The following is a 55834-nucleotide window of genomic DNA, read 5'->3' on the forward strand; positions in this document are numbered from 1 at the left end:
CTGCTCAGCGTTGGCGCGGAGTTCGGTGCCAGTGAATTGCTGGTCGCCGGTAACGATCCCGACGAACAGCGGCTCACCGATAATTTCGCGGCACTGTGCGATCTGGCGGCGCGCTACGGTTTGCATCCGCATCTGGAGTTCATGCCCTGGACCGATGCACGCAATCTTGAGCAGGCGTTGCGCATCGTCGCCAACGCCGGGCGCGAAAACGGTGCGGTGCTGGTCGATGCGTTTCACTTCGACCGCTCCGGGTCGCGGCTGGAGGAGCTGGCCGGCGTGCCGGCCTCGCGGCTGCGCTACGCACAGTTGTGCGATGTTGCCGGGCCGAGGCCGACGGACATGGCCGAGATCTTGCGTCAGGCCCGCAATGAGCGACGGTTTCCCGGCGAGGGCGATTGTGACTTGATCGGCTTGTTGCGCTGTCTTCCGGCTAACCTTCCCCTGAGTCTGGAAATTCCCACGGTCAAATTGCTGGAGCAGGGCGTGAGTGGATTGCAGCGGGCGCAAATGGCGATCGACCGGACACGGGAATTGTTGGCCCGACTTTAAGTCTGCTTCAAGGGGCGAGGGCGCACGCGACCTCGTCACCGTTTATTTTTCATTCAGAGAGAGCCAATGACCGTCAGCACTCCGCTTTCCGGCGTCAACCAACCCTTCAAGGGGATCTTGCTGATTGTCGTGGCAACCTTCCTGTTTTCCAGTCACGACGCGCTGTCGAAATACCTCTCGGGTTTTTATCCGATCGTCATGGTGGTGTGGGCGCGGTATCTGGTGCACACGTTGCTGATGGCGGGGATTTTCCTGCCGCAGTCCGGGCTGCGTGTGCTGCGCACCAAACGCCCGTTGTGGCAGTTGGCGCGGGCGTTGTGCCTGTTGGGCACCAGCCTGTTTTTCACCACGGCGTTGCTGTACATCCCGCTGGCCGAAGCCACGGCGGTCAACTTTCTTGCGCCGGTGCTGGTGACGGCGCTGTCGGTGCCGCTGCTCAAGGAACGGGTGACGCGCGGTCAGTGGATCGCGGTGGTGTGCGGGTTCATCGGGGTGCTGATCATCGTCCATCCGGGCGGTGACCTGTTCACCCCGGCAATTTTGTTGCCGTTCTGTTCGGCGCTGTTTTTCTGCTTCTATCAGTTGCTCACCCGCAAGCTCGCGGAAGTCGACAGCCCGACCACCAGCAACTTTTTCGCCGGGTTGTGCAACACGCTGGTGATGAGTGCGCTGGTGCCGTTCTTCTGGCAGGTGCCGAGCCTGGGGCATGCGCTGTTGATGCTGGCGCTGGGCAGTTGCGGAATGACCGCGCACCTGTTTCTGACCCAGGCGTTCCGCCATGCCGCGCCGGCGTTGCTGGCGCCGTTCGGTTATTGCCAGATCGTGTTTGCGGGGCTGTTGGGCTGGTTGCTGTTTGCTCACACACCGACCCTGATGACGGTGATCGGGATCGCGGTGATCTGTTGCAGCGGGCTGGCGGCAGCGTGGCAGCAGAGCCGGCGCTGAAAGCAAACCGGCCTGAAATCAGGCCGGTCGGTGCAGGAAGGTTATTCAGTATTGAAAGGTTACTCAGTGACGGTAGGAATCTTGCGCGGTGCCATGAAGTACATCCAGGTCAGCGCGATGAAGTACATCGCCGGGATCAGGGTGAACAGCACGGTGTAATTGTTGTTGGTGACGGTCAGGATGTGGCCGACGATCTGGGTCATAAACATCCCGCCAATCGCCGCGCACATGCCGCCGAAACCGAACACCGTGCTCATCATGTGCTTGGGCGTGTAGTCCATCACCAGGCTCCAGATGTTGGCGGTCCAGGCCTGGTGCGCGCCGATGGCCAGGGAGATGGCGGCGACGGCAATCCACAGGTTGGCGGAACCGGCGGCCATGACCACGCCGATGATGCAGCAGGCGAACAGGAACATCGACAGCAGCCGCGCCTTGATCGAGTTCATGCCGCGACCGATCAGGAACGAAGACAGAATCCCGCCGCCCACGCTGCCGAAGTCAGCGGTGACGTAGATGATGATCAGCGGAATGCCCATCTGGGTGACGTTGATGCCCAGGTTGTATTGCTGATTGAGAAACGGCGGCAGCCAGTACAGGTAGAACCAGAACACCGGCGCGGTCAGCGAGTAGGCGAGGGCAAAGGCCCAGGTGCCGCGCATGCGCAGGATTTTCGAGAACGGCACGCGGGCCTGTTCCGGTTCGACTTCTTTCTGGATGTATTCCAGCTCCGACTGCTTAACGTTTGGGTGATCTTCCGGGTTGAAATACTTCAGGCCCCAGAACAGCAGCCAGATCCCGCCCAGTGCCGACATGCACAGGAACGCGGCCTGCCAACCCCACACGTGAAGGATCAGCGGCAGCAGCATCGGGGTGAACATCGCGCCGACGTTGGTGCCGGCGTTGAAGATGCCGGTGGCCACGGCGCGCTCGCCGGCCGGGAACCACAGGCGCGTGGTCTTCACGCAGGCCGGGTAGTTGGCTGCTTCGGTGAGGCCGAGGATGAATCGGCAGACCATGAAGCCCACCGCCGAGGTCGCCAGACCGTGGGCGCCGGTGGCCAGGCTCCAGAGCAGCACCGCGCAGAAGAACACGCGCTTGACGCCGACCCGATCGATCAGCCGTCCTTGCAGCACGAAGCCGATCGCGTAGCCGACCTGAAACCAGAAGTTGATGTTGGCGTAGTCCATCGCCGTCCAGCTCATTTCCTTGGCGAGGATCGGCTGCATGACGCCGAGTGCGGCGCGGTCGATGTAATTGAGGGTGGTGGCGAAAAACACCAGCGCCAGCATGCCCCAACGGGTCTTGCCGACGGCCATGGCGCCGCGGATCTTGTCGCCGATGCCACCCGTGGCAGTGCTCATGGCCGGAGCCATGCGGGAAGTCTGTGAAGGAATCATGTGTTCCACCCGTTTTTGGATTTGTTATTTGGTGTGCTTTTCTTGTGCACGCTGCGACCGGTGGTTCAGTTCCGGACTCAAGGTGAGACGGATGTTGGGCAGTGGACGAAAAATCGTCAATTCGCCAAACCGGCATTCTGTTCGATAATCGCACGCAAAACTAACCGGGTAGTACAGTTTAAATTGCTCAATGAAAAACCGGGACCAATAATTCGCTCACCCTATAAAAGCGGCGCAATTTCCGTAGCCGACGTCTCCACCGGGAGTTGAAACATGCAGCGATCCATTGCCACCGTCTCCTTGAGCGGAACCCTGCCGGAAAAACTCGAAGCCATTGCCGCCGCCGGGTTCGACGGGGTGGAGATTTTCGAGAACGATCTTCTGTATTACGACGGCAGCCCCCGGGAAATCCGGCAGATGTGCGCCGACCTCGGGATTGCCATCACCCTGTTTCAGCCGTTCCGCGATTTCGAAGGCTGCCGCCGCGATCGCCTGGAGCGCAACCTGGAACGGGCCGAGCGCAAGTTCGACCTGATGCAGGAACTGGGCACCGACCTGGTGCTGGTCTGCAGCAACGCCTCCCCCGACAGCCTCGGCGATCAACAGATCCTCATCGACGACCTGCGCCTGCTGGCCGAGCGCGCTGGTGCCCGTGGCCTGCGCATCGGTTATGAGGCGCTGGCCTGGGGCCGTCACGTCAATACTTATCAACAGGTCTGGGACATCGTGCGTCAGGCCGATCACCCGGCCCTCGGCGTGTTGCTCGACAGTTTCCACACCTTGTCGCTCAAGGGCGATCCACGGGCGATTGCCGAGATTCCCGGCGACAAGATTTTCTTCGTACAGATGGCCGACGCGCCGATCCTGGCGATGGACGTGCTGGAGTGGAGCCGGCATTTCCGCTGCTTCCCGGGGCAGGGCGAATTCGATCTGCCGGGCTTCCTCGCGCCGATCATCCAGAGCGGCTACACCGGGCCGCTGTCGCTGGAAATCTTCAACGACGGCTTCCGCGCCGCGCCGCCTCGGGCAAATGCCGCTGACGGTCTGCGTTCGCTGCTGTACCTGGAGGAGAAAACCCGCCAGCGTCTGGAGCAGGAAATCCGTCCTGTGGATAACCGCGACATCCTCTTCGAAACGCCGAAGGCCAGTGAATACAACGGCATCGAGTTTCTTGAGTTTGCCGTGGATGAAAGCCTGGGCGCCAAGCTGTCGAACTGGCTGGAACGGCTGGGTTTCGTCAAGGCCGGCCAGCATCGCTCCAAGAGCGTCAGCCTGTTGCGTCAGGGTGATATCAACCTGATCCTCAACTCTGAACCCTATTCGTTCGGCCACAGCTTTTTCGAGGCCCACGGCCCGTCACTGTGCGCTACTGCCGTGCGGGTCAAGGACAGCGCCAGCGCGCTGGCCCGCGCCGTCGCCTATAAAGGTCAGCCGTATCGCGGACTGGTCGGCCCCAATGAACTGGAACTGGCGGCGGTGCGTGCACCGGACGGCAGCCTGATTTATCTGGTGGATCAGGAAGCGGATGTCTACGGCACCGACTTCAATCTGCTGCCGGACGCGGTGGCTCGCAGCGGGCTCAAGCGCATCGATCACATGGCCATGGCGCTGCCGGCGGACAGCCTCGACAGTTGGGTGCTGTTCTACAAGAGCCTGCTGGATTTTGAGGCTGACGATGAAGTGGTGCTGCCCGATCCGTACGGGCTGGTGAAGAGCCGCGCCCTGCGTAGCCGCGACAGTTCGATCCGGCTGCCGCTGAACATTTCCGAGAACCGCAACACCGCGATCTCACACGCGCTGTCGAGTTATCGCGGTTCCGGGGTGCATCACATCGCCTTCGATTGCGACGATATCTTCGCCGAAGTCAGCCGAGCGAAAGAGGCAGGCGTGCCGCTGCTGGACATCCCGCTGAACTATTACGACGATCTGGCGGCGCGCTTCGATTTCGATGACGAATTCCTCAGCGAACTGGCGTACTACAACGTGCTGTACGACCGCGATGCGCAAGGTGGCGAGTTGTTCCACGTCTACACCGAGCCGTTCGAGGGGCGCTTCTTCTTCGAGATCATCCAGCGCAAGAACGGTTACGCCGGTTATGGCGCGGCCAACGTCGCGGTGCGGCTGGCGGCGATGGCCAAATCACGCAGTGGTGCGGTTCGCCAGGCGAAGTTGTAGGAAATTCGTAAACGCGGGATTAAACACCGGTCGCGCGGCTTCCTTCACTGGGGCGCGCGGCCCATAATCGCCAGCCTGTGCAGTGATGGCCGTGAGCCCGCAATGACAATGACTTCAGAACTTCCCGCAGCTCCCGTTCTCCCCGCGGTAGAGCCGCGCAAAAGTCGCAAGAACAACCCGGAAAAGACCCGCGAGAATATCCTGCAGGAGGCGATCGTCGAGTTCGTCCAGCAGGGGCTGTCCGGCGCTCGCGTCGATGCGATCGCCGAGCGTATCCACACCTCCAAACGCATGATCTATTACTACTTCGGCAGCAAGGAGCAGTTGTACGTCGAAGTGCTGGAGAAGCTCTACGGCGATATCCGCAGCACCGAAAACCGCCTGCACCTGGCTGAATTGCCGCCGGTGGAAGCGATCCGGCGTCTGGTGGAATTCACCTTCGATCACCACGATCGCAACGTCGATTTCGTGCGGATCGTCAGCATCGAAAACATCCACAACGCCGAGTACGTGAAGCGTTCCGATGCGATCAAGGCGATGAACAACACCATCCTCGATTCTCTGGGCGAGATTCTGCGTCGGGGTGCTGAAGAAGGCGTGTTCCGCGCCGGGCTCGACGCGCTGGACGTGCATCTGTTGATCAGTTCGTTCTGCTTCTATCGCGTATCGAACCGTCATACCTTCGGTGAGATCTTCCAGATCGACCTGCCGGACGAAAGCATCAAGCAACGTCATCGCGAGATGATTTGTGAGTCGGTGCTGCGCTACTTGCAAGCGTGACCGATGTCGAGGGGGACGGGCCCCCTCACGGTTTTAGCCATTCATGCTTTGAAAGTGCGCGAGCATTCGCTGCGCATCGGGCACCTTGCCGCTGAACAGCTCAAACGCCTTCACTGCCTGAAACACCGCCATGTTGCCGCCATCCAGGGTTCGGCAACCCAGGGCGCGGGCGTTGCGCAGCAGTTCGGTTTCCAGCGGGAAATACACGATCTCCGCCACCCACAACTCGGGCCGCAGCAACGCCGCCGGCACGGGCATGCCGGGTAATTTGGCCATGCCCATCGGCGTAGTGTTTACCAGACCATCGGCCTGACTCAGCGTGCTCCCCAGATCATGTCCGGCCACGGCGCGACCGGCACCGAAATGCTGGTTGAGGTTGTTGGCCAGGCTTTCGGCGCGCTCCACGTCCACATCAAAAATGCTCAGTTGCCGTACGCCTTCGCTCAACAAGGCGTGGGCGACTGCCGCGCCTGCGCCACCAGCGCCCATCTGGACCACACGTTCGCGGGCGACGTCTGGCAGGCCGCGACGAAAACCTTCGGCAAAACCCAGGCAATCGGTGTTGTGGCCGACGCGTTTGCCGTCCTTCAGCACCACCGTGTTCACGGCGCCGATGCCGCGGGCTTCCGGGGACAGCTCATCAAGCAGCGGGATGATTGCTTGCTTGCACGGGAAGGTGATGTTCAGCCCGGTGTAATTCATGCGTTCGGCGGCCAGCAACAGGTCGGGCAGGGCGTTGTTGTCCAGTTGCAGTTGATCGAGGTCGATCAGCCGGTACAGGTAGCGCAGGCCCTGTTCGTCGCCTTCGTGTTCGTGCAGCGCCGGCGTGCGGGAGGCCTGGATGCCGGCGCCGATCAGCCCGGCGAGTATCACGTTGTTACGATTCATGCGGTTCGCCCCTTCAGCCGCTGGCTGAAATGTTCCAGGGCCAGGCGATAGCCGTGGCTGCCGAAGCCGCACATCACGGCGGTGGCGATGGCCGAGACGAACGAGTGATGACGGAACGGCTCGCGGGCGTGGACGTTGGACAGGTGCACCTCGATCACCGGCAATTCGCTGGCGACCAGAGCGTCGCGGATCGCGACCGAAGTGTGGGTCCAGGCGGCCGGATTGATCACGATACCGGCGCAGCGCTGACGGGCGCCGTGAATCCAGTCGAGCAGTTCGCCTTCGTGGTTGGTCTGGCGAAACTCCACGGCCAGGCCGAACTCTTCGGCGGCGCGCCCGCACAGGGCAGAGATGTCGGCCAGGGTTTCGTGACCGTAGGTTGCCGGTTCACGGGTACCGAGCAGGTTCAGGTTCGGGCCGTTGAGCACCAGAACGATAGGGGGCATGGGGACAAACTCCACTTATTGTTTTTGGCTTGGGCCGAGGGTTTCGACCTGTGGAGTTAAATTGTACTAGATGGTTACTTTAATCAATTGCTCTGCATCGACAGTCCGGTTTTGTGTGCGGTGATCGCACACAGGTGAAATCAATGCGGCAACTGCTCGACCAGAAAATCGATGAAAGCCCTGACGCGCAGTGGCATGTGGCGATTCTGCGGGTACAGCAAAGTGAACGGCCGCGAGCGTCCGCTGTAGGGCTGGAGCACTTCCACCAACGAGCCGTCGGCCAGTTCCTTTTCGACAATGAAGCGATACGTCTGGAACAACCCGGCGCCATGTTTGGCCAGGGTCACGCCACCGAGCACGTCATCGGAGCAGCAGAAGTTGCCCTCGGCGAGGATTTCCCGTGGCGCGTCTTCCTCATAGAACAGCCAAGTGATCCGCCGCCCGCTGCTGGGCAATTCGTACTGAATACACTCGTGTTGTTCAAGGTCTTCGAGGGTCTGCGGCGTGCCGGCGCGTTTGAGGTAGTCGGGGCTGGCGACCATCACCAGCGCTGCGTCCTCCAGATGGCGGGCGATCAGGCCGGAGTCGGGGATTGCCCGCACGCGGATCGCCATGTCGTAACCCTCGCCGACGAAGTCGATGTTGCGGTTGCTGATGTGCATGTCGACCTTCACCTGCGGGAAGCGCGCACGAAACGCGGGCAACAGCGGCAGGATCCGGTGATGGGCGTAGGTTGTAGGAATACTGATACGCAGGGTGCCGGACGGTTCCTGCTGCTGGCCCATGACTTCCCGTTGCGCCTCGACCAGTTGCGCCAGCGCCTGCCTGCATTCTTCGTAGTAGCGCCGGCCGCTGTCGGTCAGTTTCACGCTGCGGGTGGTGCGTGCAAACAGCCGCACGCCAAGGCGTTCTTCCATGCGGGACACCGAGCGGCTCACCGCTGCCGGCGTCACCGAGGCCGCTTGCGCCGCGCCGGTGAAACTGCCGCACTCGGCGGCCAGGCAAAACAGCTCGATGCTGCCCAGCTGAAGATCGTCGAAGTGTCTCTGCATGATTGATTACGCCGGGGAATGAGTCTTCGTATGTAGCAAATGCGTGGCCGCTGCGAAAGAACTGCTTACCATTTTGCGCGGGGCTTTCCTGAATCCCGCACTAGGCTCGAAAACGTAATGACCATTTGAGACAGCAATGCCGATGGTCGGAATTGTCAGGGAATGGCAGTTTTCGAAACTCTTTAACCTAACGGATGGGTTAGCATGAAAGTGTGCAGTTACAAGGGATTGTCGGTGGTGATCATGCTGCGAGACGAACATTGTCCGCCCCATGCGCACGTTGATTCAGGTGCATGGAGTGCCCGTTTCAAATTCAGCTTCTGGCACAACGGCGTGGAGTTATGGGATGTGGTGCCCCTGTCGCGTCGGCCACCGATTGCAGTGCTTGAGGGGCTGCGTCAATCGCTGCGTGAAACTGTTCATCTGCGGCGGGCCCGTCGAATCTGGTGGACTCGTTTGCAGACGGCGTGTCTCGATAATCAATGGTGGGACGGGGACTCGAACGAAGTGGCCGTCATGCGCGAAGTCACCGGAGCAACCTTCAGAATCGGATCGGCGTATTACGAACCAGAAGAAAACAAAACCCTGCTGGCCCTGGTTGGTGCTCAGGAAGGTGTGGAGATCGAACTATGAAAACAGTAAAAGCCGGTTTGCATGCTGATCGACCGGTAACAGAAAAGCGTCTCGATGAAGCTGTTGAGCGGGGAGGGCTGCGTCGTCGCAGCAGCCTGCAAGCCGTGTCGGTGGCCTTTCAGAAACCCTGCCTGGTGATTCACTTCGAGGACGACAGCGGCGTGTTGCTGCCAGTGAATCTCTACCGGGAATTCGATGATTTCGAACCGGAAGACTTCAGCGGATTGAACGTCGGCTTCGCTGGCACCGCGCTGTGCCACGACGGCAAGGACCTGCAGGTTTCCATCGCCGGGATGATCTCCGCCAGTCAGCCACTGATGGCCATGGCCGCCTCGGTAATCGCCTCTCGCAATGGTCGCCAGAGCAGTACCGCGAAAGCTGAAGCTGCACGGGCCAACGGCAGGAAGGGCGGGCGTCCGCGCAAGATCGATCCCGTGCCATGAACAGGCACAAAAAAGCCGTCGGTGAGGACGGCTTTCTTGTATCTGGAACCTGCGATCAACGCCGGGTCAACAGCACGCCGGATTCCATGTGGTGAGTCCACGGGAACTGGTCGAACAGCGCGCAGCGGGTGATGCGGTGCGTGTCGTGCAGTTGGGCGATGTTGGCTGCCAGCGTCTCCGGGTTGCAGGAGATGTACAGGATGTTGTCGAAACGACGGGTCAGCTCGCAGGTGTCCGGGTCCATGCCGGCCCGTGGCGGGTCGACGAACACGCTGCCGAACTCGTAGCTTTTCAGGTCGATGCCGTGCAGGCGACGGAACGGGCGAACTTCGTTCAGTGCTTCGGTCAACTCTTCGGCGGACAGGCGCACCAGCGTGACGTTATCCACAGCATTTTCGGCCAGGTTGCTCAGTGCGGCGTTGACCGAGGTCTTGCTGATTTCGGTGGCCAGCACTTTGCGCACGCGGGTTGCCAGCGGCAGGGTGAAGTTGCCGTTGCCGCAGTACAGCTCCAGCAGATCGTCGCTGCGATCACCCAGTGCTTCGTATGCCCAGTTGAGCATCTTCTGGTTCACAGTGCCGTTGGGCTGGGTGAACGCGCCTTCCGGCTGGCGGTAGCTGAACGTGCGACCACCGACGTCGAGTTTCTCGACCACGTAATCGAGGCCGAGCACTTCGCGCTTGCCCTTGGAACGGCCGATGATGCTGACGCCCAGATCCGTCGCCAGTTGGGTCGCCGCCGCGTGCCAGTGTTCGTCCAGCGGACGGTGATAGCACAGGGTGATCATCGCGTCGCCGGCCAGGGTGGTCAGAAACTCGACCTGGAACAGCTTGTGGCTCAGCGCCGCGCTGGCCTGCCAGGCCGCTTTCAATTGCGGCATCAACTGGTTGATGCGCAGGCTGGCGATCGGGAACTCTTCGATCAGGATCGGCGTGCGTTTGTCGTCCTGGGAAAACATCGCGTAATGCCGCTCGCCGGCCTCGCGCCACAGGCGGAATTCGGCGCGCAGGCGGAAGTTCTGCAACGGCGAGTCGAACACCGTTGGCTCCGGTGCATCGAACGGGGCCAGCAGGTCACGCAGGCGCGTGACCTTGTCTTCGAGTTGTGCGGCGTAAGCCTGGGAATCAAAAGTCATGCGTTGAACCAACCCAGCTTGATCACGAACAGAATCGACAGGATCACCAGCGCCGGGTTCAGCTCACGGGCGCGGCCGGACAGCAGTTTGATCGCAGTCCAGGCGATGAAGCCGAAGGCGATGCCGTTGGCGATGGAATAGGTGAAGGGCATCGCCAGGGCGGTGACCACGACCGGCGCGGCGACGGTGATGTCTTCCCAGTCTATTTCCGCCAGGCCCGAAGTCATCAGCACGGCGACGAACAGCAGCGCTGGTGCGGTGGCGAAGGCCGGTACGCTGGAGGCCAGTGGCGAGAAGAACAACGCCAGCAGGAACAGGATCGCGACGACGATGGCGGTCAGGCCGGTGCGGCCGCCGGCACTCACGCCCGCAGCGGATTCGATGTAGCTGGTGGTGGTCGAGGTGCCCAGCAGCGAGCCAGCCATTGCCGCCGTACTGTCGGCGATCAGCGCACGGCCCATTTTAGGCATGTGGCCGTCCTTGCCCATCAGGCCGGCGCGCTTGGCGACGCCGATCAGGGTGCCGGAGTTGTCGAACAGGTCGACGAACAGGAAAGCGAAGATCACGCTGACCAGACCGATGTCCAGCGCGCCCTTGATGTCCAGTTGCAGGAAGGTCGGGGCCAGCGAAGGTGGCATCGAGGTCACGCCGCCGAACGGGGTGAAGCCCATCACGATCGAAACGATGGTCACCGCCAGGATGCCGATCAGCACCGCGCCGCGTACTTTCAGGGCCTCAAGGGCGACGATCAGGGCGAAACCGAGGGTGGCGAGGATCGGGGCCGGTTGTTTCAGGTCGCCGAGGCCGACCATGGTCGCCGGGTTGCTGACCACAATGCCGGCATTGTGCAGGGCGATCAGCGCCAGGAACAGGCCGATACCGGCGGCAATCGCCGAGCGCAGTGGCAGCGGGATGCTGTTGATGATCCATTCACGGATGCGGAAGATCGATAGCAGGAAGAAGCACACGGCCGAAATGAACACCGCGCCCAGCGCCACTTGCCAGGTGTGGCCCATGTGCAGCACGACGGTGTAGGTAAAGAAGGCGTTCAGCCCCATGCCCGGCGCGAGGGCGATCGGGTAGTTGGCGATCAGGCCCATGACCGTGGAGCCGATGGCGGCTGCCAGGCACGTGGCGACGAACACCGCACCTTTGTCCATGCCGGTCTCGCCGAGGATGCTCGGGTTGACGAACAGAATGTAGGCCATGGCCAGGAAGGTCGTGACGCCCGCCAGAATCTCGGTCCGCACGTTGGTGTTGTGTGCCTTGAGTTGAAACAGCCTTTCCAGCATGTCTGCTCCCCGTGGCGCGCGTGGCGCCGTGAATGTATCGACCTCAACAGCAAAGCACAGACCGTCGCAAGCGCCTGGAAAATTGTGGTGGGCCGGAAAAAGCCGCGCATCATACCAGCAGCGTGAGGAAGATGGCGGATGTTGGTGTCGATCGTCGGCGAAGTTTTGCACCACGACCAAGTACGCCATACTGCGCGCTGTTTTTTCGGGGATGGATCGCATGAACAAGGGTTGGATGAAGACCGCTGGACTGATGGCCTTGCTGCTGGCCGGTGTACCGGCTGCACTCGCGGCGTCGGCACCGCCATTGAGCGAGGTGAAAGTCATCAAGGTTCAGTCATCGTCCTGCGGGCTCGAAGACATTACCGATGGCCAGGTGCAGACCCGCTGCGATCACAGCGCGCCGGGCATCAAGGTGTATGTGCTGGAAATCGGTTACGGCCAGAGCCAGCCTCAGGCAGCGCTGGACGGCTTTGAAGTGAACGGCACCCGGAGCCCGGTCTGTGCTTTCTATAACGGCAACCTGACCGAATGCACGCCAGGCGCGAAAACCGTCGGTTCGCTGTACACCTTCGATCTGGCGGCCCGTCAGGAAGGCACTTTTACCTTCAGCAATACCTCGATCAACGCCCCGCGCAACACGCTGTCGACCCAGCTTTACATCAAGTAACGGCTGTCACCGAACAGGGCAAGGCAAAGCTGACTACGCTTTAAGGATCAACCAGCGGATGGCGCCCATGACCTTTAGAGCCCTGATTACCCTCGCCGAGGGCATCGATGATCTGCAATGCGTGACCCTGATCGACGTGCTGCGCCGCGCCGGCATCGAAGTGGTGGCGGCCAGCATCGAAGGCCGGCGCATGCTGACCTGCGCCCGAGGCACGCGCCTGACCGCCGACGGCATGCTCATTGATGTGCTGGCCCAGACCTTCGACCTGATCGTCCTGCCCGGCGGTGCGGTCGGCGCACAACACCTGGCCGCGCACCAGCCTCTTCAACAACTGCTAAAGGACCAGGCCAGTGCCGGACGCCTGTTCGCCGCCATCGCCGAAGCCCCGGCCGTCGCCCTGCAAAGCTTCGGTGTATTACGTCAACGCAGGATGACCTGCCTGCCCGTCAGCAGTCATAACCTTTCCGGTTGCACCTTTGTCGATCAACCCGTAGTGGTCGACGGTAATTGCATCACCGCCCAAGGCTCCGGCGCCGCGCTTGCGTTTGCGCTGACACTGGTCGAGCAACTGGCGGGCAACGCCGTCAGAGCGAAGGTGGCGGGGGAGTTATTGGCCTGAGAGCGTCAGGCCTTCACCTCTTCCACCGGCACATGCATCCGGTCGCGGTTGGCCAGGGTCGGGAACAGTTTGATCCAGGTTCCGGTCACCACCAGCGTGCCGACCCCGCCCATCACCACCGCCGGCACGGTGCCGAACCAGTGGGCGGTGAGGCCGGATTCGAATTCTCCCAGCTGGTTGGAGGCACCAATGAACAGGCCGTTCACCGCGCTGACCCGGCCGCGCATTTCGTCCGGGGTTTCCAGCTGCACGAACGAGGCGCGGATCACCATGCTGATCATATCCGCCGCGCCGAGCACCACCAGCACCGCCAGGGAGAACCAGAACGAGGTCGACAGACCGAAGGCGATAGTGGCAACACCGAACACGCCAACGGCAGTGAACATCACCCGGCCGACGTTTCGCTCAACGGCAAACCGCGCCAGGAACAACGACATCATCAACGCCCCGACCGCCGGCGCCGAACGCAGCAGCCCGAGGCCCCACGGCCCGGTCAGCAGGATGTCCTTGGCAAACACCGGCAACAGCGCCGTGGCGCCACCCAGCAACACGGCGAACAGATCCAGCGAAATCGCCCCGAGAATGTCCGGGCGGCTGCGGATAAAGCGAATCCCCGCCAGCAACGAGTCCAGCGTCGCCTTGCCTTTGTTCAGCGGGGTTTGCCGGGCCGGCAGGTTGAGCATCAGCGTGCAGGCGATGACATACAGAATGACCGTCGGGCCATAGACCCACACGCTGCCGAAGGCATAGAGCAGACCGCCGAGCGCCGGGGCGACGATGGTGGCCGATTGCTGCGCCGATTGCGCAGCGGCAACCGCCCGTGGAAACAGCGCGCTGGGCACGATGCTCGGCAGCAGCGCCTGGGTGGTCGGCAATTCGAAGGAGCGTGCGGCGCCCAGCAGGAACGCCAGGATAAAGATCATTTCCCGGGTGACATGGTCAGTGGCGCTGCCGATGGCCAGTGCCAGGGCGATCAGGGCCTGCAGCGACTGGCAGATCGCCGCGACCTTGCGCCGGTCGTAGCGATCGGCAACGTGGCCGGTGTGCAACATGAACAATACGCGTGGCGCGAATTCCACCAACCCGACCAGACCCAGGTCGAGCACATTGCCGGTCAGTTGATAGAGGTTCCAGCCGATCGCCACGGTGAGCATCTGAAAACCGCTGGCGGTGAAGATCCGGGCAAACCAGAACGCAACAAAGGGACGGTGGTGACGTAACAGCAAGGGCTCTTGGCTGGGCATTTGCGGGCCGGTCTTGATCGAGGGGAACCGCGAGATTATCACCAGTCTGTAACAGGAAGTTGCTATGACAGAAAATTTAGTTAGCCAGACATCGATTTTTCCCCGCCGTGGCGCGAACCCCGGCCTCGGATGTATTTCAGGGCGTTGCCAGGTCTGTGAGGCAACTTGTCACGCGGCAAAAGACCACGCGGTTCTCCGTCGGAAATGGGACTACTCTTTCAACGTTGATTGATCCAGATCAAGACCCATCGCGGAACTGATCCGGGACCCGTCGGCAGACTCCCTGCGTCGCGATGCCTGTAAAAAGAAGAACGAATTCGAGTTCGCCGCACTCCATACCCGTGGGGGCAGTGGTTCAAGGCCGCCAGTCCTGGAACCGTTATCTGATAGAGGAAAGCTTATGTTCGGTTTAGAGGCCCTGGATCTCGCCCGAATTCAGTTCGCGTTCACCATCTCGTTCCACATCCTGTTCCCGGCGATCACCATCGGTCTTGCGAGCTATCTCGCGGTGCTCGAAGGCCTGTGGCTGAAAACCGGCAATGACACTTACCGTGACCTCTACCATTTCTGGTCGAAGATCTTTGCCGTGAACTTCGGCATGGGCGTGGTCTCGGGGCTGGTCATGGCCTACCAGTTCGGCACCAACTGGAGCCGCTTCTCGGACTTCGCCGGTTCCGTCACCGGGCCCTTGCTGACCTACGAAGTGCTCACGGCGTTCTTCCTCGAAGCCGGTTTCCTCGGGGTGATGCTGTTCGGCTGGAACAAGGTCGGACGCGGCCTGCACTTTTTCTCCACGGTGATGGTGGCCATCGGCACGCTGATTTCCACGTTCTGGATTCTCGCCTCCAACAGTTGGATGCAGACCCCGCAGGGCTTCGAGATCGTCAACGGTCAGGTCATTCCAACCGACTGGCTGGCAATCATCTTCAACCCGTCATTCCCCTATCGCCTGATGCACATGGCGACGGCGGCGTTCGTCGCGACGGCTTTCTTCGTCGGCTCGTCGGCAGCCTGGCACTTGCTGCGCGGCAAGGACAACCCGGCGATCCGCACCATGCTGTCGATGGCGATGTGGATGGCGCTGATCGTTGCGCCGATCCAGGCAGTCATCGGCGACTTCCACGGCCTCAACACCCTTAAGCATCAGCCGGCGAAAATCGCCGCGATCGAAGGTCACTGGGAAAACGTCGGCAACGAAGCGACGCCGCTGATCCTGTTCGGCTGGCCGGACATGAAGGAAGAAAAGACCAAGTTCGCTGTCGAGATTCCATACCTCGGCAGCCTGATCCTGACTCACTCGCTGGACAAGCAAGTCCCGGCGCTCAAGGAATTCCCGCCAGAAGACCGGCCGAATTCGACCATTGTGTTCTGGTCGTTCCGGATCATGGTCGGCCTCGGCTTCCTGATGATCTTCACCGGCCTCTGGAGCCTTTGGCTGCGCAAGCGCGACACGCTCTACACCTCGCGGCCGTTCCTGTACCTGGCGCTGTGGATGGGGCCATCCGGCCTGATCGCGATCCTGGCGGGTTGGTTTACCACTGAAATCGGTCGTCAGCCATGGGTGGTCTACGGGCTGATGCGCACGGCGGATGCGTCGTCCAACCACAGTTTCATGCAGATGAGCATCACGCTGATCATGTTCGTGGTGGTGTATTTCGCGCTGTTCGGTGCGGGGCTGGGCTACATGATGCGCCTGGTGCGCAAAGGGCCGAAGACCGACGAAGGCAAGGAAACCAACGAGGGTGGTCCTGGCCAGAAACGTACGCCGGCCCGTCCGTTGTCCGCTGCCGACGACGATGGCGCCGAACACGACCGCAGCCTGACCAAGGAGATTTGAATCATGGGTATTGATCTTCCGCTGATCTGGGCCGTGATCATCATCTTCGGCATCATGATGTACGTGGTCATGGACGGTTTCGACCTGGGGATCGGGATTCTCTTTCCGTTCATCCCCGGCAAGACCGACCGCGACGTGATGATGAACACCGTTGCCCCGGTGTGGGACGGCAATGAAACCTGGCTTGTACTGGGCGGCGCGGCGTTGTTCGGCGCGTTCCCGCTGGCTTATTCGGTCGTGCTGTCGGCGCTGTACTTGCCATTGATCTTCATGCTGATCGGGCTGATCTTCCGTGGCGTGGCGTTCGAGTTCCGCTTCAAGGCCAAGGACGACAAGCGTCACCTGTGGGACAAGGCGTTCATCGGTGGTTCGGTGGCGGCGACGTTCTTCCAGGGCGTGGCGCTCGGTGCGTTCATCGACGGCTTGCCCGTGGTCAACCGGCAATATGCCGGCGGTTCACTGGACTGGCTGACGCCGTTCACGCTGTTCTGCGGCGCTGCACTGGTGGTGGCGTATGCCTTGCTCGGCTGCACCTGGCTGATCATGAAGACTGAAGGCAAGCTTCAGGAGCAGATGCATGACCTGGCGCGCCCGCTGGCCTTCGTGTTGCTGGCGGTGATCGGCATCGTCAGCCTGTGGACGCCGCTCTCTCACCCGGAAATCGCCGAGCGCTGGTTCAGCCTGCCCAATCTGTTCTGGTTCCTGCCGGTGCCGATTCTGGTGTTGGTGACGCTGTACGCACTGATCCGTGCGGTGGCGCGAAACGCCAACTACATGCCGTTCCTGCTGACCCTGGTGCTGATCTTCCTCGGCTACAGCGGTCTGGGCATCAGCCTGTGGCCGAACATCGTGCCGCCGTCGATCTCGATCTGGGACGCCGCCGCGCCGCCGCAAAGCCAGGCCTTCATGCTGGTGGGCACGCTGTTCATCATCCCGTTCATCCTGGGTTACACCTTCTGGAGCTATTACGTGTTCCGCGGCAAGGTCACCCACGAAGACGGTTATCACTAATGGTGATCACGATGGCGCCGAGCGCGGCGCCATCTCCCGCAACCGGAGGATGCAAGCATGACCGGCAAACATTCCCTGCACGATATTGAAGAAGCCGAAAAAAAGCCGCTGTGGCAGCGGCTCGGCTGGTTGGCCATGATCTGGGTCGGCAGCGTCGGTGCTCTGTTCGTCGTCGCCAGCCTGATGCGCATGTTCATGAACGCCGCAGGTCTGACCACGCACTGAGACTTCCCATCCCGCTGCCTTGCGGCACGGATTTTTGACCCTCCGACCGGAGGGTTTTTTTTGCCCGGATTATTTGCGCGCCTTGAGGATCACGAATTTCGGAGTCGCGGCGACTTGCTCGACACCCCGGAACAGTCGCGCCAGTTTGCTGTGATAACCCAGGTGACGGTTGCCGACGATGTACAGCGCGCCACCGACCACCAGCGCTTCGCGGGCCTGCTGGAACATGCGCCAGGCGAGGAAATCGCCGACCACCTGTTGCTGGTGGAACGGCGGGTTGCACAGGACTACGTCCAGCGATTGCGCTTCCTGACCGGCCAGACCGTCGCCGGCGCGTACGATCACGTCACGTTCACCGAACGCCGCGCGCCAGTTCTCGACTGCCGATTGCACGGCCATGAACGATTCGTCCACCAGCGTGTAATGCGCATCTGGGTTTTGCAGGGCGCTGGCGATGGCCAATATGCCGTTGCCGCAGCCAAGATCCGCGACTCGTGCAGCGCCAAGATTTTTTGGCAGGTGCGCAAGGAAGGCACGGGTGCCGATGTCCAGCCCTTCACGGCAGAACACGTTGGCGTGATTGAGCAGCTCGATGGCCGGCTCGTCGAGGCGATAGCGAGTTGGGTAGGGCGAGACGGCCGGTGCCTTGGGCTCGGGCGTGGCGATCAGCAGTCGGGCCTTCTTCACCGCCAGCGAAGCCTGAACCGGCCCGATGTAGCGTTCCAGCAGATCACCGGCGGCACGCGGCAAATGCTTGACCATCGCCGCTGCCACTACCTGAGCGCCCGGTGCCAATTGGCCTTGCAGGCGAATCAGTTGTTCTTCCAGCAGCGCCAGAGTTTTCGGGACGCGAATCAGCACCCGGTCGAACGGCCCGACCAATGGCGCGCTGGCGGGAATACCGCGCACAGCATCGAACGCCTTGCTGTTGCGCAGCAGGTTTTTTTCCAGCCCCTGAAACGCCAGGAATGAATCACCGCTGGTGCTGACCTGCAGTTTGCCCGAGAGGCTGATGGCCAGGGCGCCGAAGCTGTCGTTAAGTACCAGAACCCGTGTCTCGATCGGCAGGTTCTGTTCGGCCAGATGATTGAGCAGGTATTCGTCGGCTGCGTCGAAGGCTTGCAGCGGGTCCTTCTGCTGTTCGGGCTGGCGGATCAGATCGAGCTGGGCGAAGGGCGTATCGAGCAAAGGCATGGGGCGGGGACTCTGGGTAATCGACGGGTGTCCCGCGGCCCAGGAGTAGTGCGGCGGAACCGTCCGAGTGGACAGCGGCGCAAAAGATCGCGTCATCACTCAGGAAGGTTGCAAATGGTACGTTTTTTTTATTGGCAATACTCGTCTGATTTCAGCAAGGGTGACTGGGAATGAACCCGGCCCTGGTGGCGGCGATGACGGCTGACATCTTGTTGCAGGCGTTGAACTTAACAATCAGGTTTTTGATGTGATAGTTCACGGTCCGTTCGGCCACATTCAGAATCTGACCGATTTCCCAGGCGGTCTTGCCCAAGGCGCACAGCCTCACGATTTCGAGCTCTCGGGTAGACAATCGTACGGGCGGTGATTTGGCCTGTGCTGGCGGGAGGGCGCGAACGATCATTTCACTCAAATGCTGCGTGATGAAGTGCATCACACCGTATTGTTCGTAGAGCTCCAATGCAGAGATTTCGCAGTAGGTTCGCGCCAGACTGATTGTGCAGCACAGGTCGTTCTCTTCGTCGAGATACGACTGTGACCAGCCATGTTCCATCCCGTGGTTCTGAAGTGCACTCCACATTTTCGGTGTCTTGGAAAATGCTTTCCTGGTCCAGAGAAACGGCAACATTGATTGATGGCAAAAAGCCGCAATCGGGTCGCTTTCACAGCACTGTTTTTCGTATTCGTCGTTCCACGCCTCTGTGAAGTTATTGATATAAAACGGTTTGAATGACTGGGAGTCAGGCCGCGAGATTGTAATGCCGCAGAATTGAAAACCGATGTTGTTGGCAAAATTTTTCAAGATCGGGAATGCGTTTTCAATATTCTTCGCGCGCGTAAGCTGTTCTATTTGATACTCCTTCCACCTTTCCATTTCGAGAGTTCTCCATCTCTTCCTGTTTCGTGAGAATGCTGGATTGGATCCAAGGCGCCGACACGGATGGAAGTGTAGGAGGATTCCCACAAATCTGTTGGATTGTTTTGCTCTTGAGCGATGCTTGAAACGGGAATATCAGGTGACGATTTATATGCGGAGGATCATTTAAAGAATTGCATCGCTTGAATGTTATCTACTACTCCTTCTCAGGGTGATGGCACATTGAAATAGCATTACAAACCGTCGGTGTTCCAATGAGGATTAATGCGTAACAATTCATTCATTTGTTGATGGAGTGACCCAATGACCGCCAGCAGCGAAAAGTTCAGCCGCCAGACATTGCTCGATGTACAGTCGCTGACCCCCAGTCTGTTCACCCTGCGTACCACACGGGATGCCGGTTTTCGCTTCCGAGCCGGACAATTCGCCCGGATTGGCGTGACCCGTGAGGATGGCAGCACGGTGTGGCGCGCCTACTCGATGGTGTCTTCGCCGTTCGACGAATTTCTCGAGTTCTTTTCCATTGTGGTGCCGGGGGGCGAGTTCACCAGCGAACTGAGCCGCCTGAAGGTGGGGGACCGCTTGCTGATCGAGCGCCAGGCCTTTGGCTATCTGACGCTGGATCGATTCATTGATGGTCGTGATCTCTGGCTGTTATCCACAGGCACGGGTGTGGCGCCCTTTCTGTCGATCCTGCAGGACTTCGAGGTCTGGGAGAAGTTTGAGCGAATCATCCTGGTCTACAGCGTGCGAGAGTCTCGGGAGCTGGCTTATCAACAGCTGATCGCGGAACTGACACAGCGCGACTACCTCGCGGAATACGCCCACAAGTTCCAGTTTATTCCGGTGGTCACGCGTGAGCCGTATGCCGGCGCCCTCAACGGACGCATCACTACGCTGATCGAAAATGGCGAACTGGAAAAGATGGCCGGTGTGGAGCTGACGCCGGCGCATTCCCGGGTGATGCTCTGCGGCAATCCGCAGATGATCGATGACACCCGGGCCTTGCTCAAGCAACGCGGTATGGCCTTGAGCCTGACCCGGCGACCGGGGCAGGTGGCAGTGGAAAACTACTGGTAAGGAAACGGCGCCCTAAGGCGCCGTTTCAGTCTTCAAGGCTGGTTGTTCCGGGCCTTGAGCAGATCGCGAATCTCGCCCAGCAGTTCTTCTTCCTTGGTCGGCACCGGTGGCAAGGAAGGAGCCACGGCTTCTTCACGCTTCAGGCGATTGATGGCTTTGACACCCATGAAAATCGCAAAGGCGACGATCACGAAGTCCAGAACACTCTGGATGAACTTGCCATACGCCAGCATCACGGCGGGGGCATCGCCCTGGGCAGCCTTGAGGGTGATCGCCAGGTCACTGAAATCCACCCCACCGATCAGCAGGCCGATTGGCGGCATGATCACGTCGCCGACAAATGACGAAACAATCTTGCCGAAGGCCGCGCCGATGATGATACCGACGGCCATGTCGACCACATTGCCTTTGACCGCGAAGGCCTTGAACTCGCTGAGCACGCCCATAGTTATTTCCTTGTTACAGATGAGTTTGGTGTACGCAGTGTAAATCAGCATAACGCGTCCTGCGCGAAACACCTTCTTACAAAGCCCGCTTTTATCGACACACCATTTCGCAATTAGTTTGCAAAGTGCCACTAATCGCGCGCGAAATACGCTGCAACGTGCTGATCTTCAAGAAAAAATGCTCAATCGTCGCGTTACGAACTTTCTATTTATGTTTGGCAAGCTGAGCTTCTAGCCTCTGGCAGGCGCACCTGGATGCGCCTCAAAATAACAGAGGAGTCTGAAATGAATTCCATGCATGGCCTGAGGGCCTTTTCCCTTCGTCATACCTTCGGTTTATTGACTGCCGGCCTACTGACCCTTTCCGCGAGTGCGGCGCCGTTGACCCGGGATAACGGTGCGGCGGTCGGCGACAACCAGAACTCACAAACTGCCGGCGCAACCGGCCCGGTACTGTTGCAGGACGTGCAACTGATCCAGAAGCTGCAACGCTTCGACCGCGAACGCATTCCCGAACGCGTCGTGCATGCTCGTGGCACCGGGGCTCATGGCACGTTCACCGCGACCAATGACCTGAGTGATCTGAGCAAGGCCAAGGTGTTCGCTGTCGGCCAGGTCACGCCGGTGTTCGTGCGTTTCTCCGCGGTGGTGCATGGCAACCATTCACCGGAAACCCTGCGGGACCCACGGGGTTTCGCCACCAAGTTCTACACCGCTGACGGCAACTGGGATCTGGTGGGCAACAACTTCCCGACGTTTTTCATCCGCGATGCGATCAAGTTCCCGGACATGGTGCACGCCTTCAAGCCTGATCCGCGTACCAACCTTGACGATGATTCACGCCGCTTCGACTTCTTCTCCCATGTACCGGAAGCCACCCGCACATTGACCGAGTTGTATTCCAACTCGGGAACTCCGGCCAGTTATCGGGAGATGGACGGTAACAGTGTGCACGCTTACAAGTTGGTCAATGCCAAGGGCGATGTGCACTATGTGAAGTTTCACTGGAAAAGTTTGCAGGGCATCAAGAATCTCGATCCGCAACAAGTTGTGCAAGTTCAGGGCCGTGATTACAGTCACATGACTCACGATTTAGTAACAAATATTAACAGCGGCAACTTTCCTAAGTGGGACTTGTACATCCAGGTCTTGAATCCGCAAGATTTGTCCAAGTTTGACTTCGATCCTCTTGATGCAACCAAGATCTGGCCAGGTATTCCAGAGCGCAAAGTTGGACAAATGGTCTTGAACCGCAATCCTTCTAATGTCTTCCAGGAAACCGAACAAGTGGCCATGGCGCCATCGAATGTGGTGCCGGGCATCGAGCCCTCGGAAGACCGTTTACTTCAGGGTCGGATATTTGCCTATGCCGATACGCAAATGTATCGCCTCGGCGCCAATGCCCTGCAATTGCCGATCAATGCTGCCAAAACTGCAGTCAACAATGGCAATCAGGATGGCGCGATGAATGCCGGTGCGAGCACCTCGGGCGTCAACTATCAGCCAAGCCGTCTGCAACCACGTGAAGAGACGCCAGGTGCGCGCTACAGCCAGACCGCGCTGCAGGGCAGCACGCAACAGGCGAAGATCCAGCGTGAGCAGAACTTCAAGCAGGCTGGCGATCTGTATCGCTCGTTCAGCAAGAAGGAACGTCAGGACCTGATCGAGAGCTTCGGCGGTTCGCTGGCGGGTACCGACGACGAGAGCAAGCACATCATGCTGTCCTTCCTTTATAAGGCGGATCCGGAATACGGCGCCGGTGTGACCAAAGTGGCCAAGGGTGACCTGGAGCGGGTCAAGGCCCTGGCCGCCAAACTGGTCGACTGACAGCGACCCTTTCAAGCCCCGGCAATTGTCGGGGATTGACCGACAGCAGCGCCGCGCGTCTGGCCAGCGGAGAAATCCATCCCGCTGCGCCGCGCTGATCGACGATGGCTGCGTTATCATCGCGGTTTTTGTCGGGGGTTCAGATGGCCAAGGCCAAGCGCATGTACGGCTGCACCGAGTGCGGCGCAACCTTTCCCAAGTGGGCCGGGCAGTGCGGCGAATGCGGCGCCTGGAACACCCTGACCGAAACCATGGTCGAGAGCGGCGCTGCCGCCGCCCCGAGCGGGCGCACCGGTTGGGCCGGGCAGCAAGCGCAGATCAAGACCCTGGCCGAAGTCAGCATCGAAGAGATTCCACGTTTTTCCACAGCCTCCGGCGAGCTCGACCGCGTGCTCGGCGGTGGTCTGGTGGACGGTTCGGTGGTGCTGATCGGCGGCGACCCGGGCATTGGCAAGTCGACGATTCTGCTGCAGACCCTGTGCAACCTCGCCAAGACCATGCCGGCGCTGTACGTCACTGGCGAAGAGTCTCAGCAACAGGTCGCCATGCGTGCACGTCGTCTGGGTCTGCCGCAGGATCAACTGCGGGTCATGACCGAAACCTGTATCGAAACCATCATCGCCACCGCCCGCCAGGAAAAACCCAAGGTGATGGTGATCGACTCGATCCAGACGATTTTCACCGAACAATTGCAATCGGCGCCGGGCGGGGTGTCCCAGGTGCGCGAGAGTGCGGCGTTGCTGGTGCGGTACGCCAAGCAAAGCGGCACGGCGATTTTCCTGGTCGGCCACGTGACCAAGGAAGGCGCGCTCGCAGGGCCGCGGGTTCTGGAGCACATGGTCGATACCGTGCTGTATTTCGAAGGCGAGTCCGACGGGCGGTTGCGTTTGCTGCGGGCGGTGAAAAACCGTTTCGGCGCGGTGAACGAGCTCGGCGTGTTCGGCATGACTGACAAGGGCCTGAAAGAAGTCTCCAACCCTTCGGCGATTTTTCTTACCCGCGCTCAGGAAGAAGTCCCGGGCAGTGTGGTGATGGCAACGTGGGAAGGCACCCGGCCGATGCTGGTGGAAGTCCAGGCGCTGGTGGATGACAGTCATCTGGCCAACCCGCGTCGGGTGACGCTGGGGCTGGATCAGAATCGTCTGGCGATGCTGTTGGCGGTGTTGCACCGGCATGGCGGCATTCCGACCCACGATCAGGACGTGTTCCTCAACGTGGTCGGCGGGGTGAAGGTGCTGGAAACCGCCTCCGACCTGGCCTTGATGGCAGCGGTCATGTCGAGCCTGCGCAACCGCCCGTTGCCCCATGACCTGCTGGTGTTCGGCGAAGTCGGCCTGTCCGGCGAAGTGCGCCCGGTGCCGAGCGGTCAGGAGCGGTTGAAGGAAGCTGCCAAGCACGGTTTCAAGCGCGCGATTGTGCCCAAGGGCAATGCGCCGAAGGAAGCGCCGCCAGGCTTGCAGATCATTGCGGTGACACGTCTGGAGCAGGCGCTGGACTCGTTGTTCGAGTGATCAGACGTCGATCAGCGCCCCGAGCTCGCGTTCCAGTTCGGTTTCGTCGGCCAGATTGAGTTCGATCAGGCGACGCAGGCGCTGAATCGACTCCAGGCTGATATGCCGGCACACGAAACCGAGCTGGCCGTGATCTTCATGCGCCAGTTGCACATCCATCTCGATGTGTACGTCCTCGCTCAAATGAATGTCGACGAAAAAATCCTGCTCGGGATTGCCCAGCCAGGGCTCGGGCCGCTCGATCAACAGCCCCTTGAGCGACAGATCGATCAGCTTCACCGGCCAGATGTACTCGCCCTGGCTCAATTCGGTTCGGGCATCGAAAGCGATACGTTTGAAGCGGCGACGCTCGGACGGGTGCTCGCTCATGGCGCAATCCTCAGGAAGGTCAGCTGACTATAGACCCGACCGGCGGGGTGTTGCCAACGAATGGACTGTCTAGACCAATGTCGGGGTATGGCCTTTGCCGCCAACAGCGCTAAACTCGGGGTGGCTGTCTTTCTTGTCCACCCTGGCTGGAATAATAAAATGAAAAATAATAATAGCCTGCTACGCCACTTACCCTGGCTGCTGCTGGCAATCGTAGGAGCGTGCGCCCTGGGCGTAGTGGCATTGCGCCGAGGCGAGGCGATCAACGCCTTGTGGATTGTGGTCGCCGCCGTGGCCATTTATCTGGTTGCGTACCGTTACTACAGTCTGTTCATCGCTAACAATGTGATGCAACTCGATCCGCGTCGGGCCACCCCCGCCGTGCTCAACAACGACGGTCTGGACTACGTTCCAACCAACAAACACATTCTCTTCGGTCACCACTTCGCAGCCATCGCCGGCGCGGGGCCGCTGGTCGGCCCGGTACTGGCGGCGCAGATGGGCTATCTGCCCGGCACGCTGTGGTTGATCGCCGGCGTGGTGCTGGCGGGCGCGGTGCAGGACTTCATGGTTCTGTTCATGTCCACCCGTCGCAACGGCCGTTCCCTGGGCGACATGGTGCGTGAAGAAATGGGCCGCATCCCCGGCACCATCGCCCTGTTCGGCTGCTTCCTGATCATGATCATCATCCTCGCGGTGCTGGCGCTGATCGTGGTGAAAGCCCTGGCTGAAAGCCCGTGGGGCATCTTCACCGTGATGGCGACCATCCCGATCGCGATGTTCATGGGCATCTACATGCGCTACATCCGTCCGGGCCGCATCGGCGAGATCTCGGTAGTCGGCGTGTTGCTGCTGCTGGGTTCGATCTGGCTCGGTGGGCAGATTGCCGCCGATCCGGTCTGGGCCAAGGCCTTCACCTTCACTGGCGTGCAGATTACCTGGATGCTGGTCGGCTACGGTTTCGTCGCCGCTTCGCTGCCGGTGTGGCTGATTCTGGCGCCGCGTGACTACCTTTCCACTTTCCTCAAGATCGGTACCATCGTCGCCCTGGCGATCGGCATCCTGGTGACCATGCCCGAGCTGAAAATGCCGGCCCTGACCCAGTTCGTCGACGGCACCGGTCCGGTGTGGAAGGGCGGTCTGTTCCCGTTCCTGTTCATCACCATCGCCTGCGGTGCGGTATCGGGCTTCCACGCGCTGATCTCCTCGGGGACCACGCCGAAGCTGCTGGATAACGAAACCAACGCCCGCTACATCGGTTACGGCGGCATGCTGATGGAATCGTTCGTGGCCATCATGGCCATGGTCGCGGCCTCGGTGATCGAGCCAGGCGTGTACTTCGCCATGAACAGCCCGGCTGCCGTGGTCGGCGGTGATGTGGTGGCTGTGGCAACTGCGGTCAGCAACTGGGGCTTTGCAATTACCCCGGAAGCCTTGCAAGCCGTGGCGCATGACATCGGCGAAACCACCATCCTGGCCCGTGCCGGTGGTGCGCCGACCCTGGCGGTCGGTATCGCGCAGATCCTGCACAGTGTCCTGCCGGGTGAAAACACCATGGCGTTCTGGTACCACTTCGCGATCCTGTTCGAAGCGCTGTTCATCCTGACCGCAGTCGATGCCGGCACCCGTGCCGGTCGCTTCATGCTGCAGGACCTGCTCGGCTCCTTCGTTCCGGCACTCAAACGTACCGAGTCCTGGTCCGCCAACCTGATCGCCACCGCCGGTTGTGTGGCGATGTGGGGCTGGTTGCTGTATCAGGGCGTGGTTGATCCACTGGGCGGGATCAACACCTTGTGGCCGCTGTTCGGTATCTCCAACCAGATGCTGGCGGGTATCGCGCTGATGCTCGGCACCGTGGTCCTGATCAAGATGAAGCGCCAGCGCTACATCTGGGTCACCCTGCTGCCGGCCACCTGGCTGCTGATCTGCACCACGACTGCTGGCTTCATCAAGCTGTTCGACGCCAACCCGGCGATCGGCTTCCTGTCGCTGGCCAAGAAGTACAGTGATGCACTGGCCAACGGTCAGGTGCTGGCGCCGGCCAAGAGCGTCGAGCAGATGCAGCACGTGATCTTCAACGCCTACACCAACGCTACATTGACCGCGCTGTTCCTGTTCGTGGTATTCAGCATCCTGTTCTATGCGCTCAAGGTCGGCATCGCCGCCTGGGGCAAAAAAGAGCGTACGGACAAAGAATCGCCATTCCAGGCCCTGCCGGACGCGTAACCAGAGGATTGCAGCATGTTCAATGACCTGAGTCGCCTCGGTAAATACCTCGGTCAGGCCGCGCGCCTGATGGTCGGCATGCCCGACTACGACACCTACGTCGAGCATATGCAGACCAAACACCCGGACAAACCGGTGATGAGCTACGAGATGTTCTTTCGTGAACGTCAGGAAGCCCGTTACGGTGGCAAGGGTGGGCCGAAGTGCTGTTGATCTGACAGCCTTCGGTTGATGCAGTCCCCAACTGTGGGAGCGGGCTTGCTCGCGAAAGCGGTGTGTCGTTAGCAATGATGTCGACTGACACGACCCTTTCGCGAGCAAGCCCGCTCCCACATTTGTTTTGTGTTGCTCATCAATTTTGTGAAGGGGATCGATGTTGTCTTCTCCAATACCTGTAACGGTACTCAGCGGTTTCCTTGGCGCCGGCAAGACCACTTTGCTGCGCCATCTGTTGAAAGCCGAGCACGGCCTGAAAATCGCCGTGATCGAAAACGAATTCAGCGACGCCGGTATCGACACCCAACTACTGGGCGACGAGCCGGTGCAAGTCATGACCCTGGCCAACGGCTGCGTCTGCTGCACCATCCACACCGACCTGACCAAGGCCCTGTACCTGCTGCTCGAACGGCTGGACAGCGGCGAAATCGCCTTTGATCGGCTGGTCATCGAATGCACCGGCCTGGCCGACCCGGCCCCGGTAGCACAGACCTTTTTCATCGACGAAGAACTGCGCGAGCGCTATTTGCTCGACGGCATCATCACCCTTGTGGATGCGGCCCATGCCGAACTGCATCTGACCCAGACCATTGCCCAAGCGCAGATCGGTTTTGCCGACCGCTTGCTGGTGAGCAAGACCGATCTGGTGGACGAGGCCGCGTTCACGGCGCTCAGCGAACGCCTGACCCGCATCAACCGCCGCGCACCGATCCGCGTGGTAGAGCACGGCAACATCGATCTGGCCGAGTTGCTCGATGTGCGCGGTTTCAACCTGAACGCCGATCTCGGCGGCGGGGTGAGTCTGCGACCGGTCAGCAAGGCGCCGTCCATCGACCGGATTTCCAGTCTGGTGCTGCGCACCGACCAGCCGCTGGATATCGATCAGCTCAGCGAGTTCATGAATGAATTGCTGGAAGATCACGGCAAGCAATTGCTGCGCTACAAAGGCGTGCTGAACATTGCGGGCGAAGATCGGCGGCTGGTGTTTCAGGGTGTGCTGAAACTCTACGGCTTCGACTGGGACACCGAGTGGGCGGAAGGCGAAACGCGAGAAAGCGTGATCGTGTTTATCGCCGACGATTTGCCGGAAGAGAAAATCCGGGCGGGGTTTGCCAGGGTGGCTGCACAGCAAAACTGAATTTGTGGAGGCTCGAAGGGCCTCTTCGCGAGCAAGCCCGCTCCCACAGTAGATCGCATTCTGTCAGGAAGAATGCAGTTCATTGTGGGAGCGGGCTTGCTCGCGAAGGCGTTCTAACCAGCAACACAATATTCAGATTCTGAACCCAGCAACGTCTGCTCAAGGTGATCCAGATGCCGATTCATCAGCATGCCGGCTTTTGAAATATCTCCGCGCTCCACCGCCTCTACAATTTCAAGGTGCTCCTCCCATGCGCAACATCTGTGCGTCTGCTTAGCGCATCGCGCTATCGCCAGTGAGGTCAGCGGCACCAGCGTGCCGAGAAAATGCGCCAACGGTGCATTCCGCGCCATTTTCGCCAGCTGCAAATGAAACTCCCCGGACAGGCGAATGGCTGCGCCCCGTCGATCTTTATCCACAGCCTGGCGCTCACCTTCGATCAAGGCGCGCAGGCGCTTCAGATCTTCAGCCTGCGCATGCTGACAAGCCAATCGAACCAGCGTGTTCTCGGCCAGACGCCGGGCGTGCAGTGCCTGACGTGTCTGCTCGGCGTCCGGCGCAGCAACACGCGGCCGATGGTTGGCCCGCAGCACGATGATCTGTTCGTGGGACAGTTGGATCAGCACCCTACGCACATCGGCGCGGCTGACGCCGAACATCTGCTTGAGACTTTCTTCGGTGAAGCGGCTGGCGGCATTCAGGCGCTGTTCGAGGATTGCGTCGAACAGGCGCGGATACAGATCGTCCACCGGCGCGTGCAGGCGGGAGAAGGGCAGGGCCGCCGAGGTCGGGCGAGGATGCGACGGCGTGGCAAGACTGTTCATGGCCGGTCTCCAGTTTGAGGCGTTTCAGTGGCTCAGGTTGTCATCCGGAATGTTCAGCTCGATGCCCATCCGCTGGCCTTCACGCAAAATGTGTCGGCGCATTTCGGCGCTGGCCTGAGCGCTGTTCTTGCTGCGGATCGCGCGCACCACGGCTTCGTTTTCTTCAAGGCGTTCGGCCAGGTGCTCCGGCGAATTGCGCAGCACTTCGGCGCTTTGCTTGAGGGCGTTGCTGGTCTGTTGCACCACACTCTGGAAAATCGGGTTCGAGGTCAGGGTGAACAGTTCTTCGTGAAACGCGATGTAAGCGCTGACGCCGGCTTCGCTGTCGCCGGCTTCGAGGGCTTCGCGCATGTCCATCAGGGTCAGGCGCAGTTGCCCGACTTCCTTGCTGCTGATTGACTGCGCCACCAGCCCGACGATGAACGGCTCGAGGGTGTAACGCAGTTGCAGCACGTCTTCGAGACTGGCGCCGGCTACCGCGCTGTCGTGGCTTTGGCTGTCACTGGCCTGGGCGTCGAGCACCACCACGCCTTTGCCTGGCATCGAGCGCACCAGACCGAGGGTTTCCAGCACGATCACCGCTTCACGCAGGCTCGGGCGGCTGATGCCCAGTTGTTCGGCCAGTTCGCGCTGGCCCGGCAGCATCTCGCCGGAGCGCCACTGACCACGGGCCAGCGCAGCCCGAAGTTTTTCTACCACTGAGTTGACGACAGTTGATGAAGTAATCACGGGTTCGCTCCATGTGCCGTGCCTGCATTGGCGCAGGCACGGCGGTCATTCAGAATTCTTTGGCTGCCGCTTGAGCGACGGTTTTTCTCGGCTGAAAGTTATAGCCCTGCTCGCCGTTGAGCACCTTGTTCGCCCGTTGCACATCGATGTCCTTTTCCCAACGGGCGATGGCCACGGTGGCAACGCAGTTGCCGATCAGGTTGGTCAGCGCCCGGCCGATGCCCATGAACCAGTCCACCGCCAGCACCAACACCAGACCGACCACCGGAATCGCCGGGATGGCCGTCAGCGTCGCCGCGAGAATCACCAGCGCCGAACCCGGAATGCCGTGGGCACCTTTGGAGGTAATCAGCGATACCAGCAAAATCGTCAGCAGATCGGTCATGGCCAGCGGTGTACCGGTGGCGTTGGCGATGAACACGATGGCCAGGGTCAGGTAGATCGAGAAACCGTCGAGGTTGAACGAATAACCGGTGGGAATCACCAGGCCGACGGTCGAGCTGCCGATGCCCAGATGTTCCAGCTTGCGCATGATCTGCGGCAGCACGGCATCGGAGGACGCAGTGCCCATGACGATCAGCAGTTCTTCACGCAGGTACCTGAGCAGCGGCCACATGCGCAGGCCCGAGAGGCGCATCACCAGACCGAGAATCAGCGCGACGAAGGCGATGCAGGTCAGGTAGAACAAGCCGACGAGGCTGCCCAGGTGTTGCAGGGAATCAAGGCCATATTTGCTGGTGGTGAAGGCGATGGCGCCGAACACGCCGATCGGTGCCAGACGCACGATCATGCCCATGATGCGGAAGATCACATGGCTCAGTTCGTTGATCAGCCGCGAGATTCCGGAAGCCGCTTCGCCCACCAGATTCAACGCGCTGCCGAACAGCACCGAGAACAACAGCACTTGCAGGATGTTGTTGTCGGCAAAGGCGCCGAGTACCGAAGTCGGAATCAGGTCCATCAGGAACTGAGTGGTGGTGTGCATGTGCTGGCCGCGTTCGGCGATGTCGCCCATGTCGGCGGCGGACAGTTGCTCCAGATGGATGTTGGCGCCGCTGCCGATCCCGGTGGTGAAGGCGAACACCAGACCGATCACCAGGGCGATGGTGGTCAGCACTTCGAAGTAGATCACCGACTTGAGGCCGATACGCCCGACCTTCTTCAGATCGCCCGCGCCGCTGATGCCGCTGACCACCACGCAGAACACGATCAGGCCGATGAGCATCTTGATCAGTTTGATGAAACCGTCGCCGAGCGGTTTGAGCTGGGCCGAGTATTCAGGAAGGGTCAGCCCGCAGACGATGCCGAGCATCAGTCCGAGAACCACTTGGAGGAAGATTGAACGCGAGCACCATCTGAGCATGGGAGGAATCCTGGTCGGTGTCCTGGCTGCCGTGCGCGGAGCGCACAGATTCAGGACTTAATTATTGTGGTCTTACCGGTATGTCCAGTGCGGGTGCAGTCTAGGCGCTGTTTTTCTCGGGCTGCAAGTGAAAAACACAAAAATGGCATGACCGGTCTGACCAGTGGTTATTTTTGTGTCATCGGTCATGCAAAAGGCTCAAGGGTTTAATAGTCGAGTACCGCTGCAGGAGTCGTGAGTGATCGCAACGGGGACTGAAGATGGCGGATTTATCTGGCCAGTCATCTGGAGGCAGGTATCTGCTTTCAGGTGCAGTCCCATGTACCGACCAATAAGAGAGATCGGCTGCAGAATAACTTTCGAAGTGATCAGATTTCGTCGGGATGATTAATGTAAGGGGCGTTTCGCTCAATGATTGTAAGATTGAATTTGAAGGGCTTGCCGCCTTTGTCGGCGAAATAAGTGAACTTTGAATCGTGTAACCGGTGTGTATGCGGCAAGCTTGGCGATCCTGAGACTTGTAGATATGCCTCCAACTTGTTTGATTGATGGTCCTCAATCGAGAGTGTGTTCCCCTGCTTTCCTATAAGTTGATAAAAACTCGAACCATCAGGAGCGAATGCTCCCAGGATCCCGTCTTTGTCAATACCCAGGCATTTTCCGTAATAAGGGCCAGGGGTGCGGATATAGAGCCTGTATCCCCGGTCGGTGTACCTGAAATACAAGGTTAGACGGGGTTCCGGGCGTAAGCTCAAACGGTGTGAGTCATCACGTGATTGCGGCTTTCCAGTGAAGTGCCCGCCACTGAACATGGACGAGTTTACGGTTGCTTTCTCGCCATTTACCACGTCAAGAAAATGCACCAGATTGGTTTGGATGCCAACAATTGCAATAAAGGATTTTTGTCGGTCAGTACTCATGTCGCTCTCTCAATATCCATTTGATTTATTTTGGGAAGCAGGAGCTTTGTTGCTCATGTGCAGGTTTGGATCATGTGCTGTTTTAGAGTTGGTGGTGAAGGGTAAGTGTGCATCAAATTGTTTGTAGTGCTGTTTGGTTAAGTAGTTGTTTAATCCTGAAAGTCGAGGCTGCCCCTCGCTTGTTGTTCGCGCAAAAAAAAGCCCGATCATTTCTGATCGGGCTTTTCTTGAGCGGTAGTGCGGACTTGTTAAGCGCCGTATACCGGCAGTTTCTTGCAGATGGCTTTGACTTTCTCACGAACGGCGTCGATCACCGCTTCGTTGTTCAGGTCTGCCAGGATGTCGCAGATCCAGCCAGCCAGCTCTTTGCACTCAGCCTCTTTGAAGCCGCGAGTGGTCACGGCCGGAGTACCGAAGCGCAGGCCGGAGGTGACGAACGGGGAGCGTGGGTCGTTTGGCACGGAGTTCTTGTTCACGGTGATGAACGCTTTGCCCAGAGCGGCGTCGGCGTCTTTACCGGAGATTTCCTGCTTGATCAGCGACAGCAGGAACAGGTGGTTTTGAGTACCGCCGGAAACCACGTCGAAACCGCGCTCGATGAACACGCTGGCCATGGCCTGGGCGTTTTTCACCACTTGTTGCTGGTAAGCCTTGAACTCAGGCTGCAGGGCTTCCTTGAAGCAGATCGCTTTGGCGGCGATCACGTGCTCCAGCGGGCCACCCTGGGCGCCCGGGAATACGGCGGAGTTCAGCTTCTTCTCGATGTCGGCGTTGGCGCGAGCCAGGATCAGGCCACCCCGTGGACCGCGCAGGGTCTTGTGGGTGGTGGTGGTCACCACGTCAGCGAACGGAACCGGGTTCGGGTAGACGCCAGCGGCGACCAGACCGGCCACGTGAGCCATGTCGACGAACAGGTACGCCCCCACCTTGTCAGCGATGGCGCGGAAACGCGGGAAGTCGAGGATCTGCGAGTAGGCAGAGAAACCGGCCACGATCATTTTCGGCTTGTGCTCGACAGCCAGACGCTCGACTTCGTCGTAGTCGATCAGGCCGTTGGCGTCGATGCCGTACTGGATGGCGTTGTACAGCTTGCCGGAGGAGGAAACGCTGGCGCCGTGGGTCAGGTGACCGCCGTGAGCCAGGCTCATGCCCAGGATGGTGTCACCGGCCGACAGCAGGGCCAGGTAGACAGCAGCGTTGGCTTGCGAACCGGCGTGCGGCTGAACGTTGGCGTAGTCGGCGCCGAACAGTTCCTTGGCGCGGTCGATGGCCAGCTGTTCAACAACGTCGACGTACTCGCAACCACCGTAGTAGCGCTTGCCCGGGTAGCCTTCGGCGTACTTGTTGGTCAGTACCGAGCCTTGAGCTTCCATCACCGCTGGGCTGGTGTAGTTCTCCGAAGCGATCAGCTCGATGTGTTCTTCCTGGCGCTGGGCTTCTTGCTCCATGGCGGCAAAAAGATCGGCGTCGTACTTGGCAATAGTCAAATCACGGCTGAACATGGCGGTCCTCAAGGATCGGGGGGCAGAAAAGGGGGGCATTCTAACCCAACGGGTTTTGGATGGCATATGAAACGACATCATGTCGCAGACAAGTGGCGTTCATGACAGATGTGCGGTGCTTTTGAAGGCCTCTTCGCGAGCAGGCTCGCTCCCACAGTAATCGAGGCAGGCCTGAGATTTTGTGATCGACATCAATTCCTGTGGGAGCGAGCCTGCTCGCGAAGGCCGCACCGCAGATGTCAGTCAAACATGAACAGCGCGTCGTTACTGAACTGCGCCTCGAACCGTCCCGCCGGCATCGGCCGCCCGAACAGATAACCCTGAACCTCGTCGCAGCCATGCTCGCGCAGGAAGTCCAGTTGCTCATGGGTTTCCACGCCCTCGGCGATTACCGCCAGATTCAGGCTGTGGGCCATGGCGATGATCGCCCGGGCGATCTGCGCGTCCTGCTCGCCGGACGGCAGGCCATCGACGAAGGTGCGGTCGATCTTCAGCACGTCGATCGGGAACTGCTTGAGGTAGTTCAGCGACGAGTAACCGGTGCCGAAGTCGTCGACCGCAATGCTCAGGCCGAGATTCTTCAGCCCGGCAAGGATCTGCATCGCCTCGCTGACTTCGCGCATCAGGATACTTTCCGTCAGCTCCAGCTCCAGGCAAGCCGGCGGCAGGCCGGTTTCGCGCAGGATCGTGGCGATCCGCGTGCCGAGCTGGCCGTCGGAGAACTGCCGCGCCGAGATGTTCACCGAGACTTTCGGCACGCGCACGCGGCTCTGGTGCCAGGTCTTGAGCTGGCGACAGGCTTCGCTGATCACCCAGTCGCCGACGTCCACCACCAGCCCAAGTTCTTCGAGCACCGGGATGAAATCCCCCGGCGGCACCAGCCCGCGACGCGGATGACGCCAGCGCAGCAGGGCTTCGGCGCCGGTCAGGCGTTTGCCGTCGCCGCTGAACTGCGGCTGGTAATACAGCACGAATTCGTTCTGCTCGAGAGCGTGGCGCAGGTCGCTTTCCAGTTCCAGGCGTTCCAGTGCACTGGCGTTCATGTCGGCCTGATAGAACTGGAAGTTGTTCTTGCCGCGCTCCTTGGCGTGGTACATCGCGGTGTCGGCGTTCTTCATCAGTTGGCTGAGTTCGTTGCCGTCCTGCGGGCTCAGGGCGATGCCGATACTGGCGGTGACGAAGAACTCGCGTCCCTCAAGTACGAACGGTCGTACCAGACTGCCAAGGATCTGTTCGGCCACGTGGATCGCACGGTTCAGCGCCATTTCACGGCTGGAGCGGTGTTGCAGCAGCAGAGTGAATTCGTCGCCGCCCATCCGCGCCACGGTGTCGTCATCATCGACGCACGCCAGCAGGCGCGTGGCCATGTCCTTGAGCATGCGGTCGCCGGCGGCGTGGCCGAGGGAGTCGTTGATCGGTTTGAAACGGTCGAGGTCGAGGAACATCAGCACCACCCACGACTTCTGCCGTTCGGCCGATTGCAGCGCGGTGTGCAGGCGATCCTGGAACAGCGTGCGGTTCGGCAGGTGGGTCAGGGCGTCGTAGTAGGCGAGGCGGTGAATCCGCTGCTCGCTGGCCTTGCGCTCGCTGATGTCACTGAAGAAGCACACGTAACTGGCCAGGTCGCCCTCGTCATCGAGCACGGCGGTGATGCCGACCCACGCCGGGTAGTGCTCGCCGTTGCGGCGCTTGAGCCAGACTTCACCTTCCCAGGTGCTGTGCTGATGCAACTGCTTGAGCACGTAGCGCAGGTGCGCGTCCTGCTGTTCGTCGACGGTCAGCATGTTCGGCAACTGGTCGAGCACCTCACCCACCGCGTAACCGCTGACCCGGCTGAACGCCTCGTTGGCCTGGACGATATAACCGGCCGGGTCGGTGATCAGGATCGCCGAGGTCGAGTGCTCGAATACCGTGGCCGCCATCCGCAGGTCTTTCTCGGCGCGGCGTTGCTGGCTGATGTCGCGACCGACCCCGAGTACGCCTTCGAAGGCGCCATGCTCGTCCCACACCAGCACCAGGCGCAGTTCGATCGGGATCTTGCGGCCGTCGGCGCGCAGGCAGTCGAACAGGAACAGCTGGGTCTGCACCTGGCTGCGCAAAATCACCAGTTGCTCGGGTTTGCCCAGGGCTTTGCTGACGCGATCCATCAGGTGATAGATGCCGCTCAGTTGCTGCGGGTTGGCGATGGTCGATTGCCATCCGTTCTGGAAAATCCATTCGGCGTCATAACCCAGCACTGCCTGCACCGAGGGGCTGACGTAGTTCAGGGACAGCTTGCTGTCGGTGGAGAAAATCACGTCGCTGATGCTTTCGGCGAGCATCCGGTAGCGTTGTTCGCTGTCGCGCAGGGACTCGCTGGCTTCGATCTGCTCGGTGATGTCCTTGGCCACGCCGATGATCCGCGTGACCTGGTCGTGCTTGTCCCGGGCCAGCGCCTGTTCGCGAATGTCGAAGCGCCGCCACTCGCCGTCGCGATGACGGAAGCGCAACTGACATTGCAGCAACTGGCTGTAACCGGCGTGACGCTGCATCTGCCGCGAGCGATGGTAATAGTCGGCGTCTTCCGGGTGCAGGAGAATTTCCCAGAAGTACTCGCCCATCTGATGCAGCTCGGTGCGGTTGTAGCCCAGGGTCTGGCCGAGGTGGTGGTTGCTGAAAATCATCCGCTGGCTGATCACGTCCTGCACGTACAGATGATCCGGCACGGTACGCACCACGTCCGACCAGAAACCTTCGCGCTCCAGCAGCGACAGTTCGATCAGCTTGCGGCTGGTGATGTCGTTGATGCTCAGGATCACGGCCTTGTAGTCGTGCTGTTCCTGAGGCAGGCGCAGCACCAGCCACAGGTGCTGGTCGCGGCCATTGATGTCCGGGAGCTTGATTTCCAGTTCCAGCTGCTTTTGCTGCTGGAGCACGGCGTCCAGCACCTGATTGCCGATGGCGCACTGACTGTGCGGCTGACCGTCGATCAACAGTTGCCAGGCGTGGTCGCAGGAATTGACGTTGAGCAGTTGCAGCGCGACCTGGTTGACCTCGGTCACCCGCAGTTCGTGGAGCAATTGCTGGCGCTGTGCCGGCTGGTCGAGCCAGGCTTTGAGCTGGTCGCTGGTCTGGATCTGGGCCCTTTCGAAAACCTGTTTGAGCCCCGAAAGATCCAGCACGCACAACGCCACGCCGGTGCCTTCGAAAATATCCTGATAACGCCGACGCCCCTCATGCACCTGACGCTGACGGCGGCGCATGTTGAGCAGCGCGATAAACGGCAGCAGCGAGAGTGCCAGGCCCAACAGGCATTTGCCGATGAACGCCGGCAGCAGTTGTTCGAGTACATGCTGACGGTCGAACAGGCCACGCAGTTGCCAGTCGCTGCTGCTCAGCGGCACGGTCAGCACGCTGTTGGCCAGATCGTCCGGGGTCAGGACGCTGGTGCTGCCGATGGGCATTGCTTCGTCGCGGCTGATGATCTGATGGTTGATGCGGTTTTCCACCAGCCACAGAGGACGGATGCCTGTTTCGCCTTGTTTGGTCAGTGCTTTAAAGAAGGTGGGTGTCAGCCGCAGTGCCCAGTAACCGCGAGTGCTGCCGCTGGCCTGATGCAACAGCAGATGCACCACCGAACCGTCGTCGTCATTGCTGAAGTAATGCGCCTGAGCGCGGCTGCGGCGCACCAGATCGCTGAGGTAATCGGCGTCATGGCTGTCGGCGGCGCTGTCGCTGAGGATCTTTCCGGACGGGCTGAGCAGGGCCAGGCTGCGCAGGTCGGGCAGTGATTTCTGAAGTTTGCGCAGCAGTGCCTGCTGTTCGTCGGCCGACTGCGGTTGTTCGACGATCGGTAGCAGGTTGAGGGCGATCTGCGCGTTCAACGCCATGTTCAGGCTGACCTGAGCGGCGAGGTCGGCGGTGTAGTCGATGGTGTACTGGCGCTGGTTTTTCTGGGTTTCGCGCAGTTGATCGAGCAGTTGCCAGAACAGCAGCGCCAGCAGCAACAGCACCAGTGTCGCCAGCGCGCCTTTCAAGGTTCCGCGCAGGGACGAGCCGGGCGCCGGTTGGGTGCTGCTCACAGAGGCTGGCGGAGTGACGTTGGACAAGCTGTAATCCTGCGGTCTGGCTGGACTGGCGCGACGTGCACTATAAGCCGGACGCCCAAGGGGCGGCTAGCATGCCTTGAGTTGTGGCGAAGTGCCAGCCCCACTCGGCTGGACTGCCTTCCGTCATTCAGGTAGCTTTGCCGGTTACGCGGGAGCGTTCCAGCTCCTAGACTCAGACTTTTTCAGCGCGCACGCATTGATGACCATCAAGTGAACGACGCGCATCGGTCTGGCCGGGCATCGCCTGCGCTCCAATCATTCATCTGTCACTGACCCAAGGTTCTCCATGGCTCAATACGTCTTCACCATGCATCGGCTGGGCAAAGTTGTTCCGCCGAAGCGGGAAATCCTGAAAAACATTTCGCTGTCTTTCTTCCCCGGCGCCAAGATCGGCGTACTCGGCCTCAACGGTTCGGGTAAATCCACGCTGCTGAAAATCATGGCCGGCGTCGACACCGAGTTCGAAGGCGAAGCGCGCCCGATGCCGGAACTGAACATCGGTTACCTGCCGCAAGAGCCGCAACTGGATCCGACCAAGACCGTGCGTGAAGTGGTCGAGGAAGCGGTCAGCGTGATCAAGGATGCCCAAGCGCGTCTGGACGAGGTCTACGCCGCCTACGCCGACCCGGACGCCGACTTCGACAAGCTGGCCGCCGAACAGGCCAAGCTCGAAGCGATCCTGCAGGCCAGCGACGGTCACAACCTGGAGCGCCAGCTGGAAGTCGCCGCCGATGCGCTGCGTCTGCCGGCCTGGGACGCCAAGGTCGAACACCTGTCCGGTGGTGAAAAACGTCGTGTGGCCTTGTGCCGTCTGCTGCTGTCCGCCCCGGACATGCTGCTGCTCGACGAACCGACCAACCACCTGGACGCCGACTCCGTTGCGTGGCTCGAACACTTCCTGCACGACTTCCCGGGCACTGTGGTAGCGATCACGCACGACCGTTACTTCCTGGACAACGTTGCCGGCTGGATTCTGGAACTCGACCGCGGCGCGGGCATTCCTTACGAGGGCAACTACTCGGGTTGGCTGGAAGCCAAGTCCGATCGTCTGGCCCAGGAATCCAAGCAGCAATCGGCTCACGAAAAAGCCATGAAGGAAGAACTGGAGTGGGTGCGCAAAGGCGCCAAGGCCCGCCAGTCGAAATCCAAGGCTCGTCTGCAACGCTTCGAAGAAATGCAGTCGCAGGAATTCCAGAAGCGTTCGGAAACCAACGAGATCTACATCCCGGCCGGTCCGCGCCTGGGCGACAAGGTCATCGAATTCAAGAACGTCACCAAGGGCTATGGCGATCGCGTACTGATCGACAACCTGTCGTTCTCGATGCCCAAAGGCGCCATCGTCGGCGTGATCGGCGGTAACGGTGCCGGTAAGTCGACCCTGTTCCGCATGCTGATGGGCAAGGAAACCCCGGACTCCGGCAGCATCGAGATCGGCGAAACCGTGCAGCTTGCCTGCGTTGACCAGAGCCGCGAAGACCTGGACGGCAGCAAGACCGTGTTCCAGCAGATCTCCGACGGTTCGGACCAGATCCGCATCGGCAACTACGAGATCCCGTCGCGTACCTACGTCGGTCGCTTCAACTTCAAGGGCGGCGATCAGCAGAAGTTCGTCAAGGACCTGTCCGGTGGTGAGCGCGGTCGTCTGCACCTGGCGTTGACCCTGAAGGAGGGCGGCAACGTCCTGCTGCTCGACGAACCGTCCAACGACCTCGACGTTGAAACCCTGCGTTCCCTGGAAGAAGCCCTGCTGGACTTCCCGGGCGCCGCCATTGTGATCTCTCACGATCGGTGGTTCCTTGACCGCGTCGCTACCCACATCCTGGCGTACGAAGACGACTCGCAAGCGGTGTTCTTCGAAGGCAACTACACCGAGTACGAAGCCGATCGCAAAAAGCGCCTCGGCGAAGCAGCGGCCCAGCCACACCGGGTACGCCACAAGAAACTGGCCTGATTACGGGTTGGTTGCATGAAAAAGCGGAGCCTTCGGGCTCCGCTTTTTTTTGCCTGCAATGCAGACTGTTTTATACCTTGTGTACTATTTGTTTTCATAAATGCGACATTTTTGTCTGTTGCTGTGCACATGTCGTTTGTTACAGTCCGGCTCAATCTCCTCCAACGACAACAAATTTGCCGAGACTTTCCCCATGATCGAATCCGTCGAATCCTTCCTCGCCCGTCTGAAAAAACGCGATCCGGATCAACCCGAATTCCACCAGGCCGTCGAAGAAGTCCTGCGCAGCCTGTGGCCGTTTCTCGAAGCCAATCCGCACTATCTGACCTCGGGGATTCTGGAGCGCATCTGCGAGCCGGAGCGGGCGGTGGTGTTCCGGGTGTCGTGGGTCGACGATCAGGGCAAGGTGCAGGTCAATCGCGGTTTCCGCATCCAGATGAACAGCGCCATCGGCCCGTACAAGGGCGGCTTGCGCTTCCATCCTTCGGTGAATATGGGCGTGCTGAAATTCCTCGCCTTCGAACAGACCTTCAAGAACTCCCTGACCTCATTGCCCATGGGCGGCGGCAAGGGTGGCTCGGACTTCGATCCGAAGGGCAAGAGCGACGCCGAAGTCATGCGTTTCTGCCAGGCGTTCATGAGCGAACTGTACCGGCACATCGGTGCCGACGTGGACGTGCCGGCCGGTGATATCGGTGTCGGCGCACGGGAAATCGGTTTCCTGTTCGGCCAGTACAAACGCCTGAGCAACCAGTTCACCAGCGTGCTGACCGGCAAGGGGATGACCTACGGCGGCAGCCTGATCCGCCCGGAGGCCACCGGTTTCGGTTGCGTGTACTTCGCCGAGGAAATGCTCAAGCGTCGCGGGCAGACCGTCGAAGGCAAGCGTGTGGCGATCTCCGGTTCCGGCAACGTCGCGCAATACGCGGCTCGCAAAGTGATGGACCTGGGCGGCAAGGTGATTTCCCTGTCCGACTCCGAAGGCACGCTGTATTGCGAGGCGGGTCTGAGCGAAGAACAGTGGCTGGCGCTGCTGGAACTTAAGAACGTCAAGCGCGGGCGGATCAGCGAATTGGCGGCAGCATTCGGCCTGGAGTTCCGCGCCGGTCAATTGCCATGGTCGTTGCCGTGCGACATCGCGCTGCCATGCGCGACCCAGAACGAGCTCGATGCCGAATCCGCCCGCACCTTGCTGCGCAACGGCTGCCTCTGCGTGGCCGAAGGCGCGAACATGCCGACCACCCTCGAGGCTGTGGATATCTTTATCGAGGCCGGGATTCTGTTTGCGCCGGGCAAGGCCTCGAATGCGGGTGGCGTGGCGGTCAGTGGGCTGGAGATGTCGCAGAACGCCATGCGCCTGCTGTGGACCGGGGGCGAAGTGGACAGCAAGTTGCACGGGATCATGCAGTCGATCCACCACGCCTGTGTGCACTACGGCGAGGAAAACGGCCGGATCAACTACGTCAAAGGCGCGAACATCGCCGGCTTCGTCAAAGTCGCCGACGCGATGCTCGCCCAAGGCGTGGTTTAAGCAACCGGGTTCAAGAGCGCTCGATGCGGATCACTTCAATCAGCTGATCACCGGCCGGGCGCTGCCACAGCACTTCATCGTTGAGCCGCGCGCCAAGCAGCGCACGGCCCAGCGGTGAGGCCCAGTTGATCAGGCCGTTGGCCGCATCGGCCTGGTCTTCACCGACCAATTGCACCCGGTGCTCGGTGTCGTGTTCGTCGGCGTAGGTCACCCAGCCGCCGATCTGCACCTTGTCGGTAGATGTCGGGGCCGGTGCGACCTGAGCGCTGCCGACCCGTTGATTGAAATATCGCAAATCCCGTTCGAGATCGGCCAGCCGCTGTTTGTCAGCCTGTTCGCCCTTGGCCGACTGCTCGGCGTGCAGGCTTTGCAGCTCGGCGACTTTTGCCTGCAATTGGGCAAACCCTTGCGGCGTGACGTAATTGGGCTGTGTGCTGACCTGCCGCTCGACCGGCTGATCGGCTTGCGCAGCAGCGTTGTCTTCGTTGACGAAAGCGCGACTCATGGTGGGCTCCTGTTATAGCCGTTGGGCCATGGTCGCAGGCAAAAGGTTTCGCTGGATGTCTGGAAGCGACCTACTGCGAACGATAAGCCCGCGCGGCGCCCTGATCCTTCTCCTGCTGCCAGGCGCGCTCGCGTTCGTCCCAGTGCTCGTTGCGATACTGTTCGCGATCCTTGTTTTCCAGCATCGCCTGACATTGGCGGAAGCCGTCGCTCCAGCCTTCGGCGTATTGCTTGTCCTTGAGATAGCGCGGCACATTCTTGCGAAACTCGCCGCTGATCGAACCGGCCGCCTGACGACCGCTGATGCACCCGTCATCGAAACCGTCGGCGAACGCCGGTGGATAACCCTTGGCAATCAGGTCTTCGTGAGTGCTCTGACAGCCACCCAGCAACAGCAACACGCCCGCAAACACCGCACACCGCCACATCACACTCTCCCGGGCCGTCAAACGGCTGATAAGGAAAGTCTAGAAGCGGATTCGTCGATGGGGCGTGAAAGAAAGATCAAAACCTCAGTAGTGATACCACTTCACTTCCAGCATCACTTCGGTCTCCGGCGTGGCCAGATGGCTGAACTCACGCTGGGCGCTCAGGCGCAGGCCGAGGTTGCGCGACAGTTCCCACTGCTGATTCAGGCTCAGGCTACGGCGCACTTCACCATTGAAGAAGTAATCGCCTTTGGCCTCCACGCTGAGATTGCCCAACGGGTTTTTCCACAGTACGCCGGTATTGAAACCGCCTGCGGGGGAAACGAACTCGGCGAAATCATTGTTGTGTTCAACGCGCACCGTGCCGAGGGCAAAACCCAGCACATCGTCGCCCAACGCCCAGGTGCCGCCGCCGCCACCGTTGACGTGGCTGACCAACGTCTCGTCATCGTGCTTGCCCGGTACGCGTTCAAGACCACCGGTGACTTGCCACGACAGCGGCTGCAACAGCGCGTTGCGCGGCGTCAGTGAGCGGATGGTCGCCAGATCCAGCTGCTGGAACTGCCAGTGATTGCCTTCGTACTGGCGCAGCTTCATCTGCAGGATTTCGATCTGGGCACCGAGGGGGAAACTCTCGGCGTTGTCGTTGAGGTCGTGATAGGCCATGCGCAAGCCGTACTCGCCAAACGCGTGGTCACCCCGAGTGCCGACACCGGCCTGCCAGGTGCGCGATTCATGGCCGTCCTCGGGCAGGCCCGGTTGGGGAATCTGCAGCTCCGGCGCCGGGTTCTTGTTGATCGCCCGCAGCAGTTCGAAACTGCGCTGGGCACGCTGTGGATCACGCTCCTGGCCGTTGGCGCGGTAGCGCTCCAACCGATACGCCGCGTCAACAATCAGCGCCTGGCGATCCCGGGGCAGGGCCTGGAAGGCTGGATCCTGCAATTGCTGCTGGTCGGCGCTGACTTTCAGCACCCAGTCCTGTTCTTCGCCGCTCAGGGGCTCGGCACGGCTGAGCAATTCGCGCTCGCGGGACGGACGGTATTCGATGTGCTCGACCAGCCCGGCTTCCTTCACCGCCTTGACGGTGTCGGTGGGGATCGCCGTCAGCGGGAATTGTTCGGTCAGGCGCAGGCTCGGACGCGCGACCTGCAACAGTTCGAGCAGGCGATAGGAGCAGTTTTCATCGAAGAAGAAATAGTCGAACTGGATCTGCTTCAGCTCCCACACATGCTCGACCATGCGCGCGGTTTCGGCTTGCGTCAGATTGAGCCGGTATTCCCACAGGTCGCGGTTTTCCAGGCTGCGGTATTCCGAGAGTTTTTCCTGATAGGGCACCAGCGCGAACAATCCCGGATAACCGCCCATCAGGCCTTTCCAGGCGTACAGGATGCTGTTGTCCGAGCCTTCGATATAGGCGCCGAAGTTGATCGCGTAGCTGAGCAGAGAAGTCTTGTCGCTTTGTACGTCAGCCTGGTCGATGCGCAGCAGGGTGTGGCCGAACATCGACGACGGGCTGTTGAGGTAGGCCGCCGGGAAAATCATCACCGCGCTGTGGGGCGAGACGTCCTTGAACCATTTCTTGAATTCGGCGCAGTCCGGCGTCGGCAGGTCGGTCAGGTTGAGTTGATCTTTCAACCAGCGGGTGCGTGCCGGGTAAACGCACTGTGCGTGTCGCTCACCGAGACTGGCCGGGGCGTACAACGCCTGCACGGTGGCGGCCAGTTCATGGTCGGGGTGTTCGTTGCCGTCAGGGGCGAGGAAGAATTTTTTGTCGCTGACGTAGCTGCGCCAGCCACCGAGTTTGGCGGTTTCGTAATGACCGAGGGAAATCCAGAAGCGGTCGTTGGCCAGTTGCTGCAAACGTTGAGGGTCGATGTGAGGCGCGGCGGACAGCGGGGCGCAGACACACAGCGCCAGCCAGGCAAGGCGTTTGAGCATAAATGGCAACTTAAGTCGAAAAGAAACAAAGCCCGGGAAGGGCGGGCCGAAAAAATAAAACCCGCTTCCCGAAGGAAGCGGGTGGGTCGAGCTTAAGCCTGAGTCGCGTACTTGGCCAGACGTGGGTCTGCCTTCAGGACGGCCAGGGTGTTGGTATGCACGTCTTCAGCGGTCACGTCAGCCTTGCTGAAGATCTGCTGGAAGTGCTCGTGAGTGACGGCGGCGAAGTGCGCACGGTCTTCCGGCGCCACGCCCAATACCACGGCATAGGTCGTCAGCGCTTCGCCGTTGCCTTTTGCCATGTCTTCGGACAGCTCGTTCATCATGCCATTCATGGCAAACCAGGATTTGCCGCCATAGGTCAGCGAAGCGTTGGTGGAGCAGCCGTTGGTGCCGGACGTCATGCCGAACGTCGCGTTGCCGGAGGTGCCGTTGGTGGTGGATGCCAGGAAGTGTGCCGGGGTGCCACGCTGACCTTCGAACAGCATGTTGCCCCAACCACAATCCGGGCCGCCCGGAGCTTGCGCCATGGCGTTGATGGAAACAGCGGTGAAGAGAGTACCGAGAAGAATCCGTTTCATAGCTTTGTTCTCTTTGTGTGCATACCAATGGACAGGGTTCTGGCCCCCAAGCTCTGTACGAAACAGATCCAGACGAAGCCAGTGGGCCGGTATTAGTTCCAGCCGCGCAGTTTGGAGTTTAGGCACGTTCCGAGGGTTCCGTGAGTTTTTGCACAATATTTGGAATAAACCCCGGTTTCACGGGGCGGCGCCGCGTGCAGGGCGGTTGTCTATGCTTTGTCGTGTGGCGCGCCTTGCCAGTGGGGCTCGGGCAGCGCCAGAATGCCGCTATCTGCCCCGCCTGATTGTTAAGGAAGCCCGATGCCTGATCCTGTTGCTGCCAGCTTGCGTCTAGCGCCCGAAGCGCTGACCCGTCCGTTTTCCGCTGAACAGTTCAGCTTCACTACCACCAATGATCTGGAGCCCTTTCGCGGTGTGCTCGGCCAGGAACGTGCGGTCGAAGCCTTGCAGTTCGGTGTGGCCATGCCACGCCCCGGTTACAACGTATTTGTCATGGGCGAGCCCGGCACCGGCCGTTTCTCGTTCGTCAAACGCTACCTGAAGGCCGAAGGCAAACGCCTGCAGACCCCGGCGGACTGGGTCTACGTCAACAATTTCGATGAGCCGCGCGAACCCCGCGCTTTGGAGCTGCCGTCGGGCAGCGCCGCTGCTTTCATCGGCGACATCAACGGCCTCATCGACAACCTGCTGGCGACCTTTCCTGCGGTGTTCGAGCACCCGTCCTACCAGCAGAAGAAAAGCGCCATCGACCGCGCCTTCAACCAGCGCTACGACAAGGCACTGGATGTCATCGAACGTCTGGCTTTGGAAAAAGACGTCGCCCTGTATCGCGACAGCAGCAACATCGCCTTCACCCCGATGCTCGAAGGCAAGGCGCTGGACGAAGCCGAGTTCGCCCAGTTGCCGGAGGCCGAACGCGAGCGTTTTCATGACGACATCTCCGGCCTCGAAGAGCGCCTGAACGAAGAGCTCGCCAGCCTGCCGCAATGGAAGCGCGAGTCGAGCAACCAGCTGCGTCAGCTCAACGAAGAAACCATCACCCTGGCCTTGCAGCCCTTGCTTGCACCGCTGTCGGAAAAGTACGCGGAAAATGCGGCCGTCTGCGGTTACCTGCAAGCGATGCAGGTCTATCTGCTGAAAACCGTGGTCGAGCAACTGGTCGATGACAGCAAGACCGACGCCGTCGCGCGCAAGCTGCTGGAAGAGCAATATGCGCCGAGCCTGGTGGTCGGCCATCCGGCCAGCGGCGGTGCGCCGGTGGTCTTCGAGCCGCATCCGACCTACGAAAACCTGTTCGGCCGCATCGAGTACACCACCGATCAGGGCGCGCTCTACACGACCTATCGCCAGTTGCGTCCGGGTGCGTTGCACCGCGCCAACGGTGGTTTCCTGATTCTTGAAGCGGAAAAAATGCTCGGCGAGCCGTTTGTCTGGGATGCGCTCAAGCGCGCCCTGCAATCGCGCAAGCTGAAGATGGAATCGCCGCTGGGCGAGATGGGCCGTTTCGCCACCATGACGCTCAACCCGCAGCACATTCCGTTGCAGGTCAAAGTGATCATCATCGGCGCGCGTCAACTGTATTACACGCTGCAGGACCTCGATCCGGACTTCCAGGAGATGTTCCGTGTTCTGGTGGACTTCGACGAAGACATCCCTATGGTCGACGAAAGCCTGGAACAGTTCGCCCAGTTGCTGAAAACCCGAACTTCGGAAGAGGGCATGGCGCCGCTGACCGCCGACGCGGTGGCGCGCCTGGCGACTTACAGTGCGCGTCTGGCCGAACACCAGGGGCGTTTGTCGGCGCGGATCGGTGATCTGTTCCAACTGGTCAGCGAGGCGGATTTCATCCGGCATCTGGCCAACGATGAAATGACCGACGCCGGCCACATCGAGCGTGCGCTCAAGGCCAAGGCCACCCGCACCGGCCGGGTGTCGGCGCGGATTCTCGATGACATGCTGGCGGGGATCATTCTGATCGACACCGACGGCGCCGCAGTCGGCAAGTGCAACGGCCTGACCGTGCTCGAAGTCGGCGACTCGGCGTTCGGCGTGCCGGCGCGGATTTCCGCCACGGTGTACCCGGGCGGCAGCGGCATCGTCGACATCGAGCGGGAGGTCAATCTCGGTCAGCCAATCCACTCCAAGGGCGTGATGATCCTCACCGGGTATCTGGGCAGCCGTTACGCCCAGGAATTCCCGCTGGCGATTTCCGCGAGCATCGCGCTGGAGCAATCCTACGGCTACGTCGATGGCGACAGTGCGTCGCTGGGCGAGGCGTGCACACTGATTTCGGCGTTGTCGAAAACCCCGCTCAAGCAATGCTTCGCGATCACCGGCTCGATCAACCAGTTCGGCGAAGTGCAGGCGGTAGGCGGGGTCAACGAGAAGATCGAAGGCTTCTTCCGTCTCTGCGAAGCACGCGGGCTGACGGGCGAGCAGGGCGCGATCATTCCCCAGGCCAACGTTGCCACGCTGATGCTTGATGAAAAAGTATTGGCGGCGGTGCGTGCCGGGCAGTTCCACGTTTACGCGGTGCGTCAGGCCGACGAAGCGTTGAGCCTGCTGGTAGGCGAGCCGGCCGGTGAGCCGAACGAACAGGGCGAATTCCCGGAAGGCAGCGTCAATGCGCGGGTGGTGGAGCGTCTGCGGGTGATTGCCGAGATGATCAGTGAAGAGGATCTGAAAGAGGCCGAGAAGGAACTGGCGCAGGAGGCGCTGGCGGAGGCCAAGCCGGCTTAAGTCAGGCGGCAGTCAAAAAAACGGGAGCCTTGGCTCCCGTTTTTGTTTTGTCGCGAACGTCGGCAAAAGTGCCATCACTCTGGCGTCAATATTCACACAATGACCATTCGGCGCCTTCTGGTTCTGTGCGGCTTGCGCGGCGGACTTTTCTTCTATTCTCTGCTCAAGGACATCGACAGTATCACTGGATCGAAACAGCTCTTCAGCAAGGGCTGAACACCGGCTTTACCGAGGGTCGCCGCCATGTCGCGCAACCTCTGCCTCACCCGTCAGTGCCTGGGTCTCGTGACCCGTATCGAATGCGCCATCAAGCCTTTGGCTGGCGATAACGGCATGTGGACGTTGCTCTTCGCCGCCGGCATGGCCGGTGAACAACCTTCCGCCATCAAGGCCCAGGGCCCGTTCCACGGACCGATCGCCGCCGAGTCGATTCTCGACACCATCGTTGAAAGCCTGACGATGCACGGCTATGAACTGGCCAATGATCCACAGATCTGGTCGTTGCATCTGCAGGCGCAGTTGCGGCAGATCAACGGTGGACGCGGACGCAGCATCGGCACTTTCGATCACTAGAGTGCCGATCATCAGCGCCGATCAGGGCGCAGCGCCCTGGGTCTGCGCCTTGTCGAGTTTGACCTCAAAGCCGTATTGCACGGTGGCGAGGTCGGTTCGCTGGTAGGTTTCCACGTGCGTCGGACGGCCGTAGAAATAATGCACGCCGAATAACGCCGGCCCTTCCGTGCTCGCGTCGTGGCTGACCGACAGAATCCGCTTCAGGTAATGACCGCTGTCGTCCTTGACGAAGAATCGCCATTCGTTGGCGGGGAATCGCTTCAAATCCACCACCAACGCGTTGTTCCTGATTTCCAGACCTTTAGGCAGGGCCTTGGCTTCATAAGCCTGTTTGTCCACCGTGGCCAGGAACAACGGCATCGAGCCGACGGCAATCGCCGGGGTTTCCGGGAACAGGTTCAGGTCGTAGGTGATGGTCGCCTGCAGTGGGTCGACCTGATACGCCTCGGGCGGCAGTTCGATGGGCTCGTCGAGTTTGCCATTGTGTTTTTCAGTGAAGAACGTCACCGGGCTTTCGCCGGGGCTGAAGTCGTCGCCGAGCATTTCATCGTTGAAGGTTTTGCGGTGGTCGAACTCGATCCGCGCGGCGCTCGGCTCTTCAACCGACTGGCGGATATGGACGCCGCTTTTCAACTGTTCTTCAGTCAGGGACGCGCCCTTGAGCCAGTCGGGCGCGAGGTCATCGTAGACGGTGATCGGCAGGTCGAGCGGCTGCACGGTTTTTTCCGTGGTATGCGGATCGAATTCGCGCACGGGCAAGTCCAGCGCCTTGCGGGTCACGGTCGCCTCGGAAAAATCCAGCAGGCTGACTTCGAGGGTGTCGATCGGGCCGTTGAAGTACACCTTGTTGTAGTGGCGCGGATGCTGCTGTTCAAAGGCCTGTTGTTCATCGTCCAGCTTTTTTTCCAGCGTCTCGCTCCAGGCTTTTTGCTGTTGCAGGTAGGCCAGCTGCTTTTGATAGAACGCCACCTGCTCAGGGTTTTCGTTGATGGCGCCGGCCCGCACCAGATACTGGCCCGTCGAGTCGCGGGCCTGGACGATCAGCGGATTGAGCCGGGTATTGGCGACTTCCGGGGCGAGCGGCAGTTGGTTGCTGAACTCGAGTTCGGCGTAGTGTGTGTCCAGTTTCAGCAAGGTCACGCTGAGGTTGCCATCGGAGCGGGTCTGGCCGACGTCCTTTTTATCCAGATTGAAACTGTGCAGGCGTTTCGGGACGATGACTTCCACCTGGCCTTGCAGGCTGACCGGACGCGGCAGGTTCTTCTTGTCGACATTCAGCCCTTCGATGAACGGGTAAGTGACAGTCAGGTCATCGGGGTTGGTGACGTTGGAACTGGAAGGACTGAGCTGAATGCCCGGATCGGTTTCCGACCATTCCGGTTGATAGGCAATCACCCGTTTGTTGCTCAGGGTGACCGAGTGCCACTCCACGCCATGGGGGAACAGAAAGCCGCCGGGGATGTTGAGATTGAAAGGGAACACCGGTTGCAGATCGGTGAGGTAATCGGAACTGGAATCCTTGTGCAGCACGAACAGGCCGTTGATGAAGGTATCGACCAGCGTCTGCGGCGTGGGGTAGTGCCTGAGCACGCCGAGGGCGTCTTCGCCGTATTCGGTAATGGACGGTTTATTGTCGAGCTTCTGTTGCGCGCGTTCGAGCAACAGCAGCGAACCGCCGAGTTCGGTCACGGCGTCCTTGAGTTTGGGGTCGGTGATGGCGTCCAGCGACTGCTCGAACTGCGCAGTCTTTTCCTCGAGGCTGACGGCAGGCTTTTCATCGCCGGGCGAACACCCGCCAAGCAACAGGGCAAAGCAAATTCCGGCAGTCGTTATCGGCAATCGCACATCCATTTCCCGTCTTCCTGTGCACTGTCGCTGGGCTGTCAATGGTTTGGACACTAGCAGAAAAACTTTGACACACACACGCAGGTGGCGGATTTCCGGGCGGTTTCTGGCTGTCATGGGCGGCTGGTATACTCGCCGCCGATTTCAACCCTTCTTGTGTGAGAGTCAATGGAACGCTTTATCGAAAATGCAATGTACGCCACGCGCTGGCTGCTGGCGCCGATCTACATCGGGCTGTCCCTGGGGCTGCTGGCGCTGGCATTGAAATTCTTCCAGGAAGTGTTTCATGTCATTCCCAACGTTTTCTCCATGGCCGAGTCCGAGCTGATTCTGGTGCTGCTGTCGCTGATCGACATGGCGCTGGTCGGCGGCTTGCTGGTGATGGTGATGATTTCCGGCTACGAGAACTTCGTCTCCGAGCTGAACATCGATGAAGGCAAGGAAAAGCTCAGCTGGCTGGGCACCATGGACTCCTCGTCGCTGAAGATGAAAGTGGCGGCGTCGATCGTGGCGATCTCCTCGATCCACCTGCTGCGGATCTTCATGGATGCCAAGAACGTCGATCCCGAGCACCTGATGTGGTACGTGATCATCCACATGACCTTCGTGATCTCGGCGTTTGCCATGGGTTATCTGGACAAGCTCACCAAGCACTGATGAGCTGACGATTGCTGTAACAAAACCGCCCGTCTGTTGCGAAACAGACGGGCGGTGTCGTTTGTGGCTTGTACTTTGATTCGCCGAGGCATATCCCTGTAGGTCTCTAGGCTCGTCACCGCGTGAGGTGCGTTCATGAACCTGCAAGAGTTGAATGCGTTTGCCGTCGCCAGAAAGGTCGACGAACTGAACCTGATCTCCATGGAAGGCGGGATCTATCTGCTTGAGGCCCGGATGCATGGCGCGGCGTATCCGCTGAGCGATCCGCAGGGGAATATGCTGACGCTGCGTTCGGTCGAGCATGCCCGGGATCTACTGCATAACTTTCCGGTGCTGCCGTTCAACCTGGTACACACCTCGGTGCACGATGAAATGTGCGGTCTTGGCGCCAGTGGCGAAGAAAGCCTGAAGGTGCCGCTGGCCTGGCGATCCGCGCTGTAGGCCCTGGGGCCTGATCAATGCCGGAACATCTGTGCTAGTCTGCTCGCCCTTTTGGTTCCGGGCGCGCCGGGACGCGCTGTGTACGCACGGCAGGTCCTGAGGCCGTCCGCACAGCGGAGCAGTGTCATGTCCGAAGTAAATCTGTCCACCGACGAAACCCGCGTCAGCTACGGTATCGGCCGTCAGCTGGGTGACCAGCTGCGCGACAACCCGCCACCGGGTGTCAGCCTGGACGCCATCCTGGCCGGTCTGACCGACGCATTCGCCGGTAAGGAAAGCCGTGTAAGCCAGGAAGCCATGTCCGCCAGCTTCAAGGTGATCCGCGAGATCATGCAAGCCGAAGCCGCTGCCAAGGCTGAAGCCGCCGCTGGCGAAGGCCTGGCATTCCTGGCTGAAAACGCCAAGAAAGAAGGCATCACCACCCTGGCCTCCGGTCTGCAATTCGAAGTGCTGACGCAGGGCGAAGGCGCCAAGCCATCCCGTGAAGACACCGTGCGTACTCACTACCACGGCACGCTGATCGACGGCACTGTGTTCGACAGCTCCTACGAGCGTGGCCAGCCGGCTGAATTCCCGGTTGGCGGCGTTATCGCTGGCTGGACCGAAGCCCTGCAACTGATGAATGCCGGCAGCAAATGGCGTCTGTACGTGCCGAGCGAACTGGCTTACGGCGCTCAAGGCGTTGGCAGCATCCCGCCGCACAGCGTTCTGGTGTTCGACGTCGAGCTGCTCGACGTTCTGTAATCCCGTTACCCTGCACAAGCGTGGCTTGTGCAGGGTTTCTCCGCCGTTCTCATACTTCGATCTTGTTGTGCAGTTCACTGGTCGGGCGCAAGGCCCGGGCATAGCAGAACAGGAACAGATTGCGCACCAGCTCCTTGAGCACCAAGGGCTCGCTGGAACTCAGGCCGCTGACATCCAGATCCCCTTGATCCTGCAGTTCATGCAGGGCTTCTTCTTCCAGTACGGCACAGACTTCACCGGTTTCCCGATGCAGGATCCTGAGGTACGGATGCGGGCGATCCAGCCAGGCGTCGATCAAATAAGTCATGGGTCTCATCTCCATTGAAAGGGTTTCAATGAGAATAATTCTTATTCGTCAAATAGCAAGCGCCTATTGGCGGTTTGTGATTTTTTGCGGGTAAAGATTGCGTAAGGTCAAAACGGCTGGCGTTTGGCTATTGCGAGGATTTGTTGGGGATTGCGGGGAAGGGCGAAGCTCCATCCCACGGCGGGCGCGGGATGGAAGACAGCAGACTCAGACTTTTCTGACGAACTCGGATTTGAGTTTCATCGGGCCGATGCCGTCGATCTTGCAGTCGATGTCGTGATCGCCATCGCACAGGCGGATGTTCTTGACCTTGGTGCCGACCTTGACCACCAGCGAGGTGCCCTTGACCTTCAGGTCCTTGATCACGGTGATGGTGTCGCCGTCCTGCAGGACGTTACCAACCGAATCTTTCTTCACGGCATCATCGGACGCCACTTCGGCTTCACCGCCGGCAGACCACTCGTGGGCGCACTCCGGGCACACCAGTTGGGTGCCGTCTTCGTAGGTGTATTCGGAATTGCATTTCGGGCAGGGTGGCAACGTGCTCACTAAGGCTCCTTGGAGAGGGGATCGCTAAAAGTCGCACATTGTATAGGGTTTTAGCCGCCGATGGCAGGCAACAAAAAACCGCAGGCTCCAACGGAGGCTGCGGTTTTTAGATGACGCGATGCTGATCAGTGCGTGCGGGCGACCGCGAACTCGCTCAGCTCAACCAGCGCATCGCGGTATTCGCTGGCCGGCAGCGCGTCGAGGCACTTGATCGCACGGGCCACGTAATCACGGGCCAGTTGCGCGGTGTATTCCAGCGAACCGGAGGCTTCCACGGCGATGCGGATGCTTTCCAGGTCTTCGATCCCGCCTTTCTGGATTGCCTGGCGTACCAGTGCGGCTTGCTCTGGCGTGCCTTCGCGCATGGTGTAGATCAGCGGCAGGGTCGGCTTGCCTTCGGCCAGATCGTCACCGACGTTCTTGCCCAGGGTTTCGGCGTCGCCCTTGTAGTCGAGCAGGTCGTCGACGAGCTGGAACGCCACGCCCAGGTGATCGCCGAAGGTGCGCAGGGCTTCGCTCTGCTCGGCGGTGGCACCGGCCAGCGCCGCGGCACTGTGGGTCGAAGCCTCGAAGAGCATCGCGGTCTTGCCGCGGATGACTTCCATGTAGGTTTCTTCGGTGGTGCTGGCGTCGCGAACCTTGGACAGTTGCAGCACTTCGCCTTCGGCGATGATGCGCGTGGCCTGGGACAGGATCTTCATCACCGGCATCGAGCCCAGTTCGACCATCATCTCGAACGAACGCGAGTACAGGAAGTCGCCCACCAGTACGCTCGGGGCGTTGCCCCACATGGCGTTGGCGGTGGAACGGCCACGGCGCATGCCGGACATGTCGACCACGTCGTCATGCAGCAGGGTGGCGGTGTGCAGGAATTCGATGGTGGCGGCCAGCAGGCGCATGTCGTCGCCTTCGCGACCCAGGGCCTTGCCACACAGCAGCACCAATAAAGGACGCAGGCGTTTGCCGCCGGCCGACGTGATGTAATCGCCGATTTTCGATACCAGCGGCACTCGGGAAGTCAGCTGCTTCTTGATGATGCCGTCGACGGCGCTAAAATCGTCCGCCACCGCGCGGTAGAAAGCTTGGGGTTGCATCAGCGACAGGTGCTCCAGAAGGGTTGCGCGGCATGCTAGGACCCACGTCCGGGCCTGTCAAGGCGCGATGGACGGCCCCTTGCATGACTTCGAAGGCTTGCGTACAATCGCGCACCCTGAACTTCCTGGGCAGCACCTGCCTTACGCAATTGCACTTGGGCCGTTCCAGCCCCATGCAGCCATGCCAGCCAATACCTCTTCTTATAAAGAGCTGGGTGAGCAGGATTATCGGAGAAATACCATGTACGCAGTAATCGTTACCGGCGGTAAGCAATACAAGGTCGCTGAAGGTGAATACCTGAAGATCGAAAAACTGGAAGTCGCCACTGGCGAATCCGTGACTTTTGACCGCGTTCTGTTGGTCGCCAACGGCGACGACGTGAACATCGGCGCACCTGTTGTTGCTGGCGCAACCGTCAAGGCTGAAGTGATCTCCCAAGGTCGTCACGATAAAGTCCGCATCATCAAGTTCCGTCGCCGTAAGCACCACATGAAGCGTATGGGCCACCGCCAGTGGTTCACCGAGATCAAAATCACCGGTATTCAGGCTTAATTACAGCCTAATTCCTCACTAGGAGAATTGAACTCATGGCACACAAAAAAGCTGGTGGTAGTACCCGTAACGGTCGCGACTCAGAAGCCAAACGCCTTGGCGTGAAGATGTATGGCGGCCAGGTCATCAAGGCCGGCAACATCATCGTGCGTCAGCGCGGCACCCAATTCCACGCTGGCTACGGCGTTGGCATGGGTAAAGATCACACCCTCTTCGCGAAAATCGAAGGCGTGATCAAGTTCGAAGTAAAAGGCGCCTTCGGTCGTCGTTACGTGAGCGTTGTCGCAGCCTAACTGCGAGAGTGCTGGAGAAGCCCTGTCTTGCGACGGGGCTTTTTCGTTTGTGGGGTGAGTCTCTTGCAAAGCTGTTTGTATGGGCTGCCGGCGTGCGATGCAGGTCGTGGATTGGGGTCGCTGCGCTCATTTTTGCAAGAGTCTTATGTCTTGATTGTTTTTCGGCTCGTCCGTACGGCGAGAGGCGTTGGTTATGAAGTTTGTTGATGAAGTATCGATCCGCGTAAAGGCTGGCGACGGCGGCAATGGCTGCATGAGTTTTCGTCGGGAAAAATTCATTGAAAACGGCGGCCCGAACGGTGGTGATGGCGGTGATGGCGGTTCCATCTACATGATGGCCGACGAAAACCTCAACACCCTGGTGGACTACCGTTACACCCGGCACTTCGATGCCGAGCGTGGCTCCAACGGCGGCAGCACCGACTGCACCGGCAAGAAGGGTGAAGACCTGATCCTGCGCGTGCCGGTCGGCACCACCGTGATCGACTCTGCCACCCAGGAAGTCATCGGTGACCTGACCAAGGCCGGTCAGAAACTGATGGTGGTGCAGGGCGGCTGGCACGGTCTGGGTAACACCCGTTTCAAATCCAGTACCAACCGTGCGCCGCGCCAGACTACGCCGGGCAAGCCGGGCGAGCAGCGCGACCTGAAACTGGAAATGAAAGTGCTGGCCGACGTCGGTCTGCTCGGTCTGCCGAACGCCGGTAAAAGTACCTTTATCCGCTCGGTGTCGGCTGCCAAGCCGAAAGTTGCCGATTACCCGTTTACCACCCTGGTGCCGAACCTCGGTGTGGTCAGCGTCGATCGCTGGAAAAGCTTCGTCATCGCCGACATTCCGGGTCTGATCGAAGGCGCTTCCGATGGTGCTGGTCTGGGTATTCGTTTCCTCAAGCACCTGGCGCGTACCCGTCTGTTGCTGCACCTCGTCGACATGGCGCCACTGGATGAAAGCAGTGCGCCGGACGCCGCTGAAGTGATCGTCAACGAGCTGATCAAATTCAGCCCGTCGCTGGCCGAGCGCGATCGCTGGCTGGTGCTGAACAAGTGCGACCAGATCCTCGAAGAAGAGCACGAAGCGCGGGTCAAGGAAATCGTCGATCGTCTGGAGTGGACCGGTCCGGTCTACGTGATCTCGGCCATCGCCAAAGAGGGCACCGAGCGCCTGACGCGCGACATCATGCGTTATCTGGAAGATCGTGCCGATCGCCTGGCCAATGACCCGGCCTATAAGGAAGAGCTCGCCGACCTCGATCAGCGCATCGAAGACGAAGCCCGTGCGCAGTTGCAGGCGCTGGATGACAAGCGTGCCCTGCGTCGCAGCGGCGTGAAGTCGGTCCACGACATCGGCGACGATGACTGGGACGAAGAAGATGTGGATGACGAAGACGGTCCGGAAATCATTTACGTGCGTGACTGATTCGTTGCAGTAAACTTAAGCGCCGCTCAATCGAGCGG

52 protein-coding genes (1 of these 52 cut by a window edge) are annotated in these 55834 nt (G+C 60.2%); 27 read left to right on the forward strand and 25 right to left on the reverse strand.

Annotated elements, in window-relative coordinates:
* Both CAG25_RS18495 and CAG25_RS18500 read left to right on the forward strand, forming a co-directional pair.
* A protein-coding gene (locus tag CAG25_RS18495; protein ID WP_085612588.1) for a sugar phosphate isomerase/epimerase crosses the window boundary here: on the forward strand, window positions 1-549 show its 3' portion. Its footprint begins 267 nt before the window's first position; only the last 549 of its 816 coding nucleotides appear in the window; its start codon lies beyond the left edge, outside the window; the stop codon is at window positions 547-549.
* Between the two features lie 66 nt (window positions 550-615).
* Window positions 616-1494 carry a DMT family transporter gene (locus CAG25_RS18500; protein ID WP_039771776.1) on the forward strand — a complete coding sequence of 293 codons (879 nt, stop codon included), beginning with the start codon at window positions 616-618 and terminating at the stop codon, window positions 1492-1494.
* A 59-nt stretch (window positions 1495-1553) separates the two neighbouring features.
* On the opposite strand, the gene CAG25_RS18505 is transcribed toward CAG25_RS18500, so the two are convergent.
* On the reverse strand, window positions 1554-2891 hold the full coding sequence (locus CAG25_RS18505) for an MFS transporter (RefSeq protein WP_064599596.1): 1338 nt from the start codon (window positions 2889-2891) through the stop codon (window positions 1554-1556).
* Window positions 2892-3164: 273 nt separating this feature from the next.
* On the opposite strand from CAG25_RS18505, the gene quiC reads away from it, so the two are divergent.
* On the forward strand, window positions 3165-5066 hold the full coding sequence (gene quiC / locus CAG25_RS18510; protein WP_085612589.1) for a 3-dehydroshikimate dehydratase QuiC: 1902 nt from the start codon (window positions 3165-3167) through the stop codon (window positions 5064-5066).
* A gap of 102 nt (window positions 5067-5168) precedes the next feature.
* Complete coding sequence (locus CAG25_RS18515) at window positions 5169-5846, forward strand: TetR/AcrR family transcriptional regulator (protein ID WP_085612590.1); 678 nt, start codon at window positions 5169-5171, stop codon at window positions 5844-5846.
* A gap of 33 nt (window positions 5847-5879) precedes the next feature.
* Here CAG25_RS18515 and CAG25_RS18520 read toward each other — a convergent pair whose 3' ends face one another.
* The 3 genes from CAG25_RS18520 to CAG25_RS18530 all read right to left on the reverse strand — a co-directional run bounded on the left by CAG25_RS18520 (window position 5880) and on the right by CAG25_RS18530 (window position 8232).
* A complete protein-coding gene (locus CAG25_RS18520; RefSeq protein ID WP_085612591.1) occupies window positions 5880-6734 on the reverse strand; it encodes a shikimate dehydrogenase in 855 nt (284 codons plus the stop codon).
* Window positions 6731-7180, reverse strand: a complete 450-nt coding sequence (gene aroQ, locus CAG25_RS18525; RefSeq protein WP_039771771.1) for a type II 3-dehydroquinate dehydratase — start codon at window positions 7178-7180, stop codon at window positions 6731-6733. The genes CAG25_RS18520 and aroQ overlap by 4 nt, the downstream gene beginning before the upstream one ends.
* A gap of 140 nt (window positions 7181-7320) precedes the next feature.
* Window positions 7321-8232 carry a LysR family transcriptional regulator gene (locus CAG25_RS18530; protein WP_085612592.1) on the reverse strand — a complete coding sequence of 304 codons (912 nt, stop codon included), beginning with the start codon at window positions 8230-8232 and terminating at the stop codon, window positions 7321-7323.
* A gap of 204 nt (window positions 8233-8436) precedes the next feature.
* On the opposite strand from CAG25_RS18530, the gene CAG25_RS18535 reads away from it, so the two are divergent.
* Window positions 8437-8865 (forward strand): hypothetical protein, encoded by a 429-nt coding sequence (locus tag CAG25_RS18535; protein ID WP_039771768.1) that lies wholly within the window; start codon window positions 8437-8439, stop codon window positions 8863-8865.
* Entirely contained in the window at window positions 8862-9308 is a 447-nt protein-coding gene (locus CAG25_RS18540; RefSeq protein ID WP_064599588.1) for a hypothetical protein, read from the forward strand. Before CAG25_RS18535 ends, CAG25_RS18540 begins: the two co-directional genes overlap by 4 nt.
* 55 nt (window positions 9309-9363) lie before the next feature.
* Here CAG25_RS18540 and trmA read toward each other — a convergent pair whose 3' ends face one another.
* Together trmA and CAG25_RS18550 are read right to left on the reverse strand one after the other, a co-directional pair.
* Entirely contained in the window at window positions 9364-10443 is a 1080-nt protein-coding gene (gene trmA / locus CAG25_RS18545; protein WP_064599586.1) for a tRNA (uridine(54)-C5)-methyltransferase TrmA, read from the reverse strand.
* Window positions 10440-11735 (reverse strand): NCS2 family permease, encoded by a 1296-nt coding sequence (locus CAG25_RS18550; protein WP_011336038.1) that lies wholly within the window; start codon window positions 11733-11735, stop codon window positions 10440-10442. The genes trmA and CAG25_RS18550 overlap by 4 nt, the downstream gene beginning before the upstream one ends.
* A gap of 220 nt (window positions 11736-11955) precedes the next feature.
* Between CAG25_RS18550 and CAG25_RS18555 the strand changes: the two genes are divergently transcribed.
* Together CAG25_RS18555 and CAG25_RS18560 are read left to right on the forward strand one after the other, a co-directional pair.
* Window positions 11956-12405 (forward strand): DUF4879 domain-containing protein, encoded by a 450-nt coding sequence (locus CAG25_RS18555; protein ID WP_085612593.1) that lies wholly within the window; start codon window positions 11956-11958, stop codon window positions 12403-12405.
* 67 nt (window positions 12406-12472) lie between these two features.
* Window positions 12473-13024, forward strand: coding sequence for a DJ-1 family glyoxalase III (locus CAG25_RS18560; RefSeq protein WP_085612657.1), 552 nt, complete (start codon window positions 12473-12475; stop codon window positions 13022-13024).
* Window positions 13025-13029: 5 nt separating this feature from the next.
* Here the strand turns inward: CAG25_RS18560 and CAG25_RS18565 are convergent, their stop codons facing one another.
* The gene (locus CAG25_RS18565; protein ID WP_085612594.1) at window positions 13030-14268 is read right to left on the reverse strand and encodes an MFS transporter; all 1239 of its coding nucleotides are present in this window, start codon (window positions 14266-14268) and stop codon (window positions 13030-13032) included.
* 400 nt (window positions 14269-14668) lie between these two features.
* Here CAG25_RS18565 and CAG25_RS18570 point away from each other — a divergent pair, with 400 nt between their 5' ends.
* From CAG25_RS18570 to CAG25_RS18580, 3 genes are read left to right on the forward strand one after another with little or no spacing between them, the layout of a single operon-like run.
* Window positions 14669-16105 carry a cytochrome ubiquinol oxidase subunit I gene (locus tag CAG25_RS18570; protein WP_085612595.1) on the forward strand — a complete coding sequence of 479 codons (1437 nt, stop codon included), beginning with the start codon at window positions 14669-14671 and terminating at the stop codon, window positions 16103-16105.
* 3 nt (window positions 16106-16108) lie between these two features.
* Window positions 16109-17116 carry a cytochrome d ubiquinol oxidase subunit II gene (cydB, locus tag CAG25_RS18575; protein WP_085612596.1) on the forward strand — a complete coding sequence of 336 codons (1008 nt, stop codon included), beginning with the start codon at window positions 16109-16111 and terminating at the stop codon, window positions 17114-17116.
* A gap of 57 nt (window positions 17117-17173) precedes the next feature.
* The gene (locus CAG25_RS18580) at window positions 17174-17341 is read left to right on the forward strand and encodes a DUF2474 domain-containing protein (RefSeq protein ID WP_085612597.1); all 168 of its coding nucleotides are present in this window, start codon (window positions 17174-17176) and stop codon (window positions 17339-17341) included.
* A 69-nt stretch (window positions 17342-17410) separates the two neighbouring features.
* On the opposite strand, the gene CAG25_RS18585 is transcribed toward CAG25_RS18580, so the two are convergent.
* Together CAG25_RS18585 and CAG25_RS18590 are read right to left on the reverse strand one after the other, a co-directional pair.
* Window positions 17411-18535, reverse strand: a complete 1125-nt coding sequence (locus CAG25_RS18585) for a class I SAM-dependent methyltransferase (RefSeq protein ID WP_085612598.1) — start codon at window positions 18533-18535, stop codon at window positions 17411-17413.
* Window positions 18536-18686: 151 nt separating this feature from the next.
* Window positions 18687-19409 (reverse strand): LuxR C-terminal-related transcriptional regulator, encoded by a 723-nt coding sequence (locus CAG25_RS18590; RefSeq protein ID WP_085612599.1) that lies wholly within the window; start codon window positions 19407-19409, stop codon window positions 18687-18689.
* A gap of 306 nt (window positions 19410-19715) precedes the next feature.
* Here CAG25_RS18590 and CAG25_RS18595 point away from each other — a divergent pair, with 306 nt between their 5' ends.
* Window positions 19716-20492, forward strand: coding sequence for a ferredoxin--NADP reductase (locus CAG25_RS18595; protein WP_085612600.1), 777 nt, complete (start codon window positions 19716-19718; stop codon window positions 20490-20492).
* Between the two features lie 32 nt (window positions 20493-20524).
* On the opposite strand, the gene mscL is transcribed toward CAG25_RS18595, so the two are convergent.
* Entirely contained in the window at window positions 20525-20938 is a 414-nt protein-coding gene (gene mscL, locus CAG25_RS18600) for a large-conductance mechanosensitive channel protein MscL (protein WP_064599563.1), read from the reverse strand.
* 285 nt (window positions 20939-21223) lie between these two features.
* On the opposite strand from mscL, the gene katB reads away from it, so the two are divergent.
* Window positions 21224-22765, forward strand: a complete 1542-nt coding sequence (gene katB / locus CAG25_RS18605) for a catalase KatB (RefSeq protein WP_064599561.1) — start codon at window positions 21224-21226, stop codon at window positions 22763-22765.
* A gap of 143 nt (window positions 22766-22908) precedes the next feature.
* Window positions 22909-24276, forward strand: a complete 1368-nt coding sequence (gene radA / locus CAG25_RS18610; protein ID WP_064599559.1) for a DNA repair protein RadA — start codon at window positions 22909-22911, stop codon at window positions 24274-24276.
* Here the strand turns inward: radA and CAG25_RS18615 are convergent, their stop codons facing one another.
* Complete coding sequence (locus tag CAG25_RS18615) at window positions 24277-24645, reverse strand: PilZ domain-containing protein (RefSeq protein WP_064599557.1); 369 nt, start codon at window positions 24643-24645, stop codon at window positions 24277-24279. It abuts the gene before it with no gap.
* A 159-nt stretch (window positions 24646-24804) separates the two neighbouring features.
* Between CAG25_RS18615 and CAG25_RS18620 the strand changes: the two genes are divergently transcribed.
* From CAG25_RS18620 to yjiA, 3 genes are all read left to right on the forward strand, one after another.
* Entirely contained in the window at window positions 24805-26871 is a 2067-nt protein-coding gene (locus tag CAG25_RS18620; protein ID WP_085612601.1) for a carbon starvation CstA family protein, read from the forward strand.
* 15 nt (window positions 26872-26886) lie between these two features.
* Entirely contained in the window at window positions 26887-27084 is a 198-nt protein-coding gene (locus CAG25_RS18625) for a YbdD/YjiX family protein (RefSeq protein WP_003228401.1), read from the forward strand.
* Window positions 27085-27244: 160 nt separating this feature from the next.
* Complete coding sequence (gene yjiA / locus CAG25_RS18630; RefSeq protein WP_371857730.1) at window positions 27245-28225, forward strand: GTPase; 981 nt, start codon at window positions 27245-27247, stop codon at window positions 28223-28225.
* Between the two features lie 113 nt (window positions 28226-28338).
* Here the strand turns inward: yjiA and CAG25_RS18635 are convergent, their stop codons facing one another.
* The 6 genes from CAG25_RS18635 to CAG25_RS18665 all read right to left on the reverse strand — a co-directional run bounded on the left by CAG25_RS18635 (window position 28339) and on the right by CAG25_RS18665 (window position 37651).
* A complete protein-coding gene (locus CAG25_RS18635) occupies window positions 28339-29049 on the reverse strand; it encodes a GntR family transcriptional regulator (protein WP_085612602.1) in 711 nt (236 codons plus the stop codon).
* 24 nt (window positions 29050-29073) lie between these two features.
* Entirely contained in the window at window positions 29074-29778 is a 705-nt protein-coding gene (locus CAG25_RS18640) for a FadR/GntR family transcriptional regulator (RefSeq protein WP_039771741.1), read from the reverse strand.
* 49 nt (window positions 29779-29827) lie between these two features.
* The gene (locus tag CAG25_RS18645; protein ID WP_085612603.1) at window positions 29828-31141 is read right to left on the reverse strand and encodes a C4-dicarboxylate transporter DctA; all 1314 of its coding nucleotides are present in this window, start codon (window positions 31139-31141) and stop codon (window positions 29828-29830) included.
* 368 nt (window positions 31142-31509) lie between these two features.
* Window positions 31510-32061 carry a hypothetical protein gene (locus CAG25_RS18655; RefSeq protein ID WP_085612604.1) on the reverse strand — a complete coding sequence of 184 codons (552 nt, stop codon included), beginning with the start codon at window positions 32059-32061 and terminating at the stop codon, window positions 31510-31512.
* 248 nt (window positions 32062-32309) lie between these two features.
* Window positions 32310-33563: a serine hydroxymethyltransferase gene (gene glyA / locus CAG25_RS18660; protein WP_085612605.1), complete on the reverse strand. Its 1254-nt coding sequence runs from the start codon at window positions 33561-33563 to the stop codon at window positions 32310-32312.
* 239 nt (window positions 33564-33802) lie between these two features.
* On the reverse strand, window positions 33803-37651 hold the full coding sequence (locus CAG25_RS18665; protein ID WP_085612606.1) for an EAL domain-containing protein: 3849 nt from the start codon (window positions 37649-37651) through the stop codon (window positions 33803-33805).
* A 286-nt stretch (window positions 37652-37937) separates the two neighbouring features.
* Here CAG25_RS18665 and ettA point away from each other — a divergent pair, with 286 nt between their 5' ends.
* Both ettA and gdhA read left to right on the forward strand, forming a co-directional pair.
* Window positions 37938-39602, forward strand: a complete 1665-nt coding sequence (gene ettA, locus CAG25_RS18670; RefSeq protein WP_007950976.1) for an energy-dependent translational throttle protein EttA — start codon at window positions 37938-37940, stop codon at window positions 39600-39602.
* 193 nt (window positions 39603-39795) lie between these two features.
* Window positions 39796-41133, forward strand: a complete 1338-nt coding sequence (gdhA, locus tag CAG25_RS18675) for an NADP-specific glutamate dehydrogenase (RefSeq protein ID WP_085612607.1) — start codon at window positions 39796-39798, stop codon at window positions 41131-41133.
* Between the two features lie 10 nt (window positions 41134-41143).
* Here the strand turns inward: gdhA and CAG25_RS18680 are convergent, their stop codons facing one another.
* From CAG25_RS18680 to CAG25_RS18695, 4 genes are all read right to left on the reverse strand, one after another.
* Window positions 41144-41638 (reverse strand): GreA/GreB family elongation factor, encoded by a 495-nt coding sequence (locus CAG25_RS18680; RefSeq protein WP_085612608.1) that lies wholly within the window; start codon window positions 41636-41638, stop codon window positions 41144-41146.
* Between the two features lie 70 nt (window positions 41639-41708).
* Window positions 41709-42065, reverse strand: coding sequence for a hypothetical protein (locus CAG25_RS18685; RefSeq protein WP_007950973.1), 357 nt, complete (start codon window positions 42063-42065; stop codon window positions 41709-41711).
* Between the two features lie 84 nt (window positions 42066-42149).
* Complete coding sequence (locus tag CAG25_RS18690; protein WP_085612609.1) at window positions 42150-44003, reverse strand: DUF4105 domain-containing protein; 1854 nt, start codon at window positions 44001-44003, stop codon at window positions 42150-42152.
* A 92-nt stretch (window positions 44004-44095) separates the two neighbouring features.
* A complete protein-coding gene (locus tag CAG25_RS18695) occupies window positions 44096-44584 on the reverse strand; it encodes a DUF3015 domain-containing protein (protein WP_007950971.1) in 489 nt (162 codons plus the stop codon).
* Window positions 44585-44884: 300 nt separating this feature from the next.
* Between CAG25_RS18695 and CAG25_RS18700 the strand changes: the two genes are divergently transcribed.
* Together CAG25_RS18700 and CAG25_RS18705 are read left to right on the forward strand one after the other, a co-directional pair.
* Window positions 44885-47323 carry a Lon protease family protein gene (locus tag CAG25_RS18700; protein ID WP_064599543.1) on the forward strand — a complete coding sequence of 813 codons (2439 nt, stop codon included), beginning with the start codon at window positions 44885-44887 and terminating at the stop codon, window positions 47321-47323.
* Between the two features lie 243 nt (window positions 47324-47566).
* Entirely contained in the window at window positions 47567-47896 is a 330-nt protein-coding gene (locus CAG25_RS18705) for a hypothetical protein (protein ID WP_007950969.1), read from the forward strand.
* A 21-nt stretch (window positions 47897-47917) separates the two neighbouring features.
* On the opposite strand, the gene CAG25_RS18710 is transcribed toward CAG25_RS18705, so the two are convergent.
* The gene (locus CAG25_RS18710) at window positions 47918-49747 is read right to left on the reverse strand and encodes a hypothetical protein (protein ID WP_085612610.1); all 1830 of its coding nucleotides are present in this window, start codon (window positions 49745-49747) and stop codon (window positions 47918-47920) included.
* 162 nt (window positions 49748-49909) lie between these two features.
* On the opposite strand from CAG25_RS18710, the gene CAG25_RS18715 reads away from it, so the two are divergent.
* The 3 genes from CAG25_RS18715 (at window position 49910) to CAG25_RS18725 (ending at window position 51583) form a co-directional block, all read left to right on the forward strand.
* The gene (locus CAG25_RS18715) at window positions 49910-50398 is read left to right on the forward strand and encodes a TIGR00645 family protein (protein ID WP_007950967.1); all 489 of its coding nucleotides are present in this window, start codon (window positions 49910-49912) and stop codon (window positions 50396-50398) included.
* Window positions 50399-50533: 135 nt separating this feature from the next.
* Window positions 50534-50839 (forward strand): DUF6482 family protein, encoded by a 306-nt coding sequence (locus CAG25_RS18720; protein WP_085612611.1) that lies wholly within the window; start codon window positions 50534-50536, stop codon window positions 50837-50839.
* 126 nt (window positions 50840-50965) lie between these two features.
* The gene (locus CAG25_RS18725; RefSeq protein ID WP_007950965.1) at window positions 50966-51583 is read left to right on the forward strand and encodes an FKBP-type peptidyl-prolyl cis-trans isomerase; all 618 of its coding nucleotides are present in this window, start codon (window positions 50966-50968) and stop codon (window positions 51581-51583) included.
* Window positions 51584-51632: 49 nt separating this feature from the next.
* Here CAG25_RS18725 and CAG25_RS18730 read toward each other — a convergent pair whose 3' ends face one another.
* From CAG25_RS18730 to CAG25_RS18740, 3 genes are all read right to left on the reverse strand, one after another.
* On the reverse strand, window positions 51633-51890 hold the full coding sequence (locus tag CAG25_RS18730) for a hypothetical protein (protein ID WP_007950964.1): 258 nt from the start codon (window positions 51888-51890) through the stop codon (window positions 51633-51635).
* 207 nt (window positions 51891-52097) lie between these two features.
* On the reverse strand, window positions 52098-52439 hold the full coding sequence (locus CAG25_RS18735; RefSeq protein ID WP_007950963.1) for a zinc ribbon domain-containing protein YjdM: 342 nt from the start codon (window positions 52437-52439) through the stop codon (window positions 52098-52100).
* Window positions 52440-52564: 125 nt separating this feature from the next.
* Window positions 52565-53533, reverse strand: a complete 969-nt coding sequence (locus tag CAG25_RS18740) for a polyprenyl synthetase family protein (RefSeq protein ID WP_007950962.1) — start codon at window positions 53531-53533, stop codon at window positions 52565-52567.
* Between the two features lie 241 nt (window positions 53534-53774).
* Here CAG25_RS18740 and rplU point away from each other — a divergent pair, with 241 nt between their 5' ends.
* From rplU to cgtA, 3 genes are all read left to right on the forward strand, one after another.
* The gene (rplU, locus tag CAG25_RS18745; protein WP_003228361.1) at window positions 53775-54086 is read left to right on the forward strand and encodes a 50S ribosomal protein L21; all 312 of its coding nucleotides are present in this window, start codon (window positions 53775-53777) and stop codon (window positions 54084-54086) included.
* A gap of 35 nt (window positions 54087-54121) precedes the next feature.
* The gene (gene rpmA / locus CAG25_RS18750; protein ID WP_003228360.1) at window positions 54122-54379 is read left to right on the forward strand and encodes a 50S ribosomal protein L27; all 258 of its coding nucleotides are present in this window, start codon (window positions 54122-54124) and stop codon (window positions 54377-54379) included.
* 193 nt (window positions 54380-54572) lie between these two features.
* Window positions 54573-55796 (forward strand): Obg family GTPase CgtA, encoded by a 1224-nt coding sequence (gene cgtA / locus CAG25_RS18755; RefSeq protein ID WP_039771717.1) that lies wholly within the window; start codon window positions 54573-54575, stop codon window positions 55794-55796.
* The last annotated feature ends 38 nt before the right edge of the window (window positions 55797-55834 follow it).

Origin of the sequence: Pseudomonas sp. B16(2017), assembly GCF_002113205.1 — a bacterium.
GTDB lineage: Bacteria > Pseudomonadota > Gammaproteobacteria > Pseudomonadales > Pseudomonadaceae > Aquipseudomonas > Aquipseudomonas pharyngis.

Excerpts from the sequence above, each read along its gene's own strand:
- cgtA (WP_039771717.1), top strand. The coding sequence starts at position 54,573 with ATGAAGTTTGTTGATGAAGTATCGATCCGCGTAAAGGCTGGCGACGGC.
- CAG25_RS18730 (WP_007950964.1), bottom strand. The coding sequence starts at position 51,890 with ATGACTTATTTGATCGACGCCTGGCTGGATCGCCCGCATCCGTACCTC.
- CAG25_RS18740 (WP_007950962.1), bottom strand. The coding sequence starts at position 53,533 with ATGCAACCCCAAGCTTTCTACCGCGCGGTGGCGGACGATTTTAGCGCC.
- CAG25_RS18595 (WP_085612600.1), top strand. The coding sequence starts at position 19,716 with ATGACCGCCAGCAGCGAAAAGTTCAGCCGCCAGACATTGCTCGATGTA.
- CAG25_RS18625 (WP_003228401.1), top strand. The coding sequence starts at position 26,887 with ATGTTCAATGACCTGAGTCGCCTCGGTAAATACCTCGGTCAGGCCGCG.
- CAG25_RS18700 (WP_064599543.1), top strand. The coding sequence starts at position 44,885 with ATGCCTGATCCTGTTGCTGCCAGCTTGCGTCTAGCGCCCGAAGCGCTG.
- CAG25_RS18505 (WP_064599596.1), bottom strand. The coding sequence starts at position 2,891 with ATGATTCCTTCACAGACTTCCCGCATGGCTCCGGCCATGAGCACTGCC.
- CAG25_RS18615 (WP_064599557.1), bottom strand. The coding sequence starts at position 24,645 with ATGAGCGAGCACCCGTCCGAGCGTCGCCGCTTCAAACGTATCGCTTTC.
- CAG25_RS18585 (WP_085612598.1), bottom strand. The coding sequence starts at position 18,535 with ATGCCTTTGCTCGATACGCCCTTCGCCCAGCTCGATCTGATCCGCCAG.
- rplU (WP_003228361.1), top strand. The coding sequence starts at position 53,775 with ATGTACGCAGTAATCGTTACCGGCGGTAAGCAATACAAGGTCGCTGAA.
- CAG25_RS18570 (WP_085612595.1), top strand. The coding sequence starts at position 14,669 with ATGTTCGGTTTAGAGGCCCTGGATCTCGCCCGAATTCAGTTCGCGTTC.
- CAG25_RS18705 (WP_007950969.1), top strand. The coding sequence starts at position 47,567 with ATGTCGCGCAACCTCTGCCTCACCCGTCAGTGCCTGGGTCTCGTGACC.
- CAG25_RS18715 (WP_007950967.1), top strand. The coding sequence starts at position 49,910 with ATGGAACGCTTTATCGAAAATGCAATGTACGCCACGCGCTGGCTGCTG.
- quiC (WP_085612589.1), top strand. The coding sequence starts at position 3,165 with ATGCAGCGATCCATTGCCACCGTCTCCTTGAGCGGAACCCTGCCGGAA.
- glyA (WP_085612605.1), bottom strand. The coding sequence starts at position 33,563 with ATGTTCAGCCGTGATTTGACTATTGCCAAGTACGACGCCGATCTTTTT.
- CAG25_RS18690 (WP_085612609.1), bottom strand. The coding sequence starts at position 44,003 with ATGCTCAAACGCCTTGCCTGGCTGGCGCTGTGTGTCTGCGCCCCGCTG.
- CAG25_RS18655 (WP_085612604.1), bottom strand. The coding sequence starts at position 32,061 with ATGAGTACTGACCGACAAAAATCCTTTATTGCAATTGTTGGCATCCAA.
- CAG25_RS18685 (WP_007950973.1), bottom strand. The coding sequence starts at position 42,065 with ATGTGGCGGTGTGCGGTGTTTGCGGGCGTGTTGCTGTTGCTGGGTGGC.
- CAG25_RS18645 (WP_085612603.1), bottom strand. The coding sequence starts at position 31,141 with ATGCTCAGATGGTGCTCGCGTTCAATCTTCCTCCAAGTGGTTCTCGGA.
- CAG25_RS18580 (WP_085612597.1), top strand. The coding sequence starts at position 17,174 with ATGACCGGCAAACATTCCCTGCACGATATTGAAGAAGCCGAAAAAAAG.
- CAG25_RS18520 (WP_085612591.1), bottom strand. The coding sequence starts at position 6,734 with ATGAATCGTAACAACGTGATACTCGCCGGGCTGATCGGCGCCGGCATC.
- katB (WP_064599561.1), top strand. The coding sequence starts at position 21,224 with ATGAATTCCATGCATGGCCTGAGGGCCTTTTCCCTTCGTCATACCTTC.
- ettA (WP_007950976.1), top strand. The coding sequence starts at position 37,938 with ATGGCTCAATACGTCTTCACCATGCATCGGCTGGGCAAAGTTGTTCCG.
- CAG25_RS18540 (WP_064599588.1), top strand. The coding sequence starts at position 8,862 with ATGAAAACAGTAAAAGCCGGTTTGCATGCTGATCGACCGGTAACAGAA.
- CAG25_RS18555 (WP_085612593.1), top strand. The coding sequence starts at position 11,956 with ATGAACAAGGGTTGGATGAAGACCGCTGGACTGATGGCCTTGCTGCTG.
- CAG25_RS18725 (WP_007950965.1), top strand. The coding sequence starts at position 50,966 with ATGTCCGAAGTAAATCTGTCCACCGACGAAACCCGCGTCAGCTACGGT.
- trmA (WP_064599586.1), bottom strand. The coding sequence starts at position 10,443 with ATGACTTTTGATTCCCAGGCTTACGCCGCACAACTCGAAGACAAGGTC.
- CAG25_RS18635 (WP_085612602.1), bottom strand. The coding sequence starts at position 29,049 with ATGAACAGTCTTGCCACGCCGTCGCATCCTCGCCCGACCTCGGCGGCC.
- CAG25_RS18515 (WP_085612590.1), top strand. The coding sequence starts at position 5,169 with ATGACAATGACTTCAGAACTTCCCGCAGCTCCCGTTCTCCCCGCGGTA.
- yjiA (WP_371857730.1), top strand. The coding sequence starts at position 27,245 with ATGTTGTCTTCTCCAATACCTGTAACGGTACTCAGCGGTTTCCTTGGC.
- CAG25_RS18620 (WP_085612601.1), top strand. The coding sequence starts at position 24,805 with ATGAAAAATAATAATAGCCTGCTACGCCACTTACCCTGGCTGCTGCTG.
- mscL (WP_064599563.1), bottom strand. The coding sequence starts at position 20,938 with ATGGGCGTGCTCAGCGAGTTCAAGGCCTTCGCGGTCAAAGGCAATGTG.
- radA (WP_064599559.1), top strand. The coding sequence starts at position 22,909 with ATGGCCAAGGCCAAGCGCATGTACGGCTGCACCGAGTGCGGCGCAACC.
- rpmA (WP_003228360.1), top strand. The coding sequence starts at position 54,122 with ATGGCACACAAAAAAGCTGGTGGTAGTACCCGTAACGGTCGCGACTCA.
- CAG25_RS18720 (WP_085612611.1), top strand. The coding sequence starts at position 50,534 with ATGAACCTGCAAGAGTTGAATGCGTTTGCCGTCGCCAGAAAGGTCGAC.
- gdhA (WP_085612607.1), top strand. The coding sequence starts at position 39,796 with ATGATCGAATCCGTCGAATCCTTCCTCGCCCGTCTGAAAAAACGCGAT.
- cydB (WP_085612596.1), top strand. The coding sequence starts at position 16,109 with ATGGGTATTGATCTTCCGCTGATCTGGGCCGTGATCATCATCTTCGGC.
- CAG25_RS18710 (WP_085612610.1), bottom strand. The coding sequence starts at position 49,747 with ATGGATGTGCGATTGCCGATAACGACTGCCGGAATTTGCTTTGCCCTG.
- CAG25_RS18680 (WP_085612608.1), bottom strand. The coding sequence starts at position 41,638 with ATGAGTCGCGCTTTCGTCAACGAAGACAACGCTGCTGCGCAAGCCGAT.
- CAG25_RS18535 (WP_039771768.1), top strand. The coding sequence starts at position 8,437 with ATGAAAGTGTGCAGTTACAAGGGATTGTCGGTGGTGATCATGCTGCGA.
- CAG25_RS18560 (WP_085612657.1), top strand. The coding sequence starts at position 12,473 with ATGACCTTTAGAGCCCTGATTACCCTCGCCGAGGGCATCGATGATCTG.
- CAG25_RS18500 (WP_039771776.1), top strand. The coding sequence starts at position 616 with ATGACCGTCAGCACTCCGCTTTCCGGCGTCAACCAACCCTTCAAGGGG.
- CAG25_RS18530 (WP_085612592.1), bottom strand. The coding sequence starts at position 8,232 with ATGCAGAGACACTTCGACGATCTTCAGCTGGGCAGCATCGAGCTGTTT.
- CAG25_RS18695 (WP_007950971.1), bottom strand. The coding sequence starts at position 44,584 with ATGAAACGGATTCTTCTCGGTACTCTCTTCACCGCTGTTTCCATCAAC.
- aroQ (WP_039771771.1), bottom strand. The coding sequence starts at position 7,180 with ATGCCCCCTATCGTTCTGGTGCTCAACGGCCCGAACCTGAACCTGCTC.
- CAG25_RS18550 (WP_011336038.1), bottom strand. The coding sequence starts at position 11,735 with ATGCTGGAAAGGCTGTTTCAACTCAAGGCACACAACACCAACGTGCGG.
- CAG25_RS18590 (WP_085612599.1), bottom strand. The coding sequence starts at position 19,409 with ATGGAAAGGTGGAAGGAGTATCAAATAGAACAGCTTACGCGCGCGAAG.
- CAG25_RS18565 (WP_085612594.1), bottom strand. The coding sequence starts at position 14,268 with ATGCCCAGCCAAGAGCCCTTGCTGTTACGTCACCACCGTCCCTTTGTT.